At 60.5% G+C, this 57,671-nt stretch carries 51 protein-coding genes and 1 pseudogene (2 of these 52 cut by a window edge); 14 read left to right on the forward strand and 38 right to left on the reverse strand.

The genetic code is table 11. From position 1 onward, the window contains the following. Nucleotides 1-800, forward strand: the 3' portion of a protein-coding gene (treY, locus tag WM40_RS07710; protein WP_052738228.1) for a malto-oligosyltrehalose synthase. 2,416 nt of this gene lie to the left of the window's left edge; only the last 800 of its 3,216 coding nucleotides appear in the window; its start codon lies beyond the left edge, outside the window; it ends in the stop codon at nt 798-800. A 115-nt stretch (nt 801-915) separates the two neighbouring features. On the opposite strand, the gene WM40_RS07715 is transcribed toward treY, so the two are convergent. Next, the gene (locus WM40_RS07715) at nt 916-1,809 is read right to left on the reverse strand and encodes a sensor histidine kinase (RefSeq protein WP_052738229.1); all 894 of its coding nucleotides are present in this window, start codon (nt 1,807-1,809) and stop codon (nt 916-918) included. Nucleotides 1,810-2,057: 248 nt separating this feature from the next. On the opposite strand from WM40_RS07715, the gene WM40_RS07720 reads away from it, so the two are divergent. Next, the gene (locus WM40_RS07720) at nt 2,058-2,405 is read left to right on the forward strand and encodes an FKBP-type peptidyl-prolyl cis-trans isomerase (RefSeq protein ID WP_024901356.1); all 348 of its coding nucleotides are present in this window, start codon (nt 2,058-2,060) and stop codon (nt 2,403-2,405) included. Nucleotides 2,406-2,458: 53 nt separating this feature from the next. Then, a complete protein-coding gene (gene nagA, locus WM40_RS07725; protein ID WP_046152658.1) occupies nt 2,459-3,607 on the forward strand; it encodes an N-acetylglucosamine-6-phosphate deacetylase in 1,149 nt (382 codons plus the stop codon). Nucleotides 3,608-3,641: 34 nt separating this feature from the next. Here nagA and WM40_RS07730 read toward each other — a convergent pair whose 3' ends face one another. Next, nucleotides 3,642-5,795, reverse strand: coding sequence for a hypothetical protein (locus tag WM40_RS07730; protein ID WP_046152607.1), 2,154 nt, complete (start codon nt 5,793-5,795; stop codon nt 3,642-3,644). 622 nt (nt 5,796-6,417) lie between these two features. On the opposite strand from WM40_RS07730, the gene WM40_RS07735 reads away from it, so the two are divergent. The 3 genes from WM40_RS07735 (at nt 6,418) to WM40_RS30625 (ending at nt 10,173) form a co-directional block, all read left to right on the forward strand. Beyond that, a complete protein-coding gene (locus tag WM40_RS07735) occupies nt 6,418-7,761 on the forward strand; it encodes a preATP grasp domain-containing protein (protein ID WP_046152608.1) in 1,344 nt (447 codons plus the stop codon). Nucleotides 7,762-8,275: 514 nt separating this feature from the next. Further along, complete coding sequence (locus WM40_RS07740; protein ID WP_046152609.1) at nt 8,276-9,619, forward strand: preATP grasp domain-containing protein; 1,344 nt, start codon at nt 8,276-8,278, stop codon at nt 9,617-9,619. A 119-nt stretch (nt 9,620-9,738) separates the two neighbouring features. After that, nucleotides 9,739-10,173, forward strand: a complete 435-nt coding sequence (locus WM40_RS30625) for a hypothetical protein (RefSeq protein ID WP_162199051.1) — start codon at nt 9,739-9,741, stop codon at nt 10,171-10,173. Between the two features lie 3 nt (nt 10,174-10,176). Here the strand turns inward: WM40_RS30625 and WM40_RS07750 are convergent, their stop codons facing one another. From WM40_RS07750 to WM40_RS07895, 27 genes and pseudogenes are all read right to left on the reverse strand, one after another. Further along, nucleotides 10,177-11,373 carry an ABC transporter ATP-binding protein gene (locus WM40_RS07750; RefSeq protein ID WP_046152611.1) on the reverse strand — a complete coding sequence of 399 codons (1,197 nt, stop codon included), beginning with the start codon at nt 11,371-11,373 and terminating at the stop codon, nt 10,177-10,179. Then, nucleotides 11,370-12,023: an ABC transporter permease gene (locus WM40_RS07755; RefSeq protein WP_024901360.1), complete on the reverse strand. Its 654-nt coding sequence runs from the start codon at nt 12,021-12,023 to the stop codon at nt 11,370-11,372. Before WM40_RS07755 ends, WM40_RS07750 begins: the two co-directional genes overlap by 4 nt. 20 nt (nt 12,024-12,043) lie before the next feature. Continuing rightward, nucleotides 12,044-12,976: a glycine betaine ABC transporter substrate-binding protein gene (locus tag WM40_RS07760; protein ID WP_236693426.1), complete on the reverse strand. Its 933-nt coding sequence runs from the start codon at nt 12,974-12,976 to the stop codon at nt 12,044-12,046. Between the two features lie 8 nt (nt 12,977-12,984). Further along, nucleotides 12,985-13,881, reverse strand: a complete 897-nt coding sequence (locus tag WM40_RS07765; protein ID WP_082102525.1) for an ABC transporter permease — start codon at nt 13,879-13,881, stop codon at nt 12,985-12,987. A 935-nt stretch (nt 13,882-14,816) separates the two neighbouring features. Then, nucleotides 14,817-16,019, reverse strand: a complete 1,203-nt coding sequence (locus tag WM40_RS07775) for an O-succinylhomoserine sulfhydrylase (RefSeq protein WP_024901364.1) — start codon at nt 16,017-16,019, stop codon at nt 14,817-14,819. Between the two features lie 189 nt (nt 16,020-16,208). After that, on the reverse strand, nt 16,209-17,792 hold the full coding sequence (purF, locus tag WM40_RS07780; RefSeq protein ID WP_024901365.1) for an amidophosphoribosyltransferase: 1,584 nt from the start codon (nt 17,790-17,792) through the stop codon (nt 16,209-16,211). A gap of 378 nt (nt 17,793-18,170) precedes the next feature. Next, nucleotides 18,171-18,665 carry a CvpA family protein gene (locus WM40_RS07785; protein WP_046152660.1) on the reverse strand — a complete coding sequence of 165 codons (495 nt, stop codon included), beginning with the start codon at nt 18,663-18,665 and terminating at the stop codon, nt 18,171-18,173. A gap of 299 nt (nt 18,666-18,964) precedes the next feature. After that, nucleotides 18,965-19,912: an SPOR domain-containing protein gene (locus tag WM40_RS07790; protein WP_046152613.1), complete on the reverse strand. Its 948-nt coding sequence runs from the start codon at nt 19,910-19,912 to the stop codon at nt 18,965-18,967. 71 nt (nt 19,913-19,983) lie between these two features. Further along, a complete protein-coding gene (gene folC, locus WM40_RS07795; RefSeq protein WP_082102508.1) occupies nt 19,984-21,498 on the reverse strand; it encodes a bifunctional tetrahydrofolate synthase/dihydrofolate synthase in 1,515 nt (504 codons plus the stop codon). 40 nt (nt 21,499-21,538) lie between these two features. Beyond that, on the reverse strand, nt 21,539-22,423 hold the full coding sequence (gene accD / locus WM40_RS07800; protein ID WP_024901368.1) for an acetyl-CoA carboxylase, carboxyltransferase subunit beta: 885 nt from the start codon (nt 22,421-22,423) through the stop codon (nt 21,539-21,541). Nucleotides 22,424-22,443: 20 nt separating this feature from the next. After that, nucleotides 22,444-23,241, reverse strand: a complete 798-nt coding sequence (gene trpA / locus WM40_RS07805; RefSeq protein ID WP_036006662.1) for a tryptophan synthase subunit alpha — start codon at nt 23,239-23,241, stop codon at nt 22,444-22,446. 220 nt (nt 23,242-23,461) lie between these two features. Then, nucleotides 23,462-24,202: pseudogene (locus WM40_RS07810) on the reverse strand (DNA-methyltransferase); the annotation flags it as partial. 113 nt (nt 24,203-24,315) lie between these two features. Then, nucleotides 24,316-25,509, reverse strand: a complete 1,194-nt coding sequence (gene trpB, locus WM40_RS07815) for a tryptophan synthase subunit beta (protein ID WP_024901370.1) — start codon at nt 25,507-25,509, stop codon at nt 24,316-24,318. A 469-nt stretch (nt 25,510-25,978) separates the two neighbouring features. Continuing rightward, the gene (locus WM40_RS07825) at nt 25,979-26,689 is read right to left on the reverse strand and encodes a phosphoribosylanthranilate isomerase (RefSeq protein ID WP_024901372.1); all 711 of its coding nucleotides are present in this window, start codon (nt 26,687-26,689) and stop codon (nt 25,979-25,981) included. Continuing rightward, nucleotides 26,671-27,483, reverse strand: coding sequence for a tRNA pseudouridine(38-40) synthase TruA (gene truA, locus WM40_RS07830; protein ID WP_162199052.1), 813 nt, complete (start codon nt 27,481-27,483; stop codon nt 26,671-26,673). Before truA ends, WM40_RS07825 begins: the two co-directional genes overlap by 19 nt. After that, nucleotides 27,480-27,896, reverse strand: a complete 417-nt coding sequence (locus tag WM40_RS07835) for a hypothetical protein (protein WP_157685751.1) — start codon at nt 27,894-27,896, stop codon at nt 27,480-27,482. Before WM40_RS07835 ends, truA begins: the two co-directional genes overlap by 4 nt. Before the next feature lie 109 nt (nt 27,897-28,005). Beyond that, nucleotides 28,006-29,127, reverse strand: coding sequence for an aspartate-semialdehyde dehydrogenase (asd, locus tag WM40_RS07840; protein ID WP_024901375.1), 1,122 nt, complete (start codon nt 29,125-29,127; stop codon nt 28,006-28,008). Nucleotides 29,128-29,162: 35 nt separating this feature from the next. Continuing rightward, the gene (gene leuB, locus WM40_RS07845) at nt 29,163-30,236 is read right to left on the reverse strand and encodes a 3-isopropylmalate dehydrogenase (protein WP_024901376.1); all 1,074 of its coding nucleotides are present in this window, start codon (nt 30,234-30,236) and stop codon (nt 29,163-29,165) included. Nucleotides 30,237-30,311: 75 nt separating this feature from the next. After that, a complete protein-coding gene (leuD, locus tag WM40_RS07850) occupies nt 30,312-30,962 on the reverse strand; it encodes a 3-isopropylmalate dehydratase small subunit (RefSeq protein WP_024901377.1) in 651 nt (216 codons plus the stop codon). A 25-nt stretch (nt 30,963-30,987) separates the two neighbouring features. Further along, nucleotides 30,988-32,397, reverse strand: a complete 1,410-nt coding sequence (gene leuC, locus WM40_RS07855; RefSeq protein ID WP_024901378.1) for a 3-isopropylmalate dehydratase large subunit — start codon at nt 32,395-32,397, stop codon at nt 30,988-30,990. Nucleotides 32,398-32,780: 383 nt separating this feature from the next. Then, nucleotides 32,781-34,088, reverse strand: a complete 1,308-nt coding sequence (gltA, locus tag WM40_RS07860; protein ID WP_024901379.1) for a citrate synthase — start codon at nt 34,086-34,088, stop codon at nt 32,781-32,783. A gap of 102 nt (nt 34,089-34,190) precedes the next feature. Further along, complete coding sequence (locus tag WM40_RS07865) at nt 34,191-34,475, reverse strand: FAD assembly factor SdhE (protein ID WP_036006692.1); 285 nt, start codon at nt 34,473-34,475, stop codon at nt 34,191-34,193. Nucleotides 34,476-34,607: 132 nt separating this feature from the next. Then, complete coding sequence (locus tag WM40_RS07870; RefSeq protein WP_024901381.1) at nt 34,608-35,312, reverse strand: succinate dehydrogenase iron-sulfur subunit; 705 nt, start codon at nt 35,310-35,312, stop codon at nt 34,608-34,610. 190 nt (nt 35,313-35,502) lie between these two features. Next, nucleotides 35,503-37,281: a succinate dehydrogenase flavoprotein subunit gene (gene sdhA, locus WM40_RS07875; RefSeq protein WP_046152615.1), complete on the reverse strand. Its 1,779-nt coding sequence runs from the start codon at nt 37,279-37,281 to the stop codon at nt 35,503-35,505. 2 nt (nt 37,282-37,283) lie between these two features. Then, nucleotides 37,284-37,652, reverse strand: coding sequence for a succinate dehydrogenase, hydrophobic membrane anchor protein (sdhD, locus tag WM40_RS07880; protein WP_024901383.1), 369 nt, complete (start codon nt 37,650-37,652; stop codon nt 37,284-37,286). A 1-nt stretch (nt 37,653) separates the two neighbouring features. Continuing rightward, a complete protein-coding gene (sdhC, locus tag WM40_RS07885) occupies nt 37,654-38,064 on the reverse strand; it encodes a succinate dehydrogenase, cytochrome b556 subunit (RefSeq protein WP_024901384.1) in 411 nt (136 codons plus the stop codon). Nucleotides 38,065-38,243: 179 nt separating this feature from the next. Beyond that, nucleotides 38,244-39,065: a GntR family transcriptional regulator gene (locus tag WM40_RS07895; protein WP_082102526.1), complete on the reverse strand. Its 822-nt coding sequence runs from the start codon at nt 39,063-39,065 to the stop codon at nt 38,244-38,246. Between the two features lie 492 nt (nt 39,066-39,557). Here WM40_RS07895 and WM40_RS07900 point away from each other — a divergent pair, with 492 nt between their 5' ends. From WM40_RS07900 to WM40_RS07920, 4 genes are all read left to right on the forward strand, one after another. Then, nucleotides 39,558-40,535, forward strand: coding sequence for a malate dehydrogenase (locus WM40_RS07900; protein ID WP_024901386.1), 978 nt, complete (start codon nt 39,558-39,560; stop codon nt 40,533-40,535). 501 nt (nt 40,536-41,036) lie between these two features. After that, nucleotides 41,037-41,576, forward strand: coding sequence for a hypothetical protein (locus tag WM40_RS07910; RefSeq protein WP_024901388.1), 540 nt, complete (start codon nt 41,037-41,039; stop codon nt 41,574-41,576). 174 nt (nt 41,577-41,750) lie between these two features. Then, on the forward strand, nt 41,751-44,468 hold the full coding sequence (acnA, locus tag WM40_RS07915; RefSeq protein WP_024901389.1) for an aconitate hydratase AcnA: 2,718 nt from the start codon (nt 41,751-41,753) through the stop codon (nt 44,466-44,468). Nucleotides 44,469-44,835: 367 nt separating this feature from the next. Beyond that, nucleotides 44,836-46,071 carry a DUF2863 family protein gene (locus tag WM40_RS07920; RefSeq protein WP_024901390.1) on the forward strand — a complete coding sequence of 412 codons (1,236 nt, stop codon included), beginning with the start codon at nt 44,836-44,838 and terminating at the stop codon, nt 46,069-46,071. 153 nt (nt 46,072-46,224) lie between these two features. Here WM40_RS07920 and WM40_RS07925 read toward each other — a convergent pair whose 3' ends face one another. Beyond that, entirely contained in the window at nt 46,225-46,539 is a 315-nt protein-coding gene (locus WM40_RS07925) for a hypothetical protein (protein ID WP_024901391.1), read from the reverse strand. A gap of 402 nt (nt 46,540-46,941) precedes the next feature. Here WM40_RS07925 and WM40_RS30740 point away from each other — a divergent pair, with 402 nt between their 5' ends. Then, nucleotides 46,942-47,088 (forward strand): hypothetical protein, encoded by a 147-nt coding sequence (locus WM40_RS30740; RefSeq protein ID WP_164468521.1) that lies wholly within the window; start codon nt 46,942-46,944, stop codon nt 47,086-47,088. A gap of 79 nt (nt 47,089-47,167) precedes the next feature. Here the strand turns inward: WM40_RS30740 and WM40_RS07930 are convergent, their stop codons facing one another. Further along, on the reverse strand, nt 47,168-48,331 hold the full coding sequence (locus WM40_RS07930) for an AI-2E family transporter (protein ID WP_082102509.1): 1,164 nt from the start codon (nt 48,329-48,331) through the stop codon (nt 47,168-47,170). 197 nt (nt 48,332-48,528) lie between these two features. Between WM40_RS07930 and ahpC the strand changes: the two genes are divergently transcribed. Both ahpC and ahpF read left to right on the forward strand, forming a co-directional pair. Beyond that, a complete protein-coding gene (gene ahpC / locus WM40_RS07935; RefSeq protein ID WP_024901393.1) occupies nt 48,529-49,092 on the forward strand; it encodes an alkyl hydroperoxide reductase subunit C in 564 nt (187 codons plus the stop codon). 286 nt (nt 49,093-49,378) lie between these two features. Further along, nucleotides 49,379-50,974 (forward strand): alkyl hydroperoxide reductase subunit F, encoded by a 1,596-nt coding sequence (gene ahpF, locus WM40_RS07940; protein WP_046152616.1) that lies wholly within the window; start codon nt 49,379-49,381, stop codon nt 50,972-50,974. Nucleotides 50,975-51,114: 140 nt separating this feature from the next. Here the strand turns inward: ahpF and WM40_RS07945 are convergent, their stop codons facing one another. The 4 genes from WM40_RS07945 to WM40_RS07960 all read right to left on the reverse strand — a co-directional run bounded on the left by WM40_RS07945 (nt 51,115) and on the right by WM40_RS07960 (nt 55,396). Next, nucleotides 51,115-51,480, reverse strand: a complete 366-nt coding sequence (locus WM40_RS07945; RefSeq protein ID WP_046152617.1) for a response regulator — start codon at nt 51,478-51,480, stop codon at nt 51,115-51,117. A 51-nt stretch (nt 51,481-51,531) separates the two neighbouring features. Beyond that, nucleotides 51,532-52,089 (reverse strand): hypothetical protein, encoded by a 558-nt coding sequence (locus WM40_RS07950; RefSeq protein WP_024901396.1) that lies wholly within the window; start codon nt 52,087-52,089, stop codon nt 51,532-51,534. Continuing rightward, a complete protein-coding gene (locus WM40_RS32055) occupies nt 52,086-52,817 on the reverse strand; it encodes a methyl-accepting chemotaxis protein (protein WP_046152618.1) in 732 nt (243 codons plus the stop codon). The genes WM40_RS07950 and WM40_RS32055 overlap by 4 nt, the downstream gene beginning before the upstream one ends. A 113-nt stretch (nt 52,818-52,930) precedes the next feature. Further along, nucleotides 52,931-55,396 carry an MCP four helix bundle domain-containing protein gene (locus WM40_RS07960; protein WP_024901398.1) on the reverse strand — a complete coding sequence of 822 codons (2,466 nt, stop codon included), beginning with the start codon at nt 55,394-55,396 and terminating at the stop codon, nt 52,931-52,933. A gap of 245 nt (nt 55,397-55,641) precedes the next feature. Between WM40_RS07960 and WM40_RS07965 the strand changes: the two genes are divergently transcribed. Then, nucleotides 55,642-56,001: a RidA family protein gene (locus tag WM40_RS07965; RefSeq protein ID WP_024901399.1), complete on the forward strand. Its 360-nt coding sequence runs from the start codon at nt 55,642-55,644 to the stop codon at nt 55,999-56,001. A 125-nt stretch (nt 56,002-56,126) separates the two neighbouring features. On the opposite strand, the gene WM40_RS07970 is transcribed toward WM40_RS07965, so the two are convergent. From WM40_RS07970 to WM40_RS07980, 3 genes are all read right to left on the reverse strand, one after another. Further along, nucleotides 56,127-56,753 carry a glutathione S-transferase family protein gene (locus tag WM40_RS07970; RefSeq protein ID WP_024901400.1) on the reverse strand — a complete coding sequence of 209 codons (627 nt, stop codon included), beginning with the start codon at nt 56,751-56,753 and terminating at the stop codon, nt 56,127-56,129. A 73-nt stretch (nt 56,754-56,826) separates the two neighbouring features. Continuing rightward, nucleotides 56,827-57,471 (reverse strand): methylated-DNA--[protein]-cysteine S-methyltransferase, encoded by a 645-nt coding sequence (locus WM40_RS07975; protein WP_081764706.1) that lies wholly within the window; start codon nt 57,469-57,471, stop codon nt 56,827-56,829. Continuing rightward, nucleotides 57,458-57,671, reverse strand: partial view of a DNA-3-methyladenine glycosylase 2 family protein gene (locus WM40_RS07980; protein ID WP_024901402.1) — the end only. It continues 1,547 nt past the right edge of the window; the window shows 214 of its 1,761 coding nt (coding positions 1,548-1,761); its start codon lies beyond the right edge, outside the window — the gene reads right to left on this strand; the stop codon is at nt 57,458-57,460. Before WM40_RS07980 ends, WM40_RS07975 begins: the two co-directional genes overlap by 14 nt.

Raw genomic sequence — 57,671 nt, forward strand, 5'->3', positions numbered from 1 at the left:
CCGGCGTGCCAGATTTGTATCAAGGCACCGAATCGTGGGACTGGTCACTCGTCGATCCCGACAATCGCCGTCCGGTAGACTATCCGGAACACGCCGCGGCACTGGCTGGCATGCATGCGCAAGCGGGGGACGGCGTCGAGGAAGGAAGTCGTGCGACGCTGTGCGATACGTTATTGGCGCAATGGCGCGATGGCCGTGTCAAGCAGTGGATCATCCATCGCCTGCTCGCCTTGCGCCAGCAGTCTCCCGGACTATTCACGCGCGGCGACTACATGCCACTGCGGGTGGAAGGCCCGCATGCCCGCTCTATCATCGCCTTCGCTCGGCATATGCCAACGTCGAACCACACCAATGGTGCAGAGATACGCGCGCAATGGTCGATTACGGTGGCCACACGCCTGGCGACCGGTTTGCTCGGCATCGAAACCTCGGGCGACGACGATGTATTGACGGTATCCGACGCCGCACGACTACCACGCGTGGCGCCATCGGTTTGGGAAGACACACGAATCGTACTTCCTGCCGCGTTATCGAACGTGGTGCTGCAGGATATCTTTACTCAAGTGCGCGTGATCGTTCCATCCGCCGAGGAAGACATCAATGCGACGCGCGGCATCGCGGAAACTGAAACCGCGCTGATTGGTGCGGACAGCACATCGGCAGCGACTGAACATGCCGTCGAAACAACCGGCAATCTGGCAGCCGGATCGGCCGGAAATGAACGGGGGAGTTCAATCTCGCTGCCAGTGGCGGCACTGCTGGCGCACCTTCCGGTGGCCGTTTTGGCGGATATAGTATAGGAGAAGAACCCCACACGTTCGGCTCTTGGCTGACGTAGGGGGTGAGGTCATTGACACTGACCGGCGCCCGATCTCTGACGACACATTATCCAGATAAAACGGTCTTGCGCTCGCCTCAATACTGGGGCGGACGCGCTACTGCTGGTTGCCGAAGCGCAAGACGGCGACGGCTGTCGGCCAGCGTTTCGTCGATCAGCTCACCGCCATGCGCCACGGCAACCCGCTGTGCCAAAGCCAACGGCAACTTGCCATTATCAAGTTGCCTCGGCGCATTCAGGAATGCGGTGTAAGCGGCAAGTGACTTCGTGCCTCCGTCGCGGTCCGCGGATACCGACGATGGCGTGCCAGTCGCGCCTGCGCCAGCATCATCCTCTGGCCGCGGCGTGAACACCACCGCTACCTCGATCCGATCGCCATCCACCGTCCCACTGGCTTCCACGACCGTTCCGATCACCCGTTGCGCCAACGCATACATGACGACGGTCCACCATGCCTGGGCAAAACGCGGCGCATCGAGCGTGGCGGTCACGCCTTCCAGCGCGAAGCCGCGGCGAATTCCGGCCGCGCTCTCGATCGGCAGCGTGCGCTCGATCGAATCCAGCTCTCCGGCGACGCACGGCAACAGCGGCACGGCCGTCAAGGACAACGTCAAATGGCGGGTTTCCTTGCGTGTCTGGTCGATCACCTCCTCGATCAGCTTGACTTGCTGTTCGACGCCGGTGCGGATCCCGGCGATCGCCCGTGCAATGCCCGGATCGTCCACCGCAAGCTTACGCTCCAGTACATGCGCCCAGCTATGGATCGCATTCAATGGGCCGCGCAGGTCATGGGATACCAACGACAGCACGCGATCACGGCTGAACACCAGTGCCTCGGCGCAGACCCGCGCGGCATGTTCACGGGCAAGGACCGCATCGGCGCCTCCGGTGGCGAGTGCATCCGCTCCGACACCGGAGACGGTGGTGGCACTGGAAAAAGGGGCATCATTGCCCCGAGGCGGTGTCGACAAGGTAACGCTCCACTACAAGGGACAACTTCGATTCGAACACGGGCGCAACGCGCAAGGAGGGACACCCCATGGAGGGGTTCGATTCATTATATGCGCGCGCGCCGGAATCGGTTGCCGGCCAAATCGGCGGCATCGGCATCGGGTAGAATGACGGACGATACGGTTAGCGACCAGGCACCGGCACCGGTGCCCTCCGCACGCCACCAACGCACTGTCGGATCAGCAAAGTCTTACAAGGAGAAACCCGCATGTCAAACAATAAGACCACGACCGAATCCGGTCTGCAATACGAAGACCTGATCGTCGGCGAAGGCGCCGAGGCCAAGGCTGGCCAGAACGTCAGCGTCCACTATACCGGCTGGCTGACCGATGGTCAGAAGTTCGATTCGAGCAAAGACCGCAATGCGCCGTTTCAATTCTCGCTGGGCGCCGGCATGGTCATCCCCGGCTGGGACGAAGGCGTGCGCGGCATGAAGGTAGGCGGTACGCGCAAGCTGACGATCCCAGCGGCACTGGGCTACGGCGCACGTGGCGCGGGCGGCGTGATTCCGCCGAATGCGACGCTGGTCTTTGAAGTGGAACTGCTCGCCGTCTGACACGACCGGCGACAACATCGCGCCACACGGCGCCCGACCCGATGTCCGTCACCATGCTGCAAGGCCGTATCCTCACCCCCGCCGGCTGGATCGACGGGGTGCTGCACTGGGCGCCTGCCGCCGCGCCGGCAGGGCCCGGCACACTCGTCGCCGTCGAGGGCATACCGGTCTCCGACGCCGAGGTCGCCGCGTCGCTCGCGCGCGGCGATCCGCATCGGTGGATACTGCCCGGTTTTATCGATCTGCACGTGCATGGCGGAGGGGGTGCCGATGCGATGCAAGGTGCGGACGCGGTGCGGACCATTGCACGCACCCACGCCATGCATGGCACGACCAGTTTTCTGATCACGACGATGACGGCGCCGCGTGCGGTGCTCGAGCGCGTCTTACCGGAACTGGCCGAATGCTGCCTTCCAGGGGCAGTGGATGGCGCCACGCCCTTGGGACTGCATCTGGAGGGCCCCTATCTGAATCGCGGCAAGCTCGGTGCTCAGCCGGACGCCACGACGATGGCCAGACGCGATGAAGTACTGCACTACCTCGGTCTTGCGCCCATCCGCGTATTGACACTGGCGCCAGAAATCCACGACCGCCTCGACATCATCGCCGAACTGGCGAGCCGGGGCGTGCGTGTGCAACTCGGTCACAGTCTCGCCACCTATGAGCAGGCCTGCGACGCATTGCATCACGGTGCGGCGGGTTTCACGCACCTGTTCAACGCGATGACGCCACTACAGCATCGCGCACCCGGCGTGGTGGGTGCCGCGCTGGCACATGCGGATTTCGCGGAACTGATCCCCGACTTGCTGCATGTGCATCCGGGCGCCATGCGGACGGCGTTCCGCGCGATTCCCCGCCTCTACTGCGTCACCGACGGAACGGCCGCCTGCGGCATGCCCGATGGGGACTACCGGTTGGGCAGTCAACCGGTCAACAAGTGCCTCGGCGCGGTACGGCTGGCAGACGGCACGCTCGCCGGCAGCGCCCTGACGATGGACCAGGCGCTGCGCAACCTCGTCGAGATTGGTTTATCCCTTGCCGATGCCTCGCGTCGTCTGTCTCAATATCCCGCGGACTATCTGGCGGAGACGCAACGTGGCCGAATCGAAGTAGGCGCACTTGCCGACATCGTCGTGCTCGACCATACCCTTCACTTGTTGGATGGCTATGTCGGAGGCGAGCGCATCGACGTCCTGCGCTGACCCGACAAGTCAGGCACGCGCTTCGCCGCTCGCCTTACATCCGTTCAAGCGCCACGACGCCAGTCGTTCCAGCAAGAAAAATAGCCGCGTGATTTCTCAGGAAAGCCGACCCACGGGTATCTCGAATAAGCTGATCCCGCGCTTCGTCGGGGTACTGCATGGCAACGCGCAGGGCGCGATGCCAGATTTTATGCTCCACTAGCCGCACCGCATCCACATCGTCCTGAAAGCCCGACTCGCGTAGTGCATCATCGAGTGGGCAATCGTTCGTCAAAACGCGCGTGCCAATCGCTTCGAGTATAGCCATGCGCAACTGGTCACGCTGCATGCCGTCTAGGTCAAACCGTTCGCAAAAAACATCGAGACGGGTCTTCGTATCTATTGCAGCGTCTGGCAATGTGAACCAGATCCGCGACGCATGCACAATGATATTGGACGCGAATTCAGCGCTGGGATAGCGCGCCGTGGCGACGGGCGAGCGGAGAAATTGCTCCATCCATTCCGCTTTCTGTGCACTACAGGTAGGGGGTAACACCCGGACGTATAAACTTTCCAGAATCTCGTACCAGTATCTTGGCGATAAATTAGCGAACCCGGCGTGCGCGGTATCCATCAACTCCGCGGGATAGGTCGCCCACCGTGATCGCTCTCTGAATCCCGTGCGTGCATTCTGCGCCTGACACAACACGTTGATGGGCGCAGCATAAGCACGTGCGGCCAAATCGAATTCACGCTCCGCCAGACAGCATGGCAAGACACGATCACGCCACGCGATAAAGTATTGAAACAACGCCTGGATGTTGAACCCCGTACACTTCAGTGGAGATGCCATCTGCGTAATCACAAAAAGCCGCTTGGAAAGCTGTTGCATCAACACTGGCGCCACACGCCAAGACATGAGCGCGGACTTATCCAGCACGCACCGCCACGCCTCCATGTCATGCGCCTGCGCCACCGCCCAATAAAGATCCGCAAAATCCGCGGCGAGCACCGCATCCCCTGCGAAGATATCGTCATTGTTCGTCTCGACATGCCACAGGCGGTCCCTGATGCGCCGCGCAAGATCCGCGCTGCATTGCGGCAGCGTGTCGAGCCTATCGTAGATATCGCGGCCTCTTACCATCTTGAGTGGAATTTGGCGCAGGCAATGCTGCTCCACCACATCCCGGAAATCATCATCTTCCGTGCGCCAGCGGTCGCATGCGTGACTTACCGACATATGCGTCGTTGCAGCGAGAACCGCGATTCTTTCGGCAATAACCGGATCCAGTTCACGCCGTTGACAATCAAGTGCTATCCCGAATTTGTCGCGAAGAACGTCGCTGACGCTTACCGTCAGATCGTCTTTCATAAGCCACGACCATGCATACAGGCGCAGCAAGGGTAAAGACACCTTCGTTCCGTCCAGTGACGGTTGCGTTTCGCATGCTGCCACCCAAAGCGTGTTCGCCGCTGAATCCACCATCCGATACAATGCACAATACGATCTTATCGGATGGAAGTGATAAGGCGATATCGACTCCAGGATCCTCGTCATGCCCTTTGACGAAAGAACGTGCGCAGCTATGTAGCCCGAGGCGATAAACAACTCCGGCGCAAGGCCGTCACACTGGGTGTAACGAAGACCCGGTGGCTGCGCAAACCACTGCAGTGCATCGATTTCGCTGACGACGTCGGAGGCGAACCCGTCGGACGGAATGGCTTTTAACGTCTGTAGACGCTGCATCCAAGCGCCGGTAAGGTGCCCATGATCATGCAATTCAACGTGCGCGACCTTGCTTGCAAAGGACAGAAGCAGCGTTGCTTCCCATTCCGGCGGCATGGCTGCATCCGCAGCATTGCGCTGCAAGACGGTCCATATGTCCCGGCCGGTCATGGCCCGACCCATTTCCGTGATCCTCTCTCCCACCGGACCGTATGTCAGCGCGGTAGCATTCCAGGCCTTGCAGACCCTTAGCACACAAGCAAATGCCCGAAACGGTAGCGCTGTGAGAACAAGCCACTGGATGTCCAATGGCAGCTTAGATAACATTAGCGACTTCGTCTGAGCACCTGGGCGCCCACTATCCGCGCCGTGCAGATCATCTGCCGTCGATGCCGCAGTCAACGGCGTGACATCGGCACACGCCGCAGCGGAATCAGTCGCAGTTCCATCGTATCGTCCAACGCCATTATCGCGATCGATCATCGCTCTCCACCTAACTCTGCCACTCTCAGGGTGATGTCAAGCCGACACGGCCGACGATAACCCGGTTACTAGAACACGCTGGAAAACTGTGCCAAAGGCATGATGCCGAGAAGGTGGACATCAGGCATGCCGGTGTATCGCTTATCGATGCGCCGATTCGCATTGTCGAATGAATTAAGATTTAAAACGAAAGTCGCAGGCGCGCCGGAACATCCATCGGTATGCCGCCGCCGCGATATCTGCTGGGCTCACAATCGCGCGGCACTGCGGCCGCGCGAACATCCGGAAGTTAGATATTCGGCAATGGAATCTTCGATTTACGAAACAGTTGCAGCATCACGCCGCTATCGACTTACAGGTGTGTCTTATCGAACACGGCAGCGCGCACGTCATGACGACGGACATACCCGATCTCTGGTAACACCCATCAGCCTTGGACACGTTCGCGCGGACAAGGCGACAATATAGGATTATCGTCTTATAAGTACAGCGCCTATTTCATAAGTTTCGCTAATGCATTGACTCATTCGTCAATGTAGCGCTCACCTTTCTTCGGATCGCTAAGATAGTCCAATCGCCGGTAAAGAAGGCCCTCTGCAACTTTTGACGACAAGGACAGGCAATGGATTCGCGAATCGGAACGGACTCGGTAAGGGACTGGAAGAACGATCTTGTATCAAATTCGAATGCCACATTCGTTTGGATATCGGACTCGTCACAGGCAGTTTTTACCTCGGCAGATCCAGACGCCACCATCACGCTGCATCGAGAAAGCAGCTTTCTGTGGATCGCCGATATACAAGACGTCGTCGTTCTAAACGAAGCACCGAGTAGCGCTTTTATTTCGTATGTTAAAAAGATTCGCGGCTTTTCCCCCAACATCCTTGCTTTTGAGAACCCAAACGTTGGAAAAAGCTTTACGGCATATCTCGCCGGAAATCAGCAGATGTGCGATCAGCTTGCACGTCTACGAACCCCCGACACCTATTTTTATCCTGATAAAGTAACGGCCGATATCGAAATTATTTCGCAGGCGACATCGATTCCGATCGCAGGATTGAAATACCATCGCGTGTACAACGAGTTAAACGACAAGGGCATCGGTCGGCGCTTATGCATGATGTCCGACATAAAGGTGCCGCTGGGTGTCGAATGTTCAACTGTCGGCAGTCTGCGAGAGGCGCTACGCGTCTCAGAGGCCGCGCCCCTGCGTTTTCCGTTACTCGCGAAAGAAGGAGCCGAGGAATCCGGAGGCGGCCATACTCTGATGACATCTCAAGCGGAGGCCGATCAGTTTCTGCGCCGCTTTGAGAACAAACCTAACGAAGACGCCATCTCGTACGCCGTCGAGACCTTTCTAGACGTCCCGCCCGAGCAGAACTTTAGCTTCCGTGTCTTTGTCGGCCAATCTGGAAAGGTTACCTTGACTGATCTCCATCGATCCTGGGTAACGCCCCCGAATTTTCAAGCTTATAAAGCAGAAAGGCCACATGCGTTCGATATGAACACGGTGAGCGATATAACGTGCGCCGCGCAAAAAATCGGGACCGCTTTATTCGAGCATGGTTTCAGCGGTTCAGCCGGAATTGACGGCGTGCTAAGTCGCGACGGGACCACTTATCCCGCGCTCGACATCAATCCGCGTCTAACAGGGGATGTATGGATGATGGACCTTGTGCGGCTATTTAATCGCCCTTTCTACAGCATGGAAATGCACCTTGTGCGTGGTGTACCGTTGGACGTAGAGTTTCATCACGTCGAATCGTTGCTTCAACGCCTAGCCGAACCCACGCGTGACGTCGGCAGTGTCGTTATTTTGGCGCTAAAAAGAAAGACATCGCTGCGAGCACACGCGGAGGGCAGGCAAACGCTCCTTATCAAGAGTTTAACCTTGGGCACGAGTCTGGAAAACATGAGGTCGCTTGCTGGTGCCGTCGGCGAGACAGTACAACGTCTCGCTTCATAGTTTGTCTCGTTAGCAGGAACTGCACGGCGACCAAGGACCCCGTGCAGCTTGAATAAGCACCAAAAATCGAATTAAACGTGCGCAACCATGCGTCGGACTGATTCCCTTTCCATCAATCGCCGACTGCTTCAAACATGGCAAGAGCTTCGAACATCGGCTTACACTGGGGCATCGGCACAACAGCGCTTCTGTGCAACGCCTGCGCATTTTCATCATCCTTGATATTAGGTGCCTATAACATCGGCAACGCGGTAGACAAGCCACAACGCCGTTCGCGAGTCCCAAAGAAGCGATTTATTTGTCGATCTCGTAACACCCTTCAGCCTTTGGCGCGTTCGCACGGACAAGGTGACAATATAGGATTATCGTCTTATAAGTACAGCGCCTATTTCATAAGTTTCGCTAATGCATTGACTCATTCGTCAATGTAGCGCTCACCTTTCTTCGGATCGCTAAGATAGTCCAATCGCCTGTAAAGAAGGCCCTCTGCAACTTTTGACGACAAGGACAGGCAATGGATTCGCGAATCGGAACGGACTCGGTAAGGGACTGGAAAAACGATCTTGTATCAAATTCGAATGCCACATTCGTTTGGATATCGGACTCGTCACAGGCAGTTTTTACCTCGGCAGATCCAGACGCCACCATCACGCTGCATCGAGAAAGCAGCTTTCTGTGGATCGCCGATATACAAGACGTCGTCGTTTTAAACGAAGCACCGAGTAGCGCTTTTATTTCGTATGTTAAAAAGATTCGCGGCTTTTCCCCAGGCATTATCGCTTTCGAGAACCCAAACGTCGGAAAAAGCTTTACGGCACATCTCGCCGGAAATCAGCAGATGTGCGATCAGCTTGCACGTCTACGAACCCCCGACACTTATTTTTATCCCGATAGAGTAACGGCCGATATCGAAATTATTTCGCAGGCGACATCGATTCCGATCGCAGGATTGAAGTACCATCGCGTGTACAACGAGTTAAACGACAAGGGGATCGGTCGGCGCTTATGCATGATGTCCGACATAAAGGTGCCGCTGGGTGTCGAATGTTCTACCATCGGCAGTCTGCGAGAGGCGCTACGCGTCTCAGAAGCGGCGCCCCTGCGTTTTCCCCTACTTGCGAAAGAAGGAGCAGAAGATTCTGGAGGCGGCCATACTCTGATGACATCTCAAGCGGAGGCCGATCAGTTTCTGCGCCGCTTTGAGAACAAACCTAACGAAGACGCCATCTCGTACGCCGTCGAGACCTTTCTAGACGTCCCGCCCGAGCAGAACTTTAGCTTCCGTGTCTTTGTCGGCCAATCTGGAAAGGTTACCTTGACTGATCTGCATCGATCCTGGGTGACGCCCCCGAATTTTCAAGCTTATAAAGCAGAAAGGCCACATGCGTTCGATATGAACACGGTGAGCGATATAACGTGCGCCGCGCAAAAAATCGGGACCGCTTTATTCGAGCATGGTTTCAGCGGTTCAGCCGGAATTGACGGCGTGCTAAGTCGCGACGGGACCACTTATCCCGCGCTCGACATCAATCCGCGTCTGACGGGCGATGTATTGATGATGGACCTTGTGCGGCTATTCAATCGCCCCTTCTACAGCATGGAAGTGCACCTTGTGCGTCGTGTACCGTTGAACGTCGATTTTCACCATGTCGAATCGTTGCTTCAACGCCTTGCCGAACCCACGCGTGACGTCAGCAGAGTCGTTATTTTGGCGCTAGCAAGAAAGACATCGCTGCGAGCACACGCGGAGGGCAGGCAAACGCTCCTTATCAAGAGTTTGACCTTTGGCACGAGTCTGGAAAACATGAGGTCACTTGCTGGCGCTGTGGGCGAGACGGTACGACAGCTTGCTTCGTAGTTTGTCCCTTCATTATGAACTGCATGGTGCCTAAACGCTCCACACAGCTTGAACGCACCCTAAAAATCGAATACAAAACTGTAAGGTACACATGCTCACCGGAACGCCCGGATCCAAATTTGTCCGTCGCGCCCGTCGCATACTGTTTTGAGGAAGCAACCGCAACCAGCGTCCCTGCTGAAACGTGTGCAGGTCGTAAGCACCTGCAATATTACTTCTACGAAAAACCGCAACTTCCCAAATTAGGCCATCCAACGATGGTGTCCGGCGGGGCATGTCGGATCGCCGATGACTTTAAGTATAGCGATGTGAAAGAAAGTTTTATGATCCGAAACCGCTCCGGCCGGTACGCCGGCTATGCAGACCGTCAACTGCAACATTTACATCATGTCGTCCAGGCTTTCAGCACGCGTATGGATGAGTTGCCATTCCTCGCCGAACCCTTCGTCGGTCATGCGAACAAGCTTCACCCACCGGTGTTCCCATCGTACGTGCAGAGCCCCCCGTCCCGCGACCCCGCGTCCGTTGATACCTCGGAAACACCCTCTTCCTGATGGCTAAACTGACGCCGCCGCAGCAGCAATATCCGCCGGGCTCACGATCGAGTTCGTGCTACGGCCGCGAGACCGTCCAGAACTGAGATACTCCGCGATCGAATCCTGCGTGACTTCACCGTGGTACACCCCATCGCCGTCGATCACCGGAAGCCAGGACGCGTTGAACTCGTACATCCGTGACAGCAGAATGCGCAAATGCTCATCAGGTGCTGCGGTCGTCGTGAACGGCTGTAGCAAGGCACCGATATCGCTCGTCGCACGCGTCGGGTCCGCGGTCGCGGCGCGAACGTCGCGGCGGCGCACATAGCCCATACCTTGTTGCTGTCCATCGGTCACCGTCAGATAGCGCGCATCCGCCTCGTCCATCATCGACAACGCCTGTGCCACGGTCGTACCCGGCGTGGCCGTGAGCGGCTGCGTGGCGGCATCCCCCGCCTTCACTAGTAGCAGGCGCTTCAATGTACTGTCTTGCCCGGTGAACTGGCTGACGAAATCATCGGCAGGATGGGCCAGCAAAGTATCCGGATGATCCAACTGCACGAGCTTGCCGGCACGGAACACCGCGACCTTGTCACCCAGCTTGATCGCTTCGTCGATGTCATGGCTCACCATGAGCACGGTTTTCTTCAATTGCCGTTGCATCTGGAAAAACTCGTTTTGGATGGTTTCCCGATTGATCGGGTCCACCGCGCCAAACGGTTCATCCATCAACAACACCGGCGGGTCCGCCGCCAGCGCCCGGATCACGCCGATACGCTGCTGCTGACCACCAGACAACTCACGCGGGTAACGGGTCAGGTAGCGATTCGGATCGAGTGCCACCATCGCCATCAATTCGCGCGCCCGCTCACGACACCGCTTGCGGTCCCAGCCCAATAGACGTGGCACGACTGTAATGTTTTCCTCGATCGTCATGTTCGGAAACAGACCGATCTGCTGGATAACGTAGCCGATATGGCGGCGCAGCGTCACTTCATCCACGCCGGAGGTATCTTCGCCATTGACCAGCACCCGACCGGAAGTCGGCGTGATGAGACGGTTGATCATCTTCAGCGTCGTCGTCTTGCCGCACCCCGATGGGCCGAGGAACACACAGATTTCCCCTTCCTCGATCTTCATGCTGACGGCATCCACTGCCTTGACGTCAGTGCCGTCTTTTTGTCGGAACGTTTTTGAAAGCTTGTCGAGTTCGATCATGATCGTTGCATCCCCTTGGGCGTCAGCGCCCGTTGCAGCCGCGCCAAAAGCAGATCCGCGATAATGGCGAGTATGCTCACCAACACCGCGCCCACGGCGACTTTCATCATATTGCTTTGGCTGATCGCGTTCAGGATCAGCACCCCCAACCCGCCCGCCCCGATCACCGCGGCAATGGTCATGATGCCGATATTCATCACGACGGCGGTCCGGACGCCGCTCAAGATGCCGGGTACCGCCAGCGGCAGGTCCACATACCGCAAACGCTGCCAGAAGGTCATGCCGATGCCGGTACCCGCTTCACGGATGCCGGCATCCACGGTGATCAATGCCAGATAGGTATTACGCATGATCGGCAGCAGCGAATACAGGAAAACCGCCACCACCGCCGGCAGCGTGCCAATACCCTGGCCGATCAACGAGAACACCGGGATCATCAGCCCGAAAAGCGCGATCGATGGCAACGTCAAGAAGACGGTACCTACCGCCAGCATCGACGACGCCAGCCAGCGATGCCGGCTCATGAGCACGCCCACCGGAACGCCCACGACAATGGCGGCGCCTACCGCCAGTCCCACCAGTTCGATATGCTGCAGTGACAAGCGCAGCAACTCGGGCCAATTTGCCTGTAAAAATTGAAATACCGTCATTGGAAGGTCCTCGCCACTTTTTATTGCGGCAGTAAGTGCTTGCTCACCAGAAAATCATGCGCGACCTTGGCAACCGGTATCTGATCGATATCCACCTGCTTGTTCAACGCCGTCATCGTTGGCGTATCCAGCACCGCCGCCAATGCATCCAATTGCTTCTCAAGCTGCGGATGCGCCTTCAGGACAGCTTCCCTGACGACCGGCGTCGCGCCGTAGACAGGAAAGTAGTGTTTGTCGTCCTGCAGTACGCGCAGATCGAAGCCGGCCACCCGGCCGTCCGTCGTGTAGACCACGCCCGCTTCCACTTGCTCGTTCTTCAATGCCGTGTAGACCAGACCCGGGTCCATCTGCTTCAGACTGCGACGCTTGAAAGGGATACCATACGCCGCCAGCATCGGCTTCAAACCATCGGAGCGGCCGGCAAACTCGGCGTCTGACGCGAACAGGTGTGTCTGTTTCGGCCGCGCCGCCATCCATGCCGCATACTCGGAAATCGTCTTGATCGATGGATCGCCATTCGCCGGCAAGGCGATGGCATAGGTGTTGTTGATACCAGACTGTTTCAGCCAGACGAGTCCCTTCTTGGCATCCAACGTCTTCACCCGCTCGTACGTCTGCTCCGGTGACAGCTTGTCCGTCACGTGGTTATAGAGAATCAACGAGGTACCTGTATATTCCCAGACCACATCGAGCTCACCATTTACCTGCGCCGAACGCATCAGTGTGCTTCCCAAGCCGTTCTTGAGGACCGCCTCGTAGCCGAGCGCATCCAGGTACTGCGCGGTCATCGTGGACAAGACCAGCTGCTCGGTGAAGTTCTTGCCGCCGACGACAATACGACCCTGATTGCCCTGCGCGAGCGCGACCGTGCTCGCGCAGGCCAGCCATCCCGTCAACATCGCGACGCACGCGACGATTCCCAGCTTCTTGAACCGCAATGTCATTGATTTCATCCGTGTACTCATGCCCCCGCCTGCTGCGACAAGCCACGGCGCTGCAAGATCGATCGCGCCATTCCCGCGACGATCGCATCCAGCGTCAACGCCAATACCGCCGTTGCAGCCGCACCCAATAAAAGTTGCGGCTGATTGTTCAAATAGATGCCGGGGAAGATCAGCGTGCCAAGACTGTCCGCGCCGATCAGGAACGCAAGCGGCGCACTGCCGACATTGACGGCAAGCGCCGTGCGTACGCCACCGAAGATCATCGGCAACGCATTCGGTAACTCGACCTGGAGCAGCGACTGCTGCTTTGTCATGCCGATACCTTTCGCCGACTCCCGTAGCGACGTCGGCACCTGACGCAGTCCCTCGTAGGTATTGCGCGTAATGGGGAGTACGGATGCGAGCCACAGGGCGACGATCGCAGGACCGTCGCCGATACCCAGTACGGCGAGTGAGAGCACGAGTACCGCCAGCGATGGAATCGTATTGCCGACATTGAAAATCTGCATCAGACGCTCCGCATGGCGTAGCACCGATGGACGACTCAGTGCGACGCCCGCCGGCACGCCGGTCGCAATCGCGGCAAGCATCGACCAGCCGACCAGTTGCAAGTGCGCACCCAAGTCGAACATCAACTCGCCACGGTACGTCACAAAGGTGGCGGGGCCGATCCACCAGACCAGCAGCACGGCGATGATCACGGCGGCACCCAGGCGGCGCAGCAATGGCGCGGAGGAAAAGCCGTCGCGACGATTGTCCGTCGTGCCAGCGGCATCGGCAGCCGACGTGTCCGCGGCCGGGCCATTCACGCGAGAACGGCCCAGGGACCGGGAATCGTTGGACCGGGTCGGACGACTGTCGCGCCTATCCGCAATGGACGATTGAGACTGGCTAGCGATGTGGTTTGTTGTCATCGTATTTTCCGTAGGCAACACCGGGCCGCGCACGTTTCAAAAACGCGTCGACAGCGGACCTGCCGCCGACAGCGAGCGAAGGCGCGTAACCGCCAACGCCCATAGCCCGAATGTGCGACATTGCAAGCACGGCGCCTGGCCGTGCGCGAAGACCCCGACATCACGTGACGTTATGCCACGCGATGTCGGCGCCGACCATACCGTATATCGCGATACGGCAGGCGAGGAACTGATGGATAGAATCGCAATGCGCGACTCAAGCATTATCTGTGCCGCCGAGCACCGAACTTCAAGACCCGGCCCGGCCACTGTGCTGCAATACCCGCATACACGTTAGCATGCGGCATCACGATGTCGCATGCCACCGATCAAGGCATGACATCAATAGCGAAGCCGCGGATACACAGCGTTGACGGTCCGTGGCACCCTCCATGAAGGGTCTGCAACAGACGTTATATAGGTTGATTACACATGCGCACGACGAATCATCTAATGCGTAAGACTAGATTCGACCGTGACGTTCTATTGACCACGTAAGACCAGAGCCCGTCGGCCAAGCCCTGTCGACAGCATTGCGGCAGACGAATACCTGGAACGGCCGCCCTCACGCAACCAGCATGACGGCACGGTATCGCGCGCAATTCACGTCTTCGAGCACCCCGGCGGCATTATCTATTAAGACGAAAACCCTATTGCGGCCGGTATTTTTAACGATTGTGAAGCAAAAGCATAGCAAATAACGACCCTTTTGTCCAGCCGCAGCGGTCTTGCCTCCCCTCTCGCACGAAAAGGGCTGAAATCCAGCATGATTATTTAATACGTATTACGAAATAAATAACACGTTATTCTCATGCTTCGCATTCCTTCATAATAATAAGAAAAATTTACCCCGATCCGCCACACACATAACGGACCGGGATCGTCTGTTGCCACGCTTATTTCGGCAGAGAATCCAGACCGCGCGCCAGATCGGCACGTATGTCGTCCGGGTTCTCCAGCCCCACCGCGACCCGCATCAGACCTTCCGTGATACCCGCGCTGGTCCGCGCCTCGGCACTGACACGACCGTGCGTCGTGCTGGCAGGATGCGTGATCGTGGTCCGGGTATCGCCCAGGTTCGCGGTGATCGAGCACACTTGCGTCGCGTCGATCACATGCCACGCATGCTTGCGCTGTACGTCAGGCGTCTCGCCGTCCACTTCGAACGAGAGCACCGCACCGCCGGTCGTCTGCTGACGCATCGCGAGCGCATGCTGCGGATGCGATGGCAAACCGGCGTAATGCACACGCCGCACGCGAGGATGACCCTCCAGCCATTGCGCAATCGCCAGCGCGTTGGCTGACTGCTGGCGCATCCGCAGATTCAACGTTTCCAGCCCGCGCAGCAGCACCCAGGCGTTGAACGCGGACAACGTCGGACCGGCGCTGCGCACGATCGGGAACACCTTGTCGGTCACGAAGGCATGCGAACCGACAATCGCGCCGCCAAGCACCCGGCCCTGGCCATCGATGTATTTCGTCGCGGAATGCACCACGACATCGGCACCCAGGGCGAGTGGCTGCTGCAATGCCGGCGAGCAGAAACAGTTATCGACCACTAGCATGAGCCCGGCCGCATGCGCGACTTCGGCGATGGCGGCAATATCGGACACTTCGCCTAACGGGTTCGACGGGGTTTCGAGAAAGAACAACTTCGTCTCGCCCGGACGCACCGCCTCGCGCCAGGCAGCGAGATCAGTGGCATCGACAAACGTGGTCGTCACGCCGAACTTGCTGATGATGCCGCTGAACAACTGCATCGTCGAACCGAAGATACTGCGCGAGCTGACGATATGGTCTCCTGCCTGCAATGCGGCCATCAGGATCGACAGGATCGCACTCATGCCGGAAGCGGTGGCGATACATGCCTCGGCCCCTTCCAACGCCGCGAGCCGTGTCTGGAACATCGACACGGTGGGGTTGGTCACGCGGGAATAGGTAAAACCGTCGTCGGCGTTCGCGAAGCGATGCGCGGCCTCTGCGGCGCTGCCGAAACAGAAACTCGACGACAGAAACATCGCCTCGCCGTGCTCGTTGTATTCACTACGCAGGGAGCCCGCACGCACTGCACGCGTGTCGAAATCCCATTGCGCCACCATCTCGTCCGACGGCACGCGTGCGCGACCGGGGAAATAGGGCGCTTCTGAAGCGTGAGAAGCCTGCTGTCCGGCACCATTGCCGGATGCGGAAGGAAGCGTCTTGTCGTCTGCCATGTTTTCCGATGTCCGTCCGTGGAAATGCGGCCTTGCGCAGGGCCACCAACAGCCCGCGCGCCGCCAACGTCCGGCTCAGTCGCCGGCCAGTTGCAGATGCAATTGCGAACGGCCCTGGCCGTCGTCATTACGCACCGTCGCATTGTGATCGCGGGAATAGCGACCCTCGGGGTCGTCGTTGTTGCGGTCCTGTTGCGCCGAAGGCGCCAGGCGGGCGCGCTCCAGTTCATCGAGATACTCCGGCGTGATATCGCCGGTGATATAGCATCCATCGAAACACGAGGCGTCGAAATTACGCAGCGCTGGATTGATATCCGCCACCGCTTGCTTCATGTCCTCGACGTCCTGATAAATCAGGCCATCGGCGCCGATCAATTGGGCCACTTCCTCATGCGTGCGGTCATGCGCAACCAGTTCACCGCGCGTTGGCATGTCGATACCGTAGACGTTCGGGAACTTCACGGGCGGTGCCGCCGATGCAAAGATCACCTTGTTCGCGCCGGCGTCGCGCGCCATCTGTACGATCTCGTGACTGGTGGTGCCGCGGACGATGGAATCGTCGACGATCAGTACGTTCTTGCCCTTGAACTCAACGCCCATCGCGTTCAGCTTCTGGCGTACGGACTTTTTCCGAACCGCCTGCCCCGGCATGATGAAGGTCCGGCCCACGTAGCGGTTCTTGAAGAAGCCTTCGCGGTACTCGACGCCCAGCTTATTGGCGACCTGCATCGCGGCCGGACGGCTCGAATCCGGAATCGGCATCACGACATCGATCAAGCCTGGCGGCAAGGTGCGCTTGATCTTGTCGGCAAGATAATCCCCCATGCGCAGACGTGCGTCATACACCGGCACGCCATCCAGCACCGAGTCCGGCCGTGCCAAATACACGTATTCGAAGATGCAGGGATTCAGGCTCGGGTTTTCCGCGCATTGCTGCGCGTGCAGTTGCCCGTCAAGATCGATGAAGACAGCCTCGCCCGGCGCAACGTCGCGCACAAACGTGAAACCGATGCCTTCCAGCGCCACGGACTCCGATGCCACCATCCATTCCACGCCGTCCGGACCATCGTTGCGGCCGAGGCATAACGGGCGGATACCATTCGGATCGCGGAACGCGAGCAGGCCAAAGCCTGCCACGAGCGCCACGATCGCATACGAACCACGCACGCGGCGATGCGTGCCGCTGACCGCGGTAAACAGCGCTTCCGGCTCCAGGGTGTAGCCATCGCTCGCCGTCTGCAACTCATGCGCGAACACGTTGAGCAACACTTCCGTATCGGAACTGGTATTGATATGACGACGGTCGATGCGATACAGCTCGTCCTTTAACTGCGTCGTGTTCGTCACATTGCCGTTGTGCGCGAGGATGATGCCGTACGGTGCATTCACGTAGAACGGCTGGGCTTCCTCCTCGCTGCTTGCCGAACCGGCCGTCGGGTAGCGCACTTGTCCGATCCCGGTCGTGCCCGGCAGGCTGCGCATGTTCCGCGTGCGGAACACGTCGCGTACCATGCCGTTGGCCTTGTGCATGTGAAACGTACGACCGTTGAGGGTGGCGATACCCGCGGCATCCTGACCGCGGTGCTGGAGCAGCAGCAAGCTGTCATAGATCAGCTGGTTGACCGGAGAATTCGACACTACGCCGACGATGCCGCACATGGCAGGAACCATCCATAAAATAAAAACCGACATACCGCATCCGCCGTGCACGCCGCCATCGGCGTCTCGTGGACGCCGCAACCGACGACACACCAGCGACTGTCCGATAACGACACTGCACGCCGGAATGCGGGACACATCCACTCAACCGGCCAGGGATGACGGGCACCGTTCTTCCGTCCCCCGTCGGTCGACTGCAACCTATTCGCGCTACCACCCACGCGCCACACGCTGGTGCGGCAGAGGCCGTAGCCGCGACTTTACCTTTTCGGCTCGAAAGCCCTGGCGCGCGCCACCATAGCATTGTCCGGCGGAGGACGCCGGTATCCGAACCATCGCGCGGCTCGCCCCAACCCGCGACGACGCCCGAAGGAACGCCTATCGCGACAACAAGGCCTGCATCTGCACCGGCAGATGCGGCGCCACCGAGGCCACCACCTGTGCGACATAAGGCCGCAGCATCGCATGTCGCCAAAACGCCGTCTTCGGCAATTCGGTGAACTTTGCCCCTGCAAATAACAGTACGACGATCACCACGCCGCGCGCCAAACCAAACATCAGACCCAGGCCGCGATCCACGGAACGCAATCCACCGATTTCCGTCAAGCGGCTCAATAGCGCGCTGCCCACGGTGCTGATCACCAGTACCGCGGCGGCAATCACAATGAACCCCACGACCCACTGCGTCAATGCCCCGCCCGGCCAATTCGCCGGCACATACACGGCCACTTGGTCGGCAAAACGTGCGGCAACGATTAACGCCACCACCCAGCCGACCAATGCGAACAGCTCGCCCACCAGACCGCGCCATGCACCACGCAGCGCCGATAACAGGATCACGGCGATGACAACGTAATCGAATGCCGTCAACACCGTGCCAGGCATGTCCGGCGCCGCCATGTCGGCACCATCGGCACGCACCACGGCCGACGACGCGTAGGCGGGCGCGGCCACCCCCGAGGCGCCGTCGGACGCCGCCTGCGCCGATGACGCCGGGCGCATCAGTCGGCCGGCCCACGCTTGCGCCGCGTTCAATGAGTGGGTTACCGCGCCGGACATGGCATGTGTCGCATCGTCACCGGCCGCTCGTGCCACCTTTCCGACGTCATGCGCCAGATCGTGTGCGTCGTCGACCGTGCGCGATGCCGCCGCCTGGGTGTCGGGCATTGTCGTCAGCGTCCGTTACCGGCATCAGCCGTCTGCGTCAGACCCGCAAGCCGTACTTTCTGTACGGCGGCCTGTGCCGTGGTCCGATCCGCAAAGGGACCGGCGCGCAATTGCACGCGCATCACGCCGTCGCTCCCTTTATCGGTGTTGACGAAGGCAGGCACGCCGATCCGTTTCAATTTCTTCACCCATTCCTGGGCACTCGCCGTGCTTTCGAAACTGCCCAATTGCACGACGTAGCGCGCACCTGGTGTCGCGGGCGTAGGCGGCAAGGCAGCCACACGGGTCGCAAGATCATTGTCCGCGGCCGTGGTGGCAGCGCCACCCGCCGCCGTCGCATGGCCACCTGCCCGGCCCTTCGCCGTGCCATTATCGGTGGCACCGGAGGCGCTGTTGAAGACTTCCGCGAAACGTTGCTGCCCGCTGCCGGCAGCCGACTGGCTCGTCGACGTGACCGCACCGGCCTTGTCCGTGCCGCTCGCCGTGGCGGCGGCATGACGCGTGCCGTCGGTCCCTGCGTCGGCTGCCGCTTTTGCGCCCGCCACCACATCCTGATGCACCGCATCGGCACCACTATCGATCGCCGCATGCGTGCGGACAGGCGGCGTGCCACCTTGACCTTGTTCCGGAATGTCGATGGCGATATCACCCGTCGCCGGTTTCGGCGTGGCGTCCAGCACCATCGGTAAAATGATCACGGCGGCGAGTACCAACGCGATGGCCCCAACCAGTCTGCGGCGCGCGCGCTGCTTCTCGGGCAAGGTCGGATCGAGCATCGCCTCCTGGCCCACCCCGCGCGCGCGGCGAGACCGGCTCGCGACCCGTTCGCTCTCGGCGCCGCCCACGTCGAGCCCTGGTTCCATCCGGCGTGATCGGCTGCCGGACGCACGACTGCGCCCTTCGGTTCGACCCGACGATCCTGCCCGCTTGCTGCCGAACGAAAAAATGCCCATAAAACCCGGTTGAATCCTCGATTCCGGCAATGCGCCGACGCCTTGCGCAGTGGCCGATACGCCCGCGCGCTTCAGTGCTGTTGCAGACGCCGATGTGCCAGTACACCCGCGACGGTCAGGAAAGACCCGAAGACGATAATTCTATCATTCTCCGTGACCCGGCTAGCGGCATCCTGATAGGCCAACGCGGGGGAGTGAAACGTCCGCACGGAACGCGCCTCGTCCGGCGTTGCTTTGACGCTACGCCCGATACCGCCCAGTGCCAGGCCACTCGCTGGCTGTCCAGCAGTCGCAGGCGCATCCGCGACCGTGTCCGGCGCGGTCGAACGCTGTGTTGCGGGGTTTTCGCCATCCATGCCGATCTGCTCGCGCACGATCGACGCCAGCGATTCCGCGCGCGCGGCGCGCGAAGTCGGCAGGTCGGTCAGGCACCAGTGGTCGATGTCGTTCTTGAGTGTCGCGACGATTTGCACGATGTCCTTGTCCTCCATCGCACCAAACACGGCATAGGTGAACGGGAAATAGCCCATGCTACCGAGGTTCTGCGCCAGCACCGCCGCGGCGTGCGGATTATGCGCGACATCGAGGATCACACTCGGACGACCCGGCAGGACCTGGAATCGACCGGGTAACTCGACGGTCGCCAACCCCATGCGCACATCCTGCGCCGTGACCGGAACCCGATCACGCAACGCCTCCAATGCGCCCAACGCCGCACAGGCGTTCAACAGCTGGTTCGCGCCACGCAGCGCCGGATAGGCCAATGCGCGATGACTGACCGAACGCCCCCGATACGACCACTGCTGCCGATCGCCCTCGATCGTCTGCAAGCGGAAATCCCGTCCGACCAGCCAGAGATCGGCGCCAAGTTGATCGCCATAGCGCAGCATGCTTTCCGGCGGCAGCGGATCGCCGATGATCGCCGGACGGCCGGCGCGGAAAATACCGGCCTTCTCCAGGCCGATCGCCTCGCGCGTGGTGCCCAGGAACTGAGTGTGGTCGATGTCGACACTGGTGATGACCGCGACATCCGCATCGATGATGTTCGTGCCATCCAGCCGGCCACCGAGGCCAACCTCCAAAATGACCGCATCCAGTCCGCGCGAGGCGAACAGATGCAGGATCGCCAACAAGGTGAATTCGAAATACGTCAGCGAAACCGGCTCGCGCAGACCGGCCCGCGCCTGCTCGACCGCCTGAAAGTGCGGCAGCAGTTCGGCATCGCTCGCTTGCTCGCCATTGATCCGCGCGCGTTCGTTGAACGTCAGCAGATGCGGCGAGGTGTGACAACCCACGCGATATCCGGCCGCCAGCAGGATCGCTTCCAGCATCGCGCAGGTCGAGCCCTTCCCGTTCGTCCCGCCAACCGTGATGACCGGACAGGCGAACCGCAGCCCCATCGCCTCACGCACGCAGCCGATCCGCCCCAGCCCCATGTCGATGCCTACCGGGTGCGCAGTTTCCAGCCAGCCTAGCCAGGCATCGAGCGTCGAGAAATCGCCTTGCGCGCCAGCAGGCACCACAGAGGCGGCGGCAACCGGCAAGGGCGCCGTGGGAGGAACAGGTGCGGTGGGATCGGACGTCATCGATTCGGAAGTGGGGTTTATCGCTTGTCGCGAAGCGGCGTCAGACGGGCGACGTCATGACCGGGTCCTGCATCGAGCGCCCCAGCAACGCGATCAAGCGCGCGATTTCGTCGCGCATCTTGCGGCGATCGACGATCATGTCGATGGCGCCCTTCTGCAACAGGAACTCGGCACGCTGGAAGCCTTCCGGCAGCTTCTCACGTACTGTCTGCTCGATCACGCGCGGGCCCGCAAAACCGATCAACGCCTTGGGTTCGGCGATGACGACATCGCCCAGGAAGGCGAAACTGGCGGACACGCCGCCCATCGTCGGATCCGTCAGTACCGAAATGAATGGCAGCTTCTTCTCCGACAACTGGGTCAGCATCGCCGTCGTCTTCGCCATTTGCATCAGCGACAGCAAGCTTTCCTGCATCCGGGCGCCGCCGGATGCGGTCACGCAGATGAACGGCACGTTCTGCTCAAGCGCATTCTGCGCGCCACGGGCAAAGCGCTCGCCCACGACGGAGCCCATCGAGCCCCCCATGAACGCAAATTCGAACGCGGCCACCACGACTGGCAGCGTATGAATCGCACCGCCCATCACGACCATCGCATCGGTTTCGCCGGTGTCGTCCATCGCATCCTTGATGCGATCCGGATACTTCTTGCTGTCCTTGAACTTCAACGCGTCGATCGGCACCACTTCATTGCCGATTTCGTAACGGCCTTCCGCGTCCAACAGCGAATCGAGCCGTGCCCGCGCGCCTATGCGCATGTGGTGCGTGCATTTCGGACAGACATAGAGGTTCGCATCAACGTCATTGCGATACAGCACGGCCTCGCAAGAGGGGCACTTGATCCACAGCCCTTCCGGGATACCCCGGCGCGCGGCGCGATTCGATTGTTGAATCTTCGGGGGCAGCAGTTTGTCGAGCCAGCTCATCAGGCGCTCCTATCAATCTCTCAAGCGTCGATCGCACGACGGATGTCGGCGATGAAACGGGTCAGCTCAGCGACGGCGTCGGTCGGCGCGGCCTGTTCGAGCAGCTGGACGATCCGGCTGCCGATCACGACCGCGTCCGAAACCTGCGCAACGGCACGCGCCGTCTCGGCATCGCGGATACCAAAACCAACACCCACCGGCACCGATACCCGCTCGCGAATGGTCGGCATTCTACCTGCGATCGCGGCCACGTCCAGATTTCCAGCCCCCGTGACGCCTTTCAACGACACGTAATAGACATAGCCGCTGGCGATCTTGCCCACCGCCTCGATGCGCTCGGTGGTCGACGTGGGGGCCAGCAAGAAAATGGGATCGAGACCGACCTCACGCAGTGTCGATGTGAATTCGCCCGCTTCCTCGGGCGTGTAATCCACCACCAGCACCCCGTCCACGCCTGCCTCGGCAGCCGCGCGGGCGAACGTCGCCAGCCCCATGCGCTCGATTGGATTCGCATAGCCCATCAGGACAACCGGTGTCTCGTCGTCGCGCCCCCGGAACGTGCGGACATTATCCAGCACGTCACGCAGACGCACGCCCCGGGCCAGCGCCCGCTCGGAGGAACGCTGGATCACCGGGCCGTCGGCCATCGGGTCCGAGAACGGTACGCCGAGTTCGATGACATCGGCGCCACCCTCGGCCAGCGCGTGCATGAATTCGACGGTCCGCGCGGGATCGGGGTCGCCCGCCGTCATGAACGGGATCAACCCCTTGCGACCGGCCGCGGTCAGCACCGCAAAACGTTTTTCAATACGAGACATGTGTATGGTTCTCTTCGGAAGGCGTGTCCGGCCCGTTGTTCACGCGCGCGACATGCGTTATATCCCGCTCCGTGGCATCGGCGGTCGTCGCGACTGCCGGCGCCGCGCCCTCATCGGTTTCAGTCATCAAGCCGTTGGTCGACACAGGGTCGCCTTGCGCGGCCATGACGCTCTGGCGCATCGGTGTCAGCATCACGTCGCTGTCCGGTGCATGTTGCACCGCGCGCAAGGCATGCAACCGTGCGCGCGCCACGTCGCAATATGCTGTATTGATCTCGTACCCCAGAAAATGCCGGTCTTGACGTGCACATGCGACCGCCGTGGTGCCACTGCCCATGAACGGGTCCAATACGGTCCCACCCGGTGGACAACTTGCCAGCACCATCCGCTCGATGATTTCGAGCGGCTTTTGCGTCGGATGCGCCACCCGCTCGGCATGTTGCCGATGCAGTCGCGACACCGACCAGACATCTTTGGGGTTATAGCCCATCTCCAACCATCGGCTACCGGCAAACTGCTTGCGCGTACGGGCCTTTTTCGTCGCCGCGTCATAGGGAATACGGACCGGGTCGAGGTCGAAATAATACTGCTTGCCCCGGACAAACAGGCCGATGTTGTCGTGTACCGAACTGAAACGCCGCGTTGAACCGCCCATGCTGGGAACACGCCGGTCCCAGATGATCTCATTGGCCATCGTCATCCGCCGCTTCAGGAAACTGAAGATTTCCGGCGCGAATTGCCAACTGCAGAAGATGTAGAGGGAGCCGGTAGGCTTGAGCAATGGGATGGTCCGTTCGAGCCAGTGCTCGGTCCATTCCAGATGCGCATCCGCGTCCAGCTTGTCCGAATCGTTGCCGTAGTCCTTGCCGAGCCCGTACGGCGGATCGGCGATCACCAGGTCGATCGACCCCGGTGCGATATTGTCTAGCGCCGTGCAGTAATCGAGATTCTCGATGACGATCGACGAACTCGGGCGCACCGGGGCAGGCGACACGGCGTCCGCAGCCAGGGCCGTGCCACCGGACTCGCCGGCGGCGCCGGTCCCGGCCGGCTTCAGGAAAAGCGACGTGCCCACTATAGGACCAAGCCCCCGCGTTCGGCCACCGTGTGCATGTCCTTGTCGCCCCTGCCTGACAAGTTGACGAGCAGCAGCTTGTCCTTCGGCAGCGCCGGTGCGATCTTCACCGCGTGCGCAATGGCATGACTCGACTCAAGCGCCGGAATAATGCCCTCGATGCGGCAGCAATCATGAAAGGCGCGTAGCGCTTCGTCATCGGTGATCGTCACGTACTTCGCGCGGCCCAGATCGTGCAACCAGGCGTGCTCGGGCCCCACGCCCGGATAGTCGAGGCCGGCCGAAACGGAATGGGTCTCGATGATCTGGCCATCGCCGTCCTGCAATAGATAGGTGCGATTGCCGTGCAACACGCCCGGCGTGCCGCCCGTGATCGAGGCAGAGTGACGCCCCGTGTCCAGTCCGTCACCGGCCGCTTCCACACCGATCAATTCGACGTCAGGGTGATCGATATATGGATAGAAGATCCCCATGGCATTCGAACCACCGCCGACACAGGCAATGACACTATGCGGCTGACGCCCGGTCATCTCCGGCATTTGCACCTTGCATTCGTCGCCGATCACGCGCTGGAAGTCGCGCACCATCATCGGATAGGGGTGCGGGCCCGCCACTGTGCCGATGATATAGAACGTATCTTCGATGTTGGAGACCCAATCCCGCATGGCCTCGTTCAACGCGTCCTTTAACGTGCGCGAGCCCGACTCCACCGGCACGACCGTCGCGCCCAGCAGCTTCATCCGATACACGTTGGCCGCCTGGCGCCGCACGTCCTCGGCACCCATGTAGACAACGCACTCCATGCCGAACCGCGCGGCAATGGTCGCCGTGGCCACGCCATGCTGCCCCGCCCCGGTTTCGGCAATGACGCGCGGCTTGCCCATCCGGCGCGCCAGCAAGGCTTGGCCGATCACGTTGTTGACCTTGTGCGCGCCGGTGTGGTTGAGGTCCTCACGCTTGAAAAAGAGCTGCGCGCCTCCCAGCTCACGGCTCCACCGCTGTGCGTGGTAGATCGGTGACGGCCGGCCGACGTAGTGCTTCAGTTCGTAGGCATATTCCGCAAGAAAGGCGGGGTCTTGGCGATACTTGTCGTACTGCTGCTTCAGCGCTTCAAGCGCATGCACCAGTGTTTCAGCGACAAAGGTGCCGCCATAAGTGCCGAAATGGCCATTGATATCGGGAAAATCGTACATTTTCTATCCTGTGGCACCGGCAAGCGCCGGACACCTCGAAGCAATTCGCTCTGGGTCGGACCGTCATGCGCTAGCGCGACGACGGTCAAGGAGACAAAGGCACCCGCCCGCCGTCGCGGTCGTAGCGGACGGGCGCGGGTGGCCGACGGTCAGCGCCGCTTGGCGCGCCCGATCCACCATCCAAATCGTCCCGATGCCCGCAATCTCTGAGAATGCATAGCCCGTCCAAGGAAATGCGTCATTCGTGCCCGGCCGCGCGTGTCGAAACCATCGCGGAGCGATAAGCCAGCCGTCATCAGCCTGCGTCCGATCGCGCCTTCGCCACCTGTCGGCACCGCTCATGCGCGGTCTTACGCCACAAGCGCGTCATTTTAGCAAATTGCCAAAAGGTTACCGCATTCGCGTCAGGAACAGACCATCCGACCAAGTGATTCGTCTCATGGGCCGACCCTTCCGCAACGCTTTTGTCTCAGCCATCGGCCGCACGTACCGCAGCAACGAACGCACGCATCCGTGCCGCCTCCTTGACACCCTTTACGGCAGCGGAACCCACCCCCTCTGTGCCACTCGACACGTCGACGGCAAACGGGCGAACCCGGCGCACCGCCGCCGCGACGTTCTCCGGATGCAGTCCCCCGCCCAGGACGGCCCGATGCCCGAGGGCCGGCGCAATCACCGACCAATCGAAAACATGGCCGCCCCCGCCATACCCGTCGACCAGCGCGTCGAGCATCAGCCCCCGTGCACCCGCATAGGACGCCGCGAGCGCATCAAGTTCGGCCGGGGACAACGTCGGTGCCACGCGTATCGCGCGGAGCCAGGGAAGCCCGGCAGCAGCAGCCAGATGCCGACACTGCTCCGGCGTTTCATCACCATGGAACTGCAGCAGTTGAATGCCTGTTTCCCGCGCCACGCACACCACGTCCGCTTCGTCGGCGTTGACGAAGAGCCCGACCGCCGTAATGAAAGGCGGCAGGCGACGGGTCAAGGCGGCAGCCTGGGTGACGCTGACCGCGCGCGGGCTTTTCGGGTAAAACACCATGCCGATGGCATCGACGCCCAACGCCACCGCCAGGTCGACGTCCTGCTCGCGGGTCATGCCGCAGAACTTGATGCGCGTTCGGTGCGCCGACGCATCCCGTGGGTCACCCGCCGTATTGTTCAATCCGGCCATCGCCATGCTCCCGGCCGCGCCGCCACACTCGGCGCAGGCATTTCGAATTCCGCAGGATAACCGACACGCGTCAGATACAGGCCATCGGGCATGAAAGTCGGCGCCGCGCATTGGCGATTACGCACCACGAGCAGTTCGTCGACCCATTCGGGGGCGTATCGACCGCGACCGATGGCCACCAGGCTGCCGACCAGATTGCGCACCATATGATGCAAGAAGGCGGAGGCGGTAAAGCGAAAGTGGATGAAATCACCGTGCTGGACGACGTCGGCCTGTTTCATCGTCTTGATCGGCGACTTGGCCTGGCATTCCGACGAACGGAAAGACGAAAAATCGTGCTCGCCCAGAAGCCGTGTCGCGGCGGCGCGCATGGCCGCCACATCCAGTGGCGTATGCACCCAGCCCACACGCCCGGCGAGCAATGTCGGTTTCACCGCATGCTGGAAAATCACGTAGTCATAGCTGCGTTCAAATGCCGAAAATCGCGCATTGAACGTCTCGGGAACGGGCTTGGCCCATTGGATGGCCACGCCCGGTGGCAGATGCGCGTTGACCCCTCGGACCCAGGAAAAATCACTGCGCCGGGCGGCCGAATCGAAGTGGATCACCTGATTCAGCGCATGCACGCCGGTATCGGTACGACCGGCCGTGGTTACCTTGACCGGCGCCTGTGTAAAGGTCGACAACGCGGCTTCCACGGCCCCCTGGACCGTTTCCCGATTCGGCTGCGACTGCCAACCATGAAACCGCGAACCGTCGTATTCGACGCCAGCCGCGATACGAACCAGAGCCGTATTCATCGCCGACGGTCCGGGCGCAGCGGGTCATGCGCGGGCTCGGCATCGCCAAGGTCCAGCGCATCGTCCAAATTGAGGTCCAAGGCAAGAATATCGGCGGGCAAGCCACGCGGCAAGGCGCGTGCCACTGGCTTTGCCTCGTTCCCCGCGCCCTGACCGCCCGGCGTGCGACCTGTGTCATCGGCCTCGAGCCCGTCCGTCTCGGTTTCGTCGATGGCATGATGGCGCGCCGACGGCCCGTGTGATGACGGTATCGTAGGTGCGGGAATGAGCGGGACGACTGCGGTTGGTACGGCCACCACCCCTGCCGCAGCCTCTTCAACGGCAGGCGCCGCGCCCTGTCCGACAGGCCGGTCCCGCTTCTGGGCACCGGAATAGCCGTCCGGCGTGTGTCGATGAACGGCAGCAGCCGTCATCAACCGTTCGCTGACCAAACGCTTGCGCGCCAACGCAGCGGCCGATTCTGGCGAGTCGTCCGATTTCGTCCGGCCCGCGCGACCCTTCCACCAACCGAAGCGAACCAGGTCAGGCCTCCAGCAGGATGCGCAGCATCCGACGCAGTGGCTCGGCGGCACCCCACAACAATTGGTCGCCTACCGTGAACGCCGACAGGTAGTCGTCGCCCATCGCCATTTTCTTAAGGCGCCCCACCGGTACATCGAGCGTTCCGGTCACCACGGCGGGCGACAGGTCGCGCATCGACGCCTCGCGGGTATTCGGCACCACCCGCACCCAATCGTTGGCTTGCGCCATCAGGCCCTCGATGTCCGACAAGGGCACATTCTTCTTCAGCTTGATCGTCAGTGCCTGCGAATGGCAGCGCATGGCGCCGATGCGTACACACAATCCGTCGACCGGGATCGAACCCGCCTGTCCGGCAATCTTGCCGAGAATCTTGTTGGTTTCGGCCGGCCCCTTCCATTCTTCCTTCGACTGGCCGTTCCCCAGATCCTTGTCGATCCAGGGGATCAATGATCCGGCCAGCGGCACGCCAAATTGCGCGATGGGCATGTCCGGACCATTCATCGTCTCGGCAACCTTGCGATCGATATCGAGGATCGCGGATGCCGGATCGGCGAGCGCCGGCGCGACGGCCTGCTGCAACGTCCCCATCTGCGACAGCAGTTCGCGCATGTTCTGCGCGCCCGCGCCGGACGCCGCCTGGTACGTCATGGCACTGATCCACTCGACCAGGTCATGCTGGAACAGGCCGCCGAGCGCCATCATCATCAGGCTGACGGTGCAGTTGCCGCCGATGTAGTCGCGAATGCCGTCCCGCAGCCCCTGGTCGATCACCGAACGGTTGACCGGATCCAGGATGATGATGGCATCTTCCTTCATCCGCAGCGTGGAGGCGGCGTCGATCCAATAGCCCTTCCACCCGGCTGCACGCAGCTTTGGATAGACCTCGGTCGTGTAATCGCCACCCTGGGACGTGATGATGATGTCGCAACGTTTCAGGTCGTCGATCGACGTCGCGTCTTTCAGGCGTGTCTCGTTCTTGGCGAACGTCGGCGCGGCACCGCCCGCATTGCTGGTGCTGAAAAACACCGGTTCGATCAGCGCGAAGTCGCCTTCCGTCTGCATCCGCTGCATCAGGACCGACCCCACCATTCCCCGCCAACCTACGAGACCTACCGTCTTCATCGCGTCACCCACTCGTCACAGTACCGCCGCACGCCCTATGCGCGCAGCGCCTTCACCACCGCGTCACCCATCTGCGCGGTACTTACCTTCTCCGTGCCAGCCGCCCAGATGTCGGCCGTGCGCAAGCCATCACGCAGCACCTGCTTGACCGCATCCTCGATGCGATCGGCCTGCTCGGCGAGACCCAGCGTGAAGCGCAGCATCATCGCCGCCGAGAGGATCGTCGCCAATGGATTGGCCACGCCCTTGCCCGCGATATCCGGCGCCGAACCGTGCGACGGCTCATATAAGCCCTTGTTGGCCTTGTCCAGCGACGCCGACGGCAGCATCCCAATCGATCCGGTCAGCATCGACGCCTGATCCGACAGAATGTCGCCAAACATATTGCCCGTCACCACCACATCAAAGGCCTTCGGCGCGCGCACCAGCTGCATTGCCGCGTTGTCTACGTACATGTGCGACAGTGCAACATCGGCATACTGCTTCGATACGTCGGTCATCACGTCGCGCCACAATTGCGACGTTTCCAGCACGTTCGACTTGTCGACACTGCACAGCTTCTTGTCACGCTTGGACGCCGCCTGGAACGCCACATGCGCGATCCGTTCGATTTCCGGCACGCTATAGCGCATGGTATCGAAGCCTTCGAGCGCGCCCGGGAACAGACCATCGCTCGCCTGGCGACGCCCTCGCGGCTGACCGAAATAGATGTCGCCATTCAATTCGCGAATGATCAGGATATCGAGGCCCGCAACCACTTCCGGTTTCAGCGTGGACGCACTCGCCAATTCCGGATACAAGATCGCTGGCCGGAAGTTCGCGAACAATTGCAGTTCCTTGCGCAAGCCGAGAATGGCTTGTTCGGGACGCAACGGACGGTCCAGCTTGTCGTATTTCCAATCTCCCACGGCGCCGAACAGAATCGCATCGGCAGCCTTCGCCAGGGACAGCGTGGCTTCCGGCAGCGGATGCCCGCTCGCCTCGTAGCCCGCACCGCCAACTGGTGCGCTTTCCAATTCGAAACGCTCATCGAGCGCGTTCAAAACCTTGGTCGCCTCGGCAATGATCTCCGGCCCGATGCCATCACCGGGCAATATCGCAATCTTCATCTCTATCTCTCTACGAAAAGCACGGCGCGGGCAAGACGGATCTCTGGCCGCCGCGGCACGCGGCGCGGCGGGTTCCTACAGTACGCGCTTGCCCAGCCAGGGTTGACGCAACAGGCGCTCCGCCTCGAACTTTCGGATCGCATCCGCGTGCTGCAACGTCAGACCGATATCGTCAAAGCCATTCAACATGCAATAACGGCGAAACGACGAGATCTCGAACGGATAGGCAACGCTGCCATCCTCTGTACGCACTTGCTGCGCGTCAAGATCGATCACCAGCTTGAATCCGACGAAAGCGGCCGTGTCCTGGAACAACCTATCCACCTGCTGTTCAGTCAGGACGACAGGCAACAGCCCGTTCTTGAACGAGTTGTTGAAGAAGATATCGGCGAAGCTCGGCGCGATCACCGCGCGAAAACCATATTGCGTCAAGGCCCACGGCGCGTGCTCACGCGAGCTACCGCAACCGAAGTTTTCGCGCGCCAGCAACACCGTTGCCCCTTTGTAACGCGATTGGTTCAGCGCGAAATCGGGATTCAACGGCCGCGTCGAGCAATCCTGCCCTGGCTCGCCATGATCGAGGTAACGCCACTCGTCAAACAAGTTCTGACCAAAACCGGTCCGCTTGATCGACTTCAGGAACTGCTTCGGGATGATCGCGTCGGTGTCCACGTTCGCACGATCGAGCGGCGCGACCAAGCCGCTATGGACGGTAAATTTTTCCATCTGTATTCGCTTCCCGCTGATCCAGTTAGGCCATCTTCCGCACGTCGACGAAGTGCCCTTCGATCGCAGCCGCGGCCGCCATGGCCGGGCTCAGCAAATGCGTCCGACCACCCGCGCCTTGCCGGCCTTCGAAATTCCGATTCGACGTGGACGCGCAACGCTCACCCTGTTCGAGCCGGTCCGCGTTCATTGCCAGACACATCGAACAACCGGGATCACGCCATTCGAAACCGGCATCGATGAACACGCGGTCCAACCCTTCACGCTCAGCCTGCGCCTTGACCAAGCCCGAGCCCGGGACGACCAAGGCCTGCCGCACCGTTGGCGCCACCTTGCGATTCAGCCGCTTCACGACATAAGCCGCGGCGCGCAGGTCTTCGATCCGCGCATTGGTGCAGGAACCGATAAAGACCTTGTCGATGTTGACCGACTCCATCGGCGTGTTAGGCGTCAAGCCCATGTACTTCAAAGCGCGCTCGACGGCATCGCGCTTGACCGGATCCTTGATCTGATCCGGATCCGGCACGCGACCGTCGATCGGCAAAACCATCTCCGGCGACGTGCCCCACGTTACTTGCGGCACGATATCGGCCGAGGACAACTCGACAACCCGATCAAACGTCGCATCGGCGTCCGATACCAGCGTGCGCCAGTAGCGCTCAGCCGATGGGAATTCCGCGTCAGTGGGTGCGAACGGGCGGCCGCGCACGTAATCGATCGTCGTATCGTCGACGGCGACCATGCCGGCACGCGCGCCCGCCTCGATGGCCATGTTACAGACCGTCATCCGGCCTTCCATCGACAGTGCACGGATCGTCGAGCCGCCGAATTCGATCGCATAGCCGGTACCACCGGCAGTGCCGATCTTGCCAATAATCGCGAGCACGACGTCCTTCGCGCTACACCCGCGCGGCAATGGACCCTCCACCCGCACCAGCATGTTCTTGCTCTTCTTCTGCAACAACGTCTGCGTGGCGAGCACGTGCTCGACCTCGGACGTGCCGATGCCGAACGCCAGCGCACCGAACGCGCCATGCGTGGACGTGTGCGAATCTCCGCAGACCACCGTCATGCCCGGCAACGTCGCACCTTGTTCCGGCCCGATGATGTGAACGATTCCCTGGCGCAGGTCATTCATCTTGAACTGCGTGATACCGCTCGCGTCGCAATTCGCATCTAGGGTATCGATCTGCAGTTTCGAAATCGGATCGGTGATGCCGTCCTTGCGCCCCAGCGTCGGCACGTTGTGATCCGACGTGGCGAGATTGGCACTCAAGCGCCATACCGGACGATTTGCCAGCTTTAGCCCTTCGAACGCCTGCGGACTCGTCACTTCGTGTAAAAGTTGACGGTCGATATACAGCGTCGCCGTTCCGTCCTCTTCTGTGCGAACTACATGCGCGTCCCACAGCTTGTCGTACAGAGTTTGAGCCATCTTGTTTCTATCTCGAAACTGCCGGCCGTCGCCGGCGCGGACACCCCGGCGTCCAAACCGCACGGGTAAAATCCGCACGGATCGCCGCTGCCGGGCATTTTTACTGCATATTGGGGGTTGTATTGCGCATTATGCCATATTACACAGTGCCCACGGCGCAATTCCCCCCCTGGAAAACGAGGGAAAACATCTTCTTTCGGATAGGGCTGGGTACGACTTTCAACAAGCTTTCCAAGATGTGAAACCTCGTCGATGACGCCTTTCCGGACTCGTACCCGAGCCCCGTCGTGCAATTCCCAAAAAAAAGCGGCCCATCAGGGCCGCTTCGCCAACGCGCCAAGTCGGTCCAAGCACCGCGAACCGCGCGGCGCTTGGCGCTACAATCAACGCTTTGTGATCTCCGGTGCCGGACGCACGGATTCCCCCACATACAACTGACGCGGACGACCGATCTTCTGGTCCTTGTCAGCGATCATCTCATTCCACTGCGCAATCCAGCCGACGGTACGCGCCATTGCGAAGATGCAGGTGAACATCGATGTCGGAATACCGAGCGCGCGCTGGACGATACCCGAGTAGAAGTCGACGTTCGGATAGAGCTTGCGCGATACGAAGTATTCGTCTTCGAGCGCGATCTTTTCCAGTTCCATCGCCAGTTTGAACAACGGGTCATCGTGAAGGCCAAGCTCTTCGAGCACTTCGTGGCAGGTCTCGCGCATCAGTTTCGCACGCGGGTCGTAGTTCTTGTACACCCGGTGACCGAAGCCCATCAGCTTCACGCCCGAATTCTTGTCCTTGACCTGCTTGATGAATTCCGGAATGTTCTCGACCGAGCCGATTTCTTCCAGCATGGTCAACGCCGCTTCGTTCGCACCACCGTGCGCCGGACCCCACAGACAGGCGATACCTGCAGCGATACACGCAAACGGATTCGCGCCCGACGAACCGGCCAGCCGCACCGTCGACGTCGACGCATTCTGCTCGTGGTCCGCATGCAGGATCAAAATACGGTCGAGCGCACGTACCAGCACGTCGTTGACTTGATACTCTTCACACGGATTGGCGAACATCATCCGCATGAAATTTGCCGAATACGACAGGTCATTCTGCGGATACACAAACGGTTGGCCGATCGAGTACTTGTACGCCATGGCGACCAACGTCGGCAGCTTGGCGATCAGGCGGATGGCCGAGACTTCACGGTGTTGCGGATTCGTGATGTCGAGCGAGTCATGGTAGAACGCGGACAACGCACCGACCGAACCGGTCAGCACGGCCATCGGGTGCGCATCACGACGGAAGCCACGGAAGAAGAATTGCATCTGTTCATGCACCAGCGTGTGCTTGGTCACCGTGTCGACGAACTCGTCCTTCTGCGCCACGTTCGGCAATTCCCCTTTCAACAGCAGGTAGCAGGTCTCGAGAAAATCCGCGTTTTGCGCCAGATCATCGATCTTGATGCCGCGATAAAGCAGTTCACCCTTATCGCCGTCGATATAGGTGATTTCCGAATTACAGGACGCGGTGGACATGAACCCCGGGTCGTACGTGAACTTGCCGGTCTGGCCGTACAACTTACGGATATCGATGACGTCTGGACCAAGCGTACCCTTATAGATCGGCAGCTCTACGCTTGGCGAGTCGTCGGAAAACGATAGCGTGGCTTTTACGTCTGACGTGGTCGGTGTCATATGTCTCTTCCTGTAATCGAATTGAATTAATCGAGCGCGGCCGCGCGATCCACTTCTGATCACGCCCGCGTTCACCGTCTTGTCAGGGCGGGGCCGCGGCGATCACGCTTCCCGCAGCCGCCCCAGCAGCCCTGTCACTTCGGGCAAAGCCAACTCGCCGTCCGGCTCACGCCGGCCCAGCAACAGATCCATCAGGTCGTTGTCGGTCAGGTCCAGCAAGCGCGTCAGCCCGGCCACGTCCTGATCACTCAACGTATGCTCATATCGGTCAAAGAAACGTTGCAGAAACAGATCGTTTTCCAGCAGGCCCCGTCGCGCGCGCCAACGCAGCCGTGCACGCCGTAACGGATCCGCCTGATGCGCGTGATCGTCCTGATACTCTGACACGGCTCCCGCCTCCGGCGCACGCTGCCATGCAGGCGAGCCCGCGGCCGGCACTGTCGCCAGCGTCGCCTCCGATGTGGACCCGGTGCCGGCGCCGGCTTCGAAAGTGGAAACCATGTCTGACTCCTTTCTCACTTATACCGCGCGGCGGAACATCAGTTCCTTGATCTTGCCGATTGCCTGCGTCGGGTTCAGACCCTTCGGGCAGACGTCCAGGCAGTTCATGATCGTATGGCAACGGAACAGGCGGTACGGATCTTCCAGGTTGTCCAGGCGCTCGCCGGTTGCCTGATCGCGGCTGTCGGCAATAAAGCGATAGGCCTGCAACAGCCCGGCCGGGCCGACGAACTTGTCCGGATTCCACCAGAAACTCGGGCATGCCGTGGAGCAGCACGAGCACAGGATGCATTCGTACAGGCCATCCAGTTCATCGCGTTCTTCCGGCGTCTGCAGGCGTTCCTTTTCCGGCGGCGGCGTATCGTTGATCAGATACGGCTTGATCGAGTGATACTGGTTGAAGAACAGGGTCATATCGACGATCAAGTCACGGATGACCGGCAAGCCCGGCAACGGGCGCAGCACGATCTTTTCCGGCAGATCGTTCATGTTCGTCAAGCAGGCCAGGCCGTTCTTGCCGTTGATGTTCATCGCATCGGAACCGCAGACGCCTTCACGGCACGAACGGCGGAAACCGATCGTCTCATCAACGGCCTTCAGCTTGACCAGCGCGTCGAGCAGCATGCGGTCGCCCGAACCGATTTCGATTTCGTAGCGTTGCATCCGCGGCGCCGCGTCCTGGTCTGGATCGTAGCGATACACCTCAAAGATTCGTTTGCTCATCTCGTTTTCCTCTGCTGCCTCCGGGTGGGGTCCGTGGCAAGAACAGGTTCCCTGCATTTCAGAACGGGGGCCGCGCCGGCGCACCCGCCTGTCTCGCGCGCGGGAAACCGTTGCTCCCGCCCTCCTGTTCCTCCGACCCCTTTATCCGACCAGGCATGCCTTTATCGTGGGGGTGTTTTCGATTTGCCGATCAGAACGTCCGCGCCTTCGGCGGCACGGATTCGACCGTCAACGGCTTCATCTTCACCGGCTTGTATTCGAGGCGTTGATCGTCACTGTAGAACAGCGTGTGCTTCATCCAGTTATCGTCGTCACGATGTTCGAAGTCGCTATGCGCATGCGCGCCGCGGCTTTCCTTGCGGGCTTCGGCCGAGATCATCGTCGCCTTCGCGACTTCGATCAGGTTATCCAGCTCGAGCGCTTCAACGCGCGCGGTGTTGAACACCTTCGACTTGTCCTTCAGATGCACATGCTTCGTGCGCTCGATCAGCTCGGCCATCTTGTCCACGCCCTCGGACATCAACGCGGAAGTCCGGAACACGCCGGCATGCGTCTGCATCGTCTTGCGGATATCGTTGGCGATATCTTGCGTGTATTCGCCGGATGTCGTGCCTTCAAGTTTCGCCAGACGCGCCAGCGTCGCATCGGCGGCGTTCTCGGGCAGCGGCTTGTGCTCGCGCCCCAGTTCCCCCACATGCTTGATGATGTGATTCCCTGCCGCACGACCGAAGACCACCAGATCCAGCAGCGAGTTCGTACCCAGGCGATTGGCACCGTGCACGGACACGCACGAACATTCACCCACGGCGTAGAAACCGTTGACCGGCGCATCGTAGTCGTTGCCCTTGCCCACGACCTGACCGTAGATATTGGTCGGAATACCGCCCATCTGGTAGTGGATCGTTGGCACGACCGGGATCGGCTCCTTGATGCAATCGACATTCGCGAACTTCATCGCGATTTCGCGAATCGACGGCAGACGCTTCATGATCGTATCAGCGCCGATGTGCGACAGGTCCAGCAGCACGTAATCCGCATTCGGACCGCAACCGCGACCTTCCTTGATTTCCTGGTCCATCGAACGGGACACGAAGTCGCGCGGCGCCAGATCCTTCAGCGTCGGCGCGTAGCGCTCCATGAAACGCTCGCCGTTAGAGTTGCGCAGAATGCCGCCTTCGCCGCGCACACCTTCGGTAATCAGCACACCCGCGCCCGCCACGCCAGTGGGATGGAACTGCCAGAATTCCATGTCCTGCAGCGGCACGCCCGCACGCGCGGCCATGCCCAGTCCGTCGCCGGTATTGATGAACGCGTTGGTCGATGCCGCGAAGATCCGGCCCGCACCGCCCGTGGCGAACAGCGTCGTCTTGCCTTCGAGGATATAGATGTCGCCCGTTTCCATTTCGAGCGCCGTCACGCCCAATACGTCGCCTTCGGCATCGCGGATCAGGTCGAGCGCCATCCACTCGGTGTAGAAGTGCGTCTTCGAGGCGACGTTCTGTTGATACAGCGTGTGCAGCAAGGCATGACCAGTACGGTCCGCGGCCGCACAGGCGCGTTGCACCGGTTTTTCACCATAGTTTGCCGTATGGCCGCCGAACGGACGTTGGTAAATCGTGCCATCGGCATTGCGGTCGAACGGCATGCCCATGTGTTCGAGTTCATACACCGCATTCGGTGCTTCGCGGCACATGAATTCGATCGCGTCCTGATCACCCAGCCAATCCGAGCCCTTGATGGTGTCGTAGAAGTGGTAGTGCCAGTTATCCTCGCTCATATTGCCCAGCGACGCGCCAATGCCACCCTGCGCCGCCACCGTGTGCGAGCGCGTGGGGAAAACCTTGGACAGGACGCAGACCGACAGGCCGGCACGGGAGAGTTGCAGCGCGGCACGCAAACCCGAGCCGCCGCCGCCGACGATGACAACGTCGTACTTGCGACGGGGAAGCGAATTCTTGATTGCAGCCATGCTCAAACTCTCCACAGGATCTGTACAGCGTAACCGGCACTGGCGACCAGCCAGAGGATCGTCAACACTTGCAGCAGCAGCCGGATAACCGCCGGTTTCACGTAATCCATCCAGATGTCGCGAATACCGACCCACGCGTGATAGAACAACGAGAGCAGCGTGACGAACGTCAGCAACTTCATCCACTGATGCGCGAAGATCGATGCCCAGCCTTCATACGAGAAATTCGATGCCGCGAAGAACCAGACGAGCAGGACGACGGTAAACACGGCCATGATCACGGCGGTCACGCGTTGCGCGAGCCAATCGAACATGCCGTAGTGGGCACCCACGACGAGGCGCTTTGCGCCGATATTGTTCTTACTTGTCATTTCAGAAAGCCCCGAACAGTTTCAGCGCGATCACGATCGTCAACAGCGACGACAGGACGAGAACGGCACCGGCGGTATTGCGTCCGCCTTCCTTGCTCACATATTTGTGGGTATCGGCGAGCAGGAAACGCAGGCCGGCGAAGAAGTGGAACGCAAATGCCCAGGACAGCGCCAGAATGACAAGCTTGACGATAATGTTCGCGAAGAAAGCTTTCAATTGGCCGAACGAGAGCTCCGATGTCAGGCTCTGTTCAAACAAGTAAAGCGCGAAAGGGATCAATAAGAACAACAGCCCACCGCTGATACGGTGCAGGATGGAAACCTTGCCCGCCAGCGGCAGCCGGTATCCCGCTAATTGCCCAATCCCGATATTCCGGAATTCCGGCCTCGGTTTCTTTACTGCTTCAGCCATTGCTAGACCCCTCGTTAGAACGCGAATTCGCAATTTTAGCGCTTTTTCGTCTCATTGCCGCGGCGAATCAGCGCACGCCCTTGCGCGATGTAAGCAACAATGATCGCGGGCATTGTAATCGTTTGCCACCGGTCGCGCGCAATCTTGGCGCGTCGTCCATCCTAGATTATCGCTATTCCTCAGCTTAGATCGTTCTGATAATGAAAGCGATCAGTCTGATACCAGCCCCGCCGCACTTCCACCGGCCTGTCGCCATAGGTGTAGGACAGGCGCTCGACGCTCAAAAGCGGCGTGCCTTCCGAGACCTGGAGAAGGGCGGCTATTTCCCTGACAGCCGCCACCGCACGCACCCGTTCGCTCGCGCGAATCATCCGCGTATTGAATTCGCTCTCGAACATCGCGTAGAACGGCCCCTTGTAGCCGGCCAGTCGCTCCATCGTCAAACCCTTGAATATCGCGCCCGGCAACCAGATTTCCTCAAAAACCGTGGGCTGGGTCTCGCCATCGAAACGCAGCACGCGCTTAATTTGCACGACACTCTCGGCCGGCTTCATGTCGAGCTGGCGTGCGATGTCCGCAGGTGCCCTGGTGCGACGGCACTGCTGCACGTCGCTGACGTGCGGACGAATGGTACCGTCATCTGGCAGTAACCGGAGGAAGCGAAACTGGACCCTGTCCTCATTGTGGGTAGCAACGAACGTACCCTTACCTTGACGTCGTACGACGAGGTTGTCGGCCGCCAGCTCGTCGATTGCCTTGCGAACCGTTCCCTGGCTAACGCCGTAGCGCGCAGCCAGTTCGATTTCGCTGGGGATGACGTCTCCGGGCCGCCATTCGCCGCTCTCCAGGCTCTGTGTGATCAGGCCCTTGATCTGACGATACAACGGGCTGAATGTAGGGGGCGTAAACGCCGGCGTGGGCGCCGCGGCGGCGGATGCTGGAACGACGGCGGCCGTCGCTAAACCGGCGATCCCCGGCGCCCCGTCACCCTCGCGCTTCATCGGCTCCGGCAATGCCGTCGGATGAGAGGGCGCCCCGTCGTCGGGGCGCTCGGGAGATGCGGGCGCTGCCGCCCCCGACGTGCCGCGGGACGCCTCCGCGGGACCGGACGGGCTGGACATCGTGGACGGCAAGGACGGGACAGTACGCATGGCCGACATTTCATCACAACCCGTCAAATTCCGTCCATCCTTTTGTCCAGAAAATATCATGTCTTATATAAGACATAAGATAGGGTTTGACTTTCGTCGCAACGACTCCTAAACTTGCTCGCGATTCAGTGGAGAACGGCCGCAATGGCGGAAAGCGCCTGCACGCGCCTACAATAGCGAGACTCGGTCACGACCGGTGAAACGGCAGCGGGGGAACCCCTGCCGTGCGTGGTACGGCACGGCGCGCGCAAATGCGGGCCGGTCGTCCGGCGCACCCCGGAATGGCCCGAAAAGATGCAGATCGCGAGATCTGTCGACATCGAATAAATAGGAGAGTCGTCCATGGCTAAAGCCGCCAAGCGCGTCGCCGTTACCGGCGCCGCAGGTCAGATTGGTTATTCCCTGCTGTTCCGCATCGCCAGTGGCGCGATGCTGGGTCCGGACCAGCCCGTCATCCTGCAACTGCTGGACTTGCCGCAAGCCCAGAACGCGCTGAAGGGCGTGGTGATGGAACTGGAAGACTGCGCGTTCCCGCTGCTGGAAGGCGTTGTCACCTCGGACGACCCGAAGGTTGCGTTCAAGGACGCCGACATCGCGTTGCTCGTGGGTGCCCGTCCGCGCAGCAAGGGCATGGAGCGCAAGGATTTGCTGAGCGCGAATGCGGAGATTTTCACGGTCCAAGGCAAGGCCCTGAACGATGTGGCTAGCCGGGACGTCAAGGTACTGGTCGTGGGCAACCCGGCAAACACCAACGCCTATATCGCAATGAAGTCGGCACCCGATCTGCCGAAGAAGAACTTCACGGCGATGCTGCGCCTTGATCATAATCGCGCCCTCTCCCAGTTGGCGGCAAAATCGAACGTGCCGGTAGGCAGCATCGAAAAGCTCGTCGTATGGGGAAACCACTCGCCGACGATGTACCCGGATACGCGTTTTGCGACCAGCGCCGGCAAGGCCCTGCACGCATCGCTCGACCAAGCCTGGATTGCCGACACATTCATCCCGACGGTTGGGAAGCGGGGCGCCGCGATCATCGAGGCACGCGGCCTCTCGTCGGCGGCATCGGCGGCCAATGCCGCCATCGACCACGTTCGTGATTGGGTGCTGGGCAGCAATGGCAAGTGGGTCACGATGGGCATCCCGTCGACGGGCGTCTATGGCGTGCCGGAGGACATCGTCTTCGGTCTGCCGGTCACCACGGAAAACGGTGAATACAAGCTGGTCGAAGGCTTGGAAATCGATGCCTTCTCGAAGGAGCTGATCGCCAAGACTTTGGCGGAGCTCGAGGAAGAGCGCGACGGCGTCAAGCACCTGCTGTAAATCACGTCGCTCCGGCGTAGCGCATCGATCGCCGCGCCGGAGCCCGTGGCCGTGCCGCTTGCGCGAACAACCAGCGCGCGAAGCAAAGCGGCAAAATAACGCACCGTAACAAAAAGCGGTAACGAGAGCCCCCCTTCTTCACGACGATGGACGACTTCGGTTCGATGCCCAATACGGCGTCATTCGCAGCACCCTGCCCGGCCATCATCCCCGGCCATAAGGGCCCGCAGGCGTTTGCCCGATGCGCGATGACAACGCCCGGTTGCCCCCGTCGTTTTCCCCAACGGATAAATTTGAGAGAGGCGCTGCGGAATGCGCCAGAATAGCGTCTGCGCGCGCAGGACCGGCGCAGGTCGGCTCGTGCCGGTGCCAGCCCCTTTTGCCTTCGGCGGGAATCCCGCAACACGGCAGACAGTGCTGGGTGGCTCACCAACCGACCGCGACGTTGTTGCCTCGTAAGCTGACTCTCTCACGTTGATCTGAAAGGTTTTTATGTCGAAGATGAAAAACTTGACCGCCGCGCTGCTCACCTGCGGTCTGTTGGTTACCGGTGCCGTGTCGGCGCCGGTATTTGCACAAGGCACGACGTCCACGACGCCGACGACCACGGCCCCGGCAAAGAAACCGGTGGCGAAAAAGGCTCCCGCGAAACGTAGCGAACGTGCATCCTCGCGGCGCCGGACGGCTCGCAAGGCCGTGCCGGTAGCCGCAGCGGCCGCCGCCATTCCTCCGGGTGCCGAGAAATGGGCATGTGCCGAGGGCGAGTCGCTGTTTCTCGCTGGCAACATGAAACGCGACCAGATCCTGACGATGTTCTGGAAGGGTCGCGATTACAAGTTGCCGCGTGAAGCCACGACAACGGGCGCGGACCGTTTCTACGATCCGGCATCGGGCATGGACCTCGTCGTGATCCCGACGAAAGCAATGTTGTTCATGGACAAAGGCGATCAAACGCGCCTGGCCGATGAATGCATGACCACCGAGATGCGTGAACACGGTACGCCCGCACCAACGCAATCGAACGAGTTGATCCGTAACTAATTGCGCAGACAGCGCATTGCTCACGTATCGATGGGTTTGTTTTGGTAGTGCATGTTGGTAGATTAAGCATCATCACGGACCGCCTTCACGAGACCGCGCAAAAGACGGTCACGGGAAGGCGGTCCTCTCCCCCGAGACACGCGGCAACGACGCGATAAAAACCAAGGACATACCATGGCCCACAATCTGCACCAAACGCTGAAGGAATTCAAAAGCGGCGCCGGTACTGGCAAGTACTACTCACTGCCCCAGCTCGGCAAGGCGCTGGGTGTCGATGTGTCACGGCTCCCGGTATCGATCCGTTTGGTACTCGAGTCGGTGCTGCGCAACTATGATGGCAAGAAGGTAGCCGAAGAGCACGTCACGCAACTGGCGAACTGGAAGCCGAACGCCAAGCGTACCGACGAAATCCCGTTTGTCGTGGCGCGTGTCGTGCTGCAGGATTTCACCGGCGTACCGCTGCTGGCCGATATCGCCGCCATGCGTGGCGTCGCCGAGCGTGCCGGCAAGAATCCGAAGTCGATCGAACCGCTGGTTCCGGTTGATCTGGTAGTCGATCACTCGGTGCAGATCGATTACTTCCGCCAGAAAGACGCGCTTGACCTGAACATGAAACTGGAATTCCAGCGCAATAACGAGCGCTACCAGTTCATGAAGTGGGGCATGCAGGCATTCGACACGTTCAAGGTCGTGCCGCCGGGCATTGGCATTGTCCACCAGGTGAACCTGGAATATCTTGCGCGCGGCGTCCACAAGCGTACCGAAGGCGCTGATACCGTGTACTACCCGGATACACTGGTCGGCACGGACAGCCACACGACGATGATCAATGGTATCGGCGTGGTGGGCTGGGGCGTGGGCGGTATCGAAGCCGAAGCGGGCATGCTCGGTCAACCGGTCTATTTCCTGACGCCGGACGTTGTCGGCGTCGAGCTGACGGGCCGTCTGCGCGAGGGCGTCACGGCGACCGACCTGGTCCTGACGATCACGGAAATGCTGCGCCGCGAAAAAGTGGTCGGCAAATTCGTTGAATTCTTCGGCGAAGGCACGGCATCCCTGCAAGTACCCGACCGTGCCACGATAGGCAACATGGCACCGGAATACGGCGCGACGATGGGTTTCTTCCCGGTCGACGAGAAGACGATCGACTATTTCAAGGGCACCGGACGGACCGATGCGGAAATCAGCGCGTTCGAAAACTACTTCAAGGCCCAAGAGCTGTGGGGCGTGCCCAAGACCGGCGAGATCGACTACACGAAGTCGCTGAAGCTGGACCTCGGCAGCGTGACGCCTTCCCTGGCGGGCCCGAAGCGGCCGCAGGACCGGATCGAAATCGGCAACGTCAAGGCGAACTTCAAGGACCTGTTCACGAAGCCGGTCGCGGAAAACGGCTTTGCCAAGACAGCCGCGCAACTGGAAGAGACCTACACGACGAAAGACGGCGTGGCGCTGCATAACGGCGACATCCTGATTGCCGCCATTACGTCATGTACGAACACGTCGAATCCGAGCGTGCTGCTGGCGGCTGGTCTGCTGGCCAAGAAAGCCGTGGAGCACGGCCTGACGGTGGCGCCGCATATCAAGACGTCGCTGGCCCCTGGATCGCGTATCGTCACGGATTACCTGACCGCCACCGGCTTGCTGCCCTACCTGTCGAAGCTCGGCTTCGAATTGGCCGCCTACGGCTGCACGACGTGTATCGGTAACGCAGGCGATCTGACACCGGCGCTGAATGAATCCATCACGTCGAACGATGTCGTCGCCGCGGCGGTATTGTCGGGTAACCGGAACTTCGAAGCGCGGATTCATCCGAACATCCGCGCCAACTTCCTGGCATCGCCGCCGCTGGTCGTGGCTTACGCCATTGCCGGCAACATCACGCGCGATCTGATGACCGAACCTGTCGGCCGCAATGCCGCCGGCAAGGACGTGTTCCTCGGCGACATCTGGCCGACCAGCGAAGAAGTGCAATCGCTGCTGAAGTTCGCGCTGAACTCGGACGTCTTCCGCAAGAACTACTCGCAGTTGACGAAGAAGGGCGACCTGTGGAGCAAGATCGAAGGCGCGGAAGGCCAGGTGTACGATTGGCCGAAGTCGACCTACATCGCCGAGCCCCCGTTCTTCGGCAAAGACTTCAGCATGACCCCTGCCGCCACGATCACCCCGGTCAAGGGCGCGCGCGCGCTGGGTATCTTTGGTGACTCGGTGACCACCGACCACATCAGCCCGGCGGGCTCGATCAAGGAAACGTCGCCTGCCGGCGTCTGGCTGAAGGCCAATGGCGTGCAGAAGGCCGACTTTAACAGCTACGGGTCACGCCGCGGCAACCACGAAGTCATGATGCGCGGCACGTTTGCGAACGTGCGGATCAAGAACCTGATGATCCCGCTGGACGCCAATGGCAACCGTGTCGAAGGCGGCCTCACGATCCACAAGCCGAGCGGCGAACAGATGTCGATCTATGACGCGGCAATGCGCTATGTGGATGCCGGCGTTCCGTCGATCGTATTCGGCGGCGAAGAATACGGCACGGGCAGCTCGCGTGACTGGGCGGCCAAGGGTACGCAATTGCTGGGCGTGCGGGCTGTTGTCGCACGTAGCTTCGAGCGAATCCACCGGTCGAACCTCGTGGGCATGGGCGTCTTGCCGTTGCAGTTCAAGGACGGCGACAGCGCTGCCTCATTGAACCTGACCGGCGACGAGACGTATGACATCGAAGACCTGGGCAACGACTTCAAGCCGCAACAACAGGTCACGCTGGTGATCCATCGCGCCGATGGCAAGACGGACCGTGTTGGTGTACTGCTGCGCATCGACACACCGATCGAGGTCGACTACTACAAACATGGTGGCATTCTGCCGTTCGTGTTGCGCCAGTTGCTGGCGGCGTAAGCATCCAGGCAAGATTGTCGCGGCGATCAGCGTCACGTCAATCGGGGTAGGCCCGGGCCTGCATGCACCGCACTCCCGGCGTTGCCCCTGATGGCCGCTACTGATCACGCTCCCTTTTCACCGACCCGGCTTGTCCGGGTCGTGCCATTTTGGATGATCGGGATGTGGCAATCGCATCTGACGACGCGATCCTGTTCGCCATCCACTGCGTATTACCCTCGCGACATTGTCTGGTTTACGTGCGATTCCCACGGCCCTATTGGCGTGCTCGCCGAGGCACTGTCGACATTGCCCGTGATTCTTGGCCCTCGTGCGCATCGTTAGGTTTAAAATACACGGTTAGCTTATCGGAACTACGCTCTACGTCATGCGATCGCGCCCTGTTGCCAAACGTCTCCCCGCCGACGCGGAAAAACTCATCGGCCTGTCGCTCGCCCTGTATGCCTCGGGCAGCCGGATCGAAGACCGTTTCTGGGAGCAGAAGATCGACACCCTGCTCGCACGAATGCTGCGCGCGGGTCATCAAGCCGCGCTCGATGCCGCACTCGACCATTTGCAGGCGCATTACGCGCCGGCATACGGCGCATTGGCCGATCTTGCGGAAACGCAAAGTGAATCCGTCGTTATCGAACACGACGGCCAATCGTGGGACGTTGTGCTGGTGGCGGCACCCATTCTGGTCTGGACGCGTTTCCTGATCCCCTCCGGTCCGTTGAAGGGCGAGCCGCTGGACGCGTTGCGTAACCAGTTCGAGGGGCATCTGGCGGCGTCCGGCAGCAAAGTGTCGCTGGTCCCCTATCTCTACAGCATCGATCAACTGCCCAGAGCGCATGCCGAGGCATTCAAACTGTCGCATCAGTTGGCCAAGGCGACCGTGGAAGGCGTGGCGCCGCGACTGAGCTGGGGTGATTTGCCCGAAAGCGCCCCGATCCTTGCCGATCCACGGTTCCTGCTCGCCGTGATTGCCGCCCCGTCTGGCGAAGCGCTGTTCCGCTGGCAGGACACCGACGACAGTGCGCCGCGCGGCCAGCGTATCGAACGCGCGCATTGCCTCGAACAGTGGCGTGCGCAAGCCAGTCCGGTGCTGGCGTCGATCCTCGCCGGCTGTGAATTCGAGTGTTTGTTGCCGGACGCGTACCACTCCGCGTGTCGCGATGCGGATGAACGGATTCGGCCGCACACGATCCGCACTGCCGTGCGCTACCTCGAAGACACGCTTCAAACCGAGGCCAAGGCACTACGTGCGGTCATCGGTGGTTTCGGCGAGCAATATATCGATGAATATCGCATTGGTTTTACCCTGCGTGGCGCCAACGACGTGTTGTACGGCGTGATCTGGCCCCTCTACGGACGGGAGAACGGCGACCTGGAGGACGGCGAGGAGGAAAGCGAGGTTGGCGAAGAAGCGATCAATGCGCCGCTCGAGACGATCGTGACGTTGCTGCGTGAATGCGGCATCACCGATATCCGTCGTTTGAACGAACGCTTCGATCCGGAGTATTGCGAGGATTGCGGCGTACCGCTCTACCCTGATCCACATGGGGATATCGTCCATGCGGAAATGCCGGAAGACGCCGCGGCCGGCCAGCAGCATTTTCATTAATCCCGCACGATAACAACACATAGGCTGGCACCCCCGACGCGGACATCGGTCCGCATCAGCAACAAGGCCGCACCCGGATCATCCAGGGTGCGGCCTTGTCGTTTCCAGGCTTGCGCGTTCACCATGACATCCGGTACACGCGCCGGCCACTGCTTACCAACCCGGAGGCGGCGGAGGCGGCCCGTACACCGGGGCCGGCCTGCACGCATAGGCACGGCCGTAGGCGTCATAGCAGTATCCTGGGGGCGCGGCATATACCGGCTGCGCATACACCGGCTGCTCGTAAACCACCGCCGGGCGCGGCGCGCTTACGGCCGAGCCAATGACCAAGCCCGTCACGGCACCTAATACGGCCGCACCTGCGATGGCGCCGCCACCTGGGCCATGATGGCCCCAGCCCTGTGCATTGGCCTGACCCGCCATTGCAATGCCACCCACCAACAACGCGGCCACTGCGATCTTTTTCATCATTTCCTCCTAATACGCAACCTGTTTGAGACAGGCCACGCAAACTGCGCTTCGGGATGTACCAGCCTTTCAGATCTGGCTGTGTCCAACGCCCTTCGCCATGACTGCATTGTCGAACGAGAAACGGCCTAGAGATGTATCGGCAACGTTACGATCCATTACGCGACAACGGTTTCTTTATCTGATTGTATCGTGAGACACGCCGCGCCATGGCTGACAGAGGCAGCAAGGGAAATAGACACATTGCTCCACTAACAATTGTTACATTCACTAGCAATCAATGCAAGGAGACCCTGTTACCTTGAGTGCAAGGAAGTCGCGCCGCATGACTGCGACACGCCCCCTCGGGTCCCGTGATCCGAAGACACATTTGACGTTGCGATAAAAATAGGAGAAAGCACAATGCGCAAGCTCATTATGGCGGCAATGATTGCCATTACCGCGGCATCGCTCGGCGGTTGCTGGTGGGGCCCGCCTCCGGGGGGCCCTGGCCCGGGCGGCCCTGACCATGGTCCTGGCGGGCCAGGGCCGGGACCGCGCGGCGGCTAGTCTTCCAGGCAAGTTTGACAACGGCCCCCGCTGGCGATTTTTGAAATCGCCAGCGGGGGCCGTAAGCTATTGCGAAGCGCTATCCCTGAACATAATCACGCCACAAAACCATCAAGATGGTCATCAAGGCAGGTCCGATGAAGATGCCCAACAACCCGAGCGTCTCGGCGCCGCCAAGAATACCCAGTAGCACCAGCAGGAACGGTAGTCGTGCAGCCCCGCCGATCAGCGCCGGGCGGACAAAGTGCTCGGCTGCAAACACGATGATGCCTCCCCAGACCAGCACCGCGATTGCGGCCCCCGTCGCACCCTGCACCAATAGATAGGCCCCGACCCCGGCGATCAATACCGGCGCGCAGAACGGCAGCATCGCCGTCACGGCGGTAAGCGCCCCCAGCAGAACCGCATGTGGCACTTTGGCGATGAAGTAGCTGATACACATCAACGCGCCTTCTCCCAGCCCCACTAGCACCAGACCGCTGACCGTCCCACGTACCGACACCGCCATCTGCGTGGCCAGGGCCCTCCCTTCCTGCCCGAAGAAGCGTCCAATGCCTCGCAATGCTTGTTCACGCAATGGGGTGCCGGCCGCGAAGATGAAAAACAATACCAGCAACATGAAAGCAAACGTAATCAGCGCATGCAGCAGCCGTTTGCCGAACACGCCGCCCACTGTCATCAACGATCCATGTGGAACATGAGACAGCAGTGCCTTGCCGGGGTGCGGATCGGCCAAATTGTTGTTCCACCAGGTTGTTGCCTGCACACTGGCGAATGGTAGGCGGCCCAGCCAGGCCGGTGCCGGCAAGCCATTTTCCTGGACGGTGCGCACCTGGTCCATGAGAGCGTGCGTATCGCCACCTATATTTGATAACGCAAGTATCAACGGTAGTACGAACACGACTGCCACGCACGAAACGACTAGCGCCGCAACCAGTCGTGGCCGCCCATTCAGACCACGCCATCGTTCGACCTTTTCCAACGCCGGCCACAGCGCAATCGCCAGCACGCCGGCCCACAGCACGGCGGGGACATAGGAATGGACAACCCATACCGCCAACAGCGTCAAGACGCCATATAGACATAAAAGCGCGGTATGCTGCGATCGACCGGTGGCGGCGGCACCCTGTGCCGCCTCGGCGGCCGCATCGTGAACCCGCGTGCCGCGGTCCGCGATGTCATCGCACGTGACGCCCGGTTGTGCCTGGGTGTCGGGTGTATTACCTGCTTGCTGATATGTCATGCCTTGTCACCTTGTATCACGGCTTTGTCCGGTACCACAACGGTGCCGGGAACGATTGAAACACGATTGCAAATTTTCTAACATCGATAGTTAAAAACAATCATTCCCTTTTATTTAATTAACTTTTAAAATAGCATGCGATGGCACATACTCTGTTCCATCGACTCACGAGCAACCTCAACCACAAAGGAAAAGACATGCCGATCATCAATTCGCAAGTCAAGCCATTCAAGTCGCAAGCCTACCAAAACGGCAAGTTCTTCGAAGTCACTGAAGCAACCCTGAAGGGTAAGTGGTCGCTGTTCGTGTTCTACCCGGCCGATTTCACGTTCGTTTGCCCGACCGAGCTGGAAGACCTTGCGGATCACTACGCTGAATTCCAGAAGCTGGGTATCGAAGTGTACGGCGTCTCTACGGACACGCATTTCTCGCACAAGGCTTGGGCTGAAACGTCGCCGGCCATTGGCAAGGTGAAGTACCCGCTGCTGGGCGATCCGACGCACGTTCTGGCGCGCAACTTCGACGTGCTGATCGAAGAAGAAGGCCTGGCTTATCGTGGCACGTTCCTGATCGATCCAGAGGGGAAGATCAAGTTCGCCGAAATCAACGATAACGGCATCGGCCGTGAAGCGCTGGAAACGCTGCGTAAGGCGAAAGCGGCACAATACATTGCAGCACACCCGGGCGAAGTTTGCCCGGCGAAGTGGAAGGAAGGCGCCGCTACGTTGTCGCCCTCGCTGGATCTGGTTGGCAAGATCTGACACCGCCAGTATTCCGGCGCTCACGTGCCGTATCGGCGGTTCGCATCAGGCAGTCATGGCAGGATCGCACATGACTGTAACGCCGGTTTCACGCAGCCTCATAGCGTGAGACGGCATCGGCCGGGGTAGTGGAACCGGCCTGCCGGTCACCGTGTCTCCGCCGTTCCACGTGATACATCGGAATGGTCGAAAGGCGCGGTGCACCGGTCAGCCCCCTGACCTCGTGCCGAGACGCCCCTTTTGGTCGCGTCGTGTGCCTCGCTTACTCTTTTTCACGGAAACCGTCATGCTCGACGCTAATCTCAAAACGCAACTGAAAGGCTATCTCGAACGCGTCACACAGCCGATCGAGATCGTCGCATCGCTCGACGACAGCGAGAAGTCGTTCGAGTTGCAAGGTCTGCTGCGCGAAGTCGCGGAGTTGTCCACGCACATCACCGTGATCGAGCAGGCAGACGACGCGGAGCGCAAGCCTTCGTTTTCGATCAACCGCCCGGGCGAGCCAACCGGCATCCGTTTTGCGGCCATCCCGATGGGCCACGAATTCACCTCGCTGGTCCTGGCGCTGTTGCAAGTTGGCGGACACCCGCTGAAGCTCGAATCCGATGTGATCGAGCAGATCCGCAACCTGGACGGTGATTACACATTCGACAGCTATATCTCGCTGTCATGCCAGAACTGCCCGGACGTAGTGCAGGCGCTGAATGTGATGTCACTGATCAACCCACGTATCCGCAATACGACCATCGACGGCGCGCTGTTCCAGGACGAAGTCGAACAAAAGCAGATCATGGCGGTTCCCACCATCTATCTGAACGGTCAGGTCTTCGGCCAGGGCCGTACGAGCATCGAGGAAATCCTGGCGAAGCTCGATACCGGCGCCACCGAACGCAAGGCCGCGGAATTAGCGAAAAAAGGCACGTTCGACGTGCTGATCGTTGGCGGCGGCCCGGCTGCCGCGGCGGCGGCCGTCTATGCAGCGCGCAAGGGCATCAAGACGGGGATCGTCTCCGAGCGTTTCGGCGGCCAGGTGCTCGACACGATGGCGATCGAAAACTTCATCTCTGTGACCGAGACGGAAGGGCCGAAGTTCGCCGCCGCGCTCGAACAACACGTCAAGGCGTACGACGTGGACATCATGGACATGCAGCGCGCGGCGCATCTGGACACCGATGGCAAGAAGGTTAATATCACGCTCGAAAGCGGCGCGGTATTGCGCAGCAAGACGGTCATTCTCGCAACTGGCGCCCGGTGGCGCGAGTTGAACGTGCCCGGTGAACGCGAGTATCGTAACCGCGGCGTGGCGTACTGCCCACACTGCGACGGGCCGCTGTTCAAGGGCAAGCGTGTGGCGGTGGTAGGCGGTGGCAACTCGGGCGTGGAAGCGGCCATCGATCTGGCCGGCATCGTTTCCGAAGTCACGTTGCTCGAGTTCGGTATGGAATTACGTGCCGACGCCGTGCTGCAAAAGAAGCTGCGCAGTCTGCCGAATGTCACGATCATCACCGAGGCACAGACGACCGAAGTCACAGGCGATGGCACCAAGGTCAATGGGCTCGCGTTCAAGGATCGCGCAACGGACGAGATCAAGCACATCGCGCTGGAAGGCGTGTTCGTGCAGATTGGCTTGGTGCCGAACACCGAGTGGATAAAGGAAAACGTGGCGCTGTCCAAGCACGGTGAGATCCAGGTGGATGCAAAGGGACAGACATCGGTACCGGGCGTGTTCGCTGCTGGCGATGTAACGACCGTGCCGTACAAGCAAATCGTGATTGCGGTGGGTGAAGGTGCGAAGGCCGCCTTGTCGGCATTCGACTACCTGATCCGCCACTCGGATGTCGATGAATCGGAAATCGCCACCGTGGAAACGGCACAGGCCTGATCGTTACCGATTGCGGAACCGGGCAGCGTAATCAACAAAACCCCGGCATGTCATCAAGACATGCCGGGGTTTTGTCCATACGGCCAACGCGGTATCAAACGTCGCCTGATCGCCCGCGAATCACCGGGCACGGGACCACTTCAGGACGCCAGCTTCTTGAACGTCTCAAGCACCGCGTCGCCCCGGAACGGCTTCACGATCCATCCCTTCACACCAGCGGCCTTGCCCCGCTCTTTCATGGCCGGACTGCTCTCCGTCGTCAGCATGATCACATTGACGGTCTTGTTGCCAAGTGCCCCGCGGATATTCTCGACCATCGTCAAACCATCCATGTTCGGCATGTTGACATCACTGATCACCAGCTTCACGCCAGGCGTTGCTTTCAGCTTGGCCAGACCATCCCTGCCGTCCACCGCGGTTGCCACTTCCAGTCCGTTTTTCCGCAGGAAGCCCGCCACTTCGTCCCGCACGGTGCCGGAATCGTCCACCACCAGAATCTTCGACATGATTGTCCCTATCTCAGAAAGAAGCGCGCAAGTCACCCGACCCGTCACGCGTTAAAACAATTCGAGTTCACCACCACTTTCTTCCGCCATTTCTATTTCAGTGACGAAGTCCAGCACGGCGTCGGTGCATACGCAGAGCGTGGCGGCTATCGGCACCGGCGCTACCATGCCTTCCACATCTCCGCCCACCTTGACGGTAAAGCGGCACAGGTAGTCCGGCCGCATGCTGTCGAAATGCAACTCGCACTGGGGCCCCAACACATACGGGGTCGACATGCCAAGGTCCGGAAAGTCGCGCAGCAACTCCTGGTTGATCGCGCCCGCGCACAAGTTGGCGACTTCCAGGAAGGTATCGTCGAACGACACCATACTGCCATCGCGCAGGTAATACGCGCGGCTTCCTTCGTTGTCCTCCACGTGCAACACCAGCATCAGGCGAAAGACCATCGACGAGATGGTCAGGATCACAGCGCGTTGCGCGCCGTGGGCGTGCGGCGCGCTTCCGTGGGAAATCACATCACAACGGTCTCCATCGTGGACGACCAGGCGCGTGATGGCCGCTTTCTCGAAAATCCGCCGAAAACTTTCCGCTGCACGCTCGCTGATCACGATGCGTCCTGCAATAGCGTCGCCTGAAACGTCTGCGCCATGGCGCCGAGCGCACCCAACGATGCGGCGATCATCTTGCCGCCGGCCTGAATGTCCTGGAAGGTAGCCGTCGTCGTCAGATCGTTACGGTGCAGACTGTGGCTATAGTCCTTGGACAAGGCTTCCGAACGCGCCGCCAACGACCGCACCTCGCCCGCCACGACCGCAAAACCTCGCCCTGCCTCACCCGCACGCGCCGCTTCGATCGACGCGTTCAATGACACGATGACCACGTGCCGCACGATCGACGACAGCGACGCATTCTTCGCATGCATGTCCTGGTTCTGCGTCATCAGCGACGTCATCTGTTCATGCCAGCGCTCGAACGTCGTCTTCAATCCCGCCAGCCGCTCGGCCTCACCCTTGAGCCGCGCCGCCTGCAAGGCCCACGCTTCCCGCTCGTCGGTGGCACGCGCTAGCGCATCACGCAATGTCTCGACCGATTGTTCATTGTCGGCAGCGGCCTTGCACAACGCCTCGTTGCGCAAGGCCAGCTCCCGATTCATTGCCTCGCTGCGTGCCAGTTGCGCCGCATCGGCTTCCTGCCGTGCCTGCTGCGCGGCGTCAAGCTGCTCGCGCGTCGTGGCGACATCACGCAAGATACGCGCGCGCAAAATCGCATGGAAGCACCATGCCGCTACCGTGGTAATGCCGACACCGATAAACGCCGCAATCAAGATATAGCCCATCACTTACCTACCCTGCTCTATTGTGCGCATCGTTGGTCAATGCACACGGTCAACATTGCTTGGTCCACGGGTCCGATGCCACATCTGCCCGGCACCCACCTTCTCCGATGGGATTACGCTAACGCTTCCTCGTTATCCGCGGCACGCGACTTCGGCGGCGACAAGGCACTGTCAGCACCGGCCGAAGCCGGTATTGCTTGCTTGCCCGCTACGGTCGGTTTCGGCAGACCGTCGACCACGAAACGACGCGGCAAGTGAATGAGCGTCTCGAATGCCCGAAACGGCGCACCCGGATCGACATCGGTGAAACGCAGCGCGATCGTGCCGCCATGCCGCGCAACGAAATCACGTACCGCGTCCATGCCCACACCCCGGCCAGACACGTCGGTGAGAACAGGGGCTGTGGAGAAACCCGGGCGGAAAATCACCGCGGCGAGGTCCTCGTCGTCAATTACCTCGTCGGCATCAAGCCAGCCTTTCTCGACCGCCTTGTCGCGAATATGTCCGAGTGCCAGGCCCCGGCCGTCATCGCTCAATCGCAATTGCACCGTCTCGCCATCCGTGCTCACTTCCAGCTCGATCACCCCGTGCACCGGCTTGCCCAGCATCGCACGCGTTTCTGACGTTTCGATACCGTGATCGATGCTGTTACGCAGCAGGTGCACGAACACATTGCGCAACACATCCAAGCCGTCGCCATGCAAGCGATAGCCGTTATCATCCACCAGCACGGCAGGCGGCGCCTTGCCCAATTCGCGCGCCAACGAAGGCAGCGAGGCAAACACGCCAGACAGTGCATCGTTGAACGAGCACGTCGAGAGCAGGCGCAAGCGATGGCGCACGGCGTCGCGCATCGCGATGGCCGCGTCCATATCCGCCACATCGGTCTGTTCCAGTAGTTGCAGACTCTGTGCGATCCACTCTGCATCCTCACCGCGGATACTCGTCGTGTCGCTCGCGCCAGACTTGCGGCCCAAACTGGTCGAACTGATCAACTCATACCGCTCCAACGCCGCACGCACCCGGCCCAGCTCCGACATCAATGCGTCTTGGTCCCATTGGGACAACGTGGCCGTCTCGGTACGGCGCAGCGCCTCGTATGTCTGCTCCGTCTCGTGCACGACGTTTGTCAGATGCTGCAGATTGTATGTCCGCGCATTCCCCTTGACCGTGTGCATGTTGCGAAACAACTCGGCAATCGCCGTGCTGTCGGCGTGGGATGTCTCGCGGATAATGCGTTCGTTTTCATTGACGAACGTATTCGCGCTCTCCAGGAAATGGTCGAACTTTTCCTGGCTGACCGCCAGGATTTCCCCGATGATTTCCAGCCGATGTTTCTGTTCGGAAGCCTCGGCGGCCAATTGACGCAATTCGGTCACGTCGCGGATGCAGAGCATCAGGCGCAAGATGACATCGTCTTCGTCGGTGATCGCGGACCAGCTCAGATCGAGGATCTTCACCCGGCCGTCCGGCATGCGCTTTTCCATTTCCCTGACCAGCAAGTCCTGGTTGAACGCGAAGTTCAGCATATCCTCGCCGAGGCAGGCGCCCATCGCCGCTTCTACTTGCGACAAGGCATCGGCACCCAATGCCGTGTTGGCGAACACCAGTTCCATCACATCACGGCCGGCAATATCCTCCGTCTCGAAAATCGATTCGAGGTGTGCCGAATATTCCGGATGCACAACCGGACGGCCGTGTGCTTCGCCGGTTATCGAGGCATGAGGAATAACGGTCAAGATGCCTTGCTGCATGTTCTGCAGCATCGCCTGGATATCCGCGTTCTTTTGCTTCAGTTGGGCGGCACCCTGCTGAATACGCTCGATCATGCCATTGAACGCGACGATCGAATGCCCGACCTCATCCATGCGCTCAACCGGCAGACGGCGTGTGAAATCCTGGCTACCCGCGATCTCACTCATCATCTGCTGCATCTTGCCCAACGGGCCTGCAATCTGTCGGTACAGCACGATGCCAATGGTCGTCAACAGCAATACGGCGAACAAGGTTACCGCCGAAATCGCTGTGACAGTGGTCGCCAGGCTGCCGTTCAACGTATCGATGGCCTGATCCTTGTCGCGGTTCTTCTCGACGCGCAGCGTGTTGACGATGCCTTCCAGCTCGTCGCGGTACTGCGCGACGTTTGCAAACAGATAGGCCTGTGCCAAGGCATCCTTGCCCGCCGCCTTCATCTTTACCGTGTCGCTGATCGCGGCATAGTAGTTCGCGAGGCTTTCATCGGCCTGGGCAATCAGTCCCTTCTGCGCCTGCGTATGGGCGTCGCGCCGCTGCAGCAGCAGTTGGGTCTGTACCGCCGCCTGCGCCGTCTTCAGTTGTGCCTGCGCCTGCTGGATCAGTTCGGCATCGGTCGCGTAGACCAATGTCATCGTCGCCAGTTGCACGTCCTTCAACTGTGCCACGAGATCAGCCGACGCGAGTGCGCTGGGCACAACGCCTTGGGTAACCTCGCGCACGGCGGCCGCGCTGCGATGTGAACGATAGGCCGCATAGCCCCCGATGGCCGACAGCGCGATAAACATCAACGTGACCAGCAGCGTGATACGGTGTCGAATCGTCATGACGGGATCGAATCCTTTTTTATGATCGCTGGTATGGACGCCCCGATTATCAAGTCGCAATGTGTCCAAGCCGTGACGTGTGTCACGGCGCACGGGACGGACTTCGCCGTCGTGCAACACCTACTCTTTCATGGAAGACGTCGGCCGGTGCTTTACAATTCGCCCTCGCGACCTGATGTCGATGCGCCCACCGGGTTCGGGCCACCGGCATCGGGTTGGTCGATCACTTTCTTTCGGAACAAAACATGAGCGATATCGTTCGCATCGAACAGACGCAGCGCAGCAGCCGCGTCGTCAAGGCCGCGGGCCTGGTCTTCGTGGGCGGCCAGACCGCCAATGACCGATCGCAGGACATCAAGGGCCAGACTGCGCAGGTATTGGCAAAGATCGATGGTTTTCTGGCGCAGGCCGGCATCGACAAGACGCGCCTGCTCAGTTCGCAAGTCTGGGTGCGCGATATCACGCGCGACTTTGCCGGCATGAACGAAATATGGGACGCGTGGGTGTCGCCTGGCAACGCACCAACGCGTGCGTGCGTGGAGTCGACGCTCGCGCTGCCAGATATTCTGGTGGAAATCTCGGTGACGGCCCTGGCCGCCGACTGATCCCGGGGCAACGTCGGCAGCGATACATCCGGCCGGCAAGCGGCGGACATCGTCGCGGCAATGACCACCCCGGCGTCAGCGCCACACGCTGCGGTGGGCGACACGCTTCGCCGACACACGAATGCTCATGCGACAGGCGTCTGCAAAAAAGCCGGACGTTGCTCGACCTTGTGCGAGTAGGCCAGTAACACCGGGTAGTCATCCAGACGGAAGCCTGGCACGGTATCCCCGAGCATATGGCGCGTGAAGCCCAGCGTGACTGCCGCGGTGATGCCATCCTGCGTTATCGTATCCGTGCCGACCAGGGGATGCGCCATGACCTGCGCCTCGAGCGTCTGGTAAGCGGCCTGTAGCTGCTCGCTTACTCGCGTGAGCCATGGCGTATGCTGCTTCTCTTCCGGCCGCAGATGGCGTTCATAAACGATCTGCATCGTCTTTTCACAGGCGGCGAGACTCAAACCGATAACGCGCAGTGCCTGCGTGCGCGCGGCGAAATCGGCCGGCATCAGACTGCGCAAACCACGACTTGCCGCCAGCCCCTCAAGATGATCGAGGATCAGCGTGGAGTCGATGAGCCATTGCCCGTCATCGAGGACCAGCGTGGGTGCCTTGACGATCGGGTTGATCCTTTTGAAATCATCGTAATGACGGAACACCGACAACGCGTCGTGCTCGAACGGCATCCCCCACTCACGCATTGATAGGGCCACGCGGCGTACAAACGGCGAATCCAGCATGCCAATCAGCTTCATCTCGTTCCTTCTGTCGGTAAGGGTAAAGATGCAAGCGTAGCCCAGCCCGAAGACCTTGCCTATTGAGTTAATTTCAAGCGCATGTGAGGCCGGAGACGATCGGCACGGCGTCGAACAGGCCACGATTACCGGCAATGCCCCCTTCCAGCGCCAGCAAATGCTGCTTGCGGTCCAGCCCGCCCGCATAACCGGTCAGCGTGCCGCCACTCCCGATGACACGATGACAGGGCACGATCACCGAGACCGGATTGCGCCCCACGGCATTACCGATGGCCCGCGAACCACCCGGCGGCAGGCCGGCGGCGTTCGCCAGACTGCCATAGCTGACCTGCCGACCAAACGGGATATCGAGCAGCATAGCCCATATGTGTTGCTGGAACGGCGTTCCCGACAACGCCAACGGCACCGTAAAAGCCTGCAGGGCCCCGCTGAAATACGCCATCAATTCCTCATATCCTTGCCGTACGGCGTCCGGCAATCGCGGCGCTGACGTGTGCGCGGAAGACACGACCGCGAGGTGCGCCGGGAAATGCTTCTGCCCGGCGAACCACAGTCCACTCAGATGACGGTCGTCTCCGCGCAGCACGACGTCACCCAAGGGGCTGGGAAGGAGAAATCCCGGGCGACTGTCCGGCGCATGCGCGGCACGGCGCTTGACCGATGGTTGCGCGGTGCATGACGGCGCGACGGCGCTTTCGGTCGAATCATATCGTTGCATCTTCTTCTCCATCGATGGGCAGCGCCTGCGCCGCGCCGAACGGCGTCAACGATTGCGCTTCCCTTGACCGGCTTGTCCGCGTCGGTCGATGCGTTTTCATGGCGCCGGACGGCCCCGTGGACGGCGTATCGCCATCACCCGCCAGACGCCACAGGTGCATGGCCGCGTAAGCACGCCAGGGCGCCCATCGCGTGACGTGT

The organism is Robbsia andropogonis, from assembly GCF_000970345.1.
GTDB classification, from domain to species: Bacteria; Pseudomonadota; Gammaproteobacteria; order Burkholderiales; family Burkholderiaceae; genus Robbsia; species Robbsia andropogonis.

What these genes read in the sequence shown, in the direction of transcription:
- WM40_RS07910 (WP_024901388.1), top strand. Translation starts at nt 41,037, where the DNA reads ATGAAAAACTTGACCGCCGCGCTGCTCACCTGCGGTCTGTTGGTTACC.
- WM40_RS07835 (WP_157685751.1), bottom strand. Translation starts at nt 27,896, where the DNA reads ATGACGGCTGCTGCCGTTCATCGACACACGCCGGACGGCTATTCCGGT.
- leuC (WP_024901378.1), bottom strand. Translation starts at nt 32,397, where the DNA reads ATGGCTCAAACTCTGTACGACAAGCTGTGGGACGCGCATGTAGTTCGC.
- ahpF (WP_046152616.1), top strand. Translation starts at nt 49,379, where the DNA reads ATGCTCGACGCTAATCTCAAAACGCAACTGAAAGGCTATCTCGAACGC.
- ahpC (WP_024901393.1), top strand. Translation starts at nt 48,529, where the DNA reads ATGCCGATCATCAATTCGCAAGTCAAGCCATTCAAGTCGCAAGCCTAC.
- nagA (WP_046152658.1), top strand. Translation starts at nt 2,459, where the DNA reads ATGCTGCAAGGCCGTATCCTCACCCCCGCCGGCTGGATCGACGGGGTG.
- WM40_RS30740 (WP_164468521.1), top strand. Translation starts at nt 46,942, where the DNA reads ATGCGCAAGCTCATTATGGCGGCAATGATTGCCATTACCGCGGCATCG.
- WM40_RS07760 (WP_236693426.1), bottom strand. Translation starts at nt 12,976, where the DNA reads ATGAAATCAATGACATTGCGGTTCAAGAAGCTGGGAATCGTCGCGTGC.
- WM40_RS07930 (WP_082102509.1), bottom strand. Translation starts at nt 48,331, where the DNA reads ATGACATATCAGCAAGCAGGTAATACACCCGACACCCAGGCACAACCG.
- WM40_RS07750 (WP_046152611.1), bottom strand. Translation starts at nt 11,373, where the DNA reads ATGATCGAACTCGACAAGCTTTCAAAAACGTTCCGACAAAAAGACGGC.
- acnA (WP_024901389.1), top strand. Translation starts at nt 41,751, where the DNA reads ATGGCCCACAATCTGCACCAAACGCTGAAGGAATTCAAAAGCGGCGCC.
- accD (WP_024901368.1), bottom strand. Translation starts at nt 22,423, where the DNA reads ATGAGCTGGCTCGACAAACTGCTGCCCCCGAAGATTCAACAATCGAAT.
- WM40_RS07970 (WP_024901400.1), bottom strand. Translation starts at nt 56,753, where the DNA reads ATGAAGCTGATTGGCATGCTGGATTCGCCGTTTGTACGCCGCGTGGCC.
- trpA (WP_036006662.1), bottom strand. Translation starts at nt 23,241, where the DNA reads ATGTCTCGTATTGAAAAACGTTTTGCGGTGCTGACCGCGGCCGGTCGC.
- WM40_RS07945 (WP_046152617.1), bottom strand. Translation starts at nt 51,480, where the DNA reads ATGTCGAAGATTCTGGTGGTGGACGATTCCGGCACCGTGCGGGACGAA.
- WM40_RS07765 (WP_082102525.1), bottom strand. Translation starts at nt 13,881, where the DNA reads ATGACAACAAACCACATCGCTAGCCAGTCTCAATCGTCCATTGCGGAT.
- leuB (WP_024901376.1), bottom strand. Translation starts at nt 30,236, where the DNA reads ATGAAGATTGCGATATTGCCCGGTGATGGCATCGGGCCGGAGATCATT.
- sdhA (WP_046152615.1), bottom strand. Translation starts at nt 37,281, where the DNA reads ATGGCTGCAATCAAGAATTCGCTTCCCCGTCGCAAGTACGACGTTGTC.
- sdhD (WP_024901383.1), bottom strand. Translation starts at nt 37,652, where the DNA reads ATGACAAGTAAGAACAATATCGGCGCAAAGCGCCTCGTCGTGGGTGCC.
- WM40_RS07825 (WP_024901372.1), bottom strand. Translation starts at nt 26,689, where the DNA reads ATGGCGATGGCCGGATTGAACAATACGGCGGGTGACCCACGGGATGCG.
- WM40_RS07925 (WP_024901391.1), bottom strand. Translation starts at nt 46,539, where the DNA reads ATGAAAAAGATCGCAGTGGCCGCGTTGTTGGTGGGTGGCATTGCAATG.
- WM40_RS07975 (WP_081764706.1), bottom strand. Translation starts at nt 57,471, where the DNA reads ATGCAACGATATGATTCGACCGAAAGCGCCGTCGCGCCGTCATGCACC.
- trpB (WP_024901370.1), bottom strand. Translation starts at nt 25,509, where the DNA reads ATGTACGATTTTCCCGATATCAATGGCCATTTCGGCACTTATGGCGGC.
- asd (WP_024901375.1), bottom strand. Translation starts at nt 29,127, where the DNA reads ATGAAGACGGTAGGTCTCGTAGGTTGGCGGGGAATGGTGGGGTCGGTC.
- WM40_RS07755 (WP_024901360.1), bottom strand. Translation starts at nt 12,023, where the DNA reads ATGACGGTATTTCAATTTTTACAGGCAAATTGGCCCGAGTTGCTGCGC.
- WM40_RS32055 (WP_046152618.1), bottom strand. Translation starts at nt 52,817, where the DNA reads ATGGGCTATATCTTGATTGCGGCGTTTATCGGTGTCGGCATTACCACG.
- WM40_RS07920 (WP_024901390.1), top strand. Translation starts at nt 44,836, where the DNA reads ATGCGATCGCGCCCTGTTGCCAAACGTCTCCCCGCCGACGCGGAAAAA.
- WM40_RS07900 (WP_024901386.1), top strand. Translation starts at nt 39,558, where the DNA reads ATGGCTAAAGCCGCCAAGCGCGTCGCCGTTACCGGCGCCGCAGGTCAG.
- sdhC (WP_024901384.1), bottom strand. Translation starts at nt 38,064, where the DNA reads ATGGCTGAAGCAGTAAAGAAACCGAGGCCGGAATTCCGGAATATCGGG.
- WM40_RS07740 (WP_046152609.1), top strand. Translation starts at nt 8,276, where the DNA reads ATGGATTCGCGAATCGGAACGGACTCGGTAAGGGACTGGAAAAACGAT.
- WM40_RS07960 (WP_024901398.1), bottom strand. Translation starts at nt 55,396, where the DNA reads ATGACGATTCGACACCGTATCACGCTGCTGGTCACGTTGATGTTTATC.
- folC (WP_082102508.1), bottom strand. Translation starts at nt 21,498, where the DNA reads ATGACGTCCGATCCCACCGCACCTGTTCCTCCCACGGCGCCCTTGCCG.
- purF (WP_024901365.1), bottom strand. Translation starts at nt 17,792, where the DNA reads ATGTGCGGCATCGTCGGCGTAGTGTCGAATTCTCCGGTCAACCAGCTG.
- WM40_RS07735 (WP_046152608.1), top strand. Translation starts at nt 6,418, where the DNA reads ATGGATTCGCGAATCGGAACGGACTCGGTAAGGGACTGGAAGAACGAT.
- WM40_RS07790 (WP_046152613.1), bottom strand. Translation starts at nt 19,912, where the DNA reads ATGGGCATTTTTTCGTTCGGCAGCAAGCGGGCAGGATCGTCGGGTCGA.
- WM40_RS07895 (WP_082102526.1), bottom strand. Translation starts at nt 39,065, where the DNA reads ATGAAGCGCGAGGGTGACGGGGCGCCGGGGATCGCCGGTTTAGCGACG.
- WM40_RS07730 (WP_046152607.1), bottom strand. Translation starts at nt 5,795, where the DNA reads ATGATCGATCGCGATAATGGCGTTGGACGATACGATGGAACTGCGACT.
- truA (WP_162199052.1), bottom strand. Translation starts at nt 27,483, where the DNA reads ATGAATACGGCTCTGGTTCGTATCGCGGCTGGCGTCGAATACGACGGT.
- leuD (WP_024901377.1), bottom strand. Translation starts at nt 30,962, where the DNA reads ATGGAAAAATTTACCGTCCATAGCGGCTTGGTCGCGCCGCTCGATCGT.
- gltA (WP_024901379.1), bottom strand. Translation starts at nt 34,088, where the DNA reads ATGACACCGACCACGTCAGACGTAAAAGCCACGCTATCGTTTTCCGAC.
- WM40_RS07720 (WP_024901356.1), top strand. Translation starts at nt 2,058, where the DNA reads ATGTCAAACAATAAGACCACGACCGAATCCGGTCTGCAATACGAAGAC.
- WM40_RS07870 (WP_024901381.1), bottom strand. Translation starts at nt 35,312, where the DNA reads ATGAGCAAACGAATCTTTGAGGTGTATCGCTACGATCCAGACCAGGAC.
- WM40_RS07775 (WP_024901364.1), bottom strand. Translation starts at nt 16,019, where the DNA reads ATGGTGGCGCAATGGGATTTCGACACGCGTGCAGTGCGTGCGGGCTCC.
- WM40_RS07965 (WP_024901399.1), top strand. Translation starts at nt 55,642, where the DNA reads ATGAGCGATATCGTTCGCATCGAACAGACGCAGCGCAGCAGCCGCGTC.